Origin of the sequence: Alicycliphilus denitrificans, assembly GCF_044792555.1 — a bacterium.
Lineage (GTDB): Bacteria > Pseudomonadota > Gammaproteobacteria > Burkholderiales > Burkholderiaceae_C > Alicycliphilus > Alicycliphilus denitrificans_A.
Window position 1 is genome coordinate 1,344,795 of the sequence record NZ_CP126238.1, and the last position, 54,599, is coordinate 1,399,393.

A 54,599-nucleotide genomic window follows, 5' to 3' on the forward strand; every position below is an offset into this window, starting at 1 on the left:
CAGTGGGGTTGTCGAAGGTGACCTCGCGGCTCAGGCGCCCAGATTCACTTTGCAATTGGCTCGTGGTCGTTAATGCCTGCTTCATCGCGTCCAAAAATCCACCGTCCTGAACTGTGGGTGCTTTGGACACCAACTTGCCCACCGAAATGACTGGCAGTAGTGCGTCAAGCGGGTTTGTGGTGACGTTCATGGTGTGTCCATTGTCGAACTGACGGAGGTTATGAGGGGCCTTTTTGGCGGGAGAAAGAGACCAGCGATCGATACGAAATAGTAAGTGTCGCCAGCCGATCAAGAAGCCCTGCAACTGGTGCGTCAGCCGTTCAATTGCACAGCTATGGATAACAGAAACGTCATCTTGCCGACATCGCCGTGAGTTGCCGGTACGCGCAGTGGTGTGCACCGCAAAGCATGAAGGTTGGCAGGTGCCACGCCGAAAGGAGCGTGGTCTAGAGTCGCTGCGAAATCTCGATCAACAGTTTGTTGCTGGAGCCAAAGCGGCTCATGGACGCGTGGTTCTGCTCCAGTTGGCTGTCGGGCAGATAACAGATCTCTAGCGCCGACACTCGGGAGCGCAGTGGAAGCGGCCACGGACGCGAGAAGTGCAGATGCGGCGCTACGGGCTTGATGCCCTGCGCGCATGGCGCTTCGGCGTCAACGGGCGCGGCCTCTGGTGGAACCCCGGGGCCAGGCACATGGTCGCCGCACTGCCGCCCAAATACTTTACAGGCGTGGGGCTGGTCTCGTTAGTGACCATCCAGCAACGCCTCCAGCGTTCCACTTGAACCGCCGTATGCGGAGCCGCACGTACAGTGGTGTGAGAGGGGTGAGGGGTAACACCTCACCCCTCCCGATCATGACAAAGATGTAATGAAGCCGTTATGCCTTTGACAGTTATTGGTTTGCACAATGACGTAAGTCAAAAATGCATCACAAATCCATGAACAATCTCTGGCTTTCACGACCTACCTCAAGCCTCTGGCTGGCCGCCGCGCTATTGGTGCCGTCCCTGGCATTCGCACAGATGCCAGAGGGCGAAACCGCGAAGGTGGGCTACCTGCTCTCGTACCGATCAGCCCTCTCGGGTTACGAGGCCTACAAGGAGCAGTCCGTCCAGCCCTGGAAGGCAGCTAACGACAAGGTGGGCGAGATCGGCGGCTGGCGCGCCTATGCGAAGGAAATCAAGTCGGGCGAGCCCGCGTCCGCCCAGGGCGCTGCTCCCGCCAGCGATCCGCATTCTGACCATCATGGGGGAGGCAAGCCATGATGCGTTTGCGTGCCACTCACGCCAAATGGGCCCTGTCTGCACTCGGACTGGCGGTGCTGACCGGCTGTGCCAGCGTCAGCTGGGATCAGAACATCAATCGTGTCAACGACGAAGCGGGCAGCTTCACTGAGGGCAAACTCGCCCTGGCTCGTACCCAGGTGGAGCACGACCAGCGCGCGCAGGCCGCTCAAGCCTTGCTGGCGCAGCCTCTGGGTCAGAAAGAAACCGTTCAGTTGGCCTTGGTGAACAGCCCGTCCCTGCAGGCCCTGCTGGCGCAGGGTTGGGCGGAGTCGGCGGATGCCGCGCAGGTAGGCCGGATTGCCAATCCCATCTTCAGTTTTGAGCGCATGACGGCCGGCACCGAGCTGGACTTAGGGCGTGCGCTCTCCTTTGGCCTGTTGGATCTGCTGACCCTGCCGTCCCGCTACAGTGTCGCCACCCGGAGAATCGAGCAGTCTCAGCTGCGTTTGACCAGCGACGTGGTGGACCAGGTCACGCGCGTGCGCCAGGCCTGGGTGCGCGCAGTGGCGGCGCAGCAATCGCTCAAGTACGCCAAGCAGGTCTATGAAAGTGCAGAGGCCGGAGCCGAACTGGCCAAACGCATGCAGGGCGTGGGCAACTTCAACCGCATCACCCGCGCACGCGAGCAGGCTTTTTATGCCGATGCGGCCACCCGCCTGAGTACGGCCCAGCACCAGGTCACGGCCAGCCGGGAAGAACTGGTACGTTTGCTGGGGCTGGATGAAAGCCAGGCGCAGGCGCTCAAGCTTCCGGAACGTCTACCCGATCTCCCCAAGCAAGCACTGGATCCGCAGGCGGTTGGCTCGCTCGCTACCAAGGCACGCCTGGACATCCGCCTGGCGCAGACCGCGCTGGATGGCGCGGCCAAGGCCCAAGGCCTGAACATGGTGACCAGCTTCACCGATATCGAGCTCACCGGGCGTCGCAACACGACATTTGACAATGCCGAGGGCACCCGCTCCACCGCACGCGGCTGGGAAATCGATGTGCGCCTACCCCTCTTTGACTGGGGCGGAATGCAGCGCGATGCGATGAACGCCCGAACGCTGGCGGCCGCCAACCAGCTTGAAGGCACGGTGCGTTCCGCGGGCTCCAGCCTGCGTGAAAGCTATTCGGCCTATCGGACGGCCTACGACGTGGCGCGGCACTACCGCGACGAAGTGGTTCCGGTGCGCAAGGTGATCGCGGAGGAGAACCAGCTTCGCTACAACGGCATGCTGATCAGCGCCTTCGAACTGCTGGCCGACGCGCGCGACCAGGTCGGTGCCGTCACGGCGGCCCTGGACGCGCAGCAGCAATTCTGGCTGGCCGACGCCGCCCTCCAGGCATCCGTGATCGGACGCCCCACCAACACTACCTTGTCGGTCACCACCAGCGCCCCCAGCGACGCGGGTGCTGGTCACTGATGCAGAGACGATTGCCATGACATCCAGAAGAGATTTTTTCAAGTTCGCCGGTATTGCTGGCGGCGCCGTTGCGGCCGGCGCGGTCAGCCGTGTCGCCATGGCGGCCTTGCCCGAGCCCGTCATTCAGACCAGCCCGAACACCATGGCCCCGCTGATGCCCAATTCGGGACGGCCGTACAACCCAGTGGTGACGCTCAACGGCTGGACCCTGCCGTGGCGCATGAACCAGGGCATCAAGGAGTTCCACCTGGTGGCCGAACCGGTGGTGCGCGAAGTGGCCCCAGGTATGAAGGCCCACCTGTGGGGTTACAACGGACAGAGCCCCGGCCCGACCATCGAGGTCGTCGAGGGCGACCGTGTGCGCATCTTCGTGACCAATAGGCTGCCCGAGCACACCAGTGTTCACTGGCACGGCCAGCGCCTGCCCAACGGCATGGATGGCGTGACCGGTCTGACGCAGCCGGCCATTCCGTCCGGCAAGACCTTTGTCTACGAGTTCGTGGCGCGCCGCCCGGGCACCTTCATGTACCACCCGCACGGCGACGAGATGGTGCAGATGGCCATGGGCATGATGGGCTTCTGGGTCACGCACCCGAAAGCCAGGCACCCGTTGATCGATAAGGTGCAACGGGACTTTTGCTTCCTGCTCAGTGCATATGACATTGAACCAGGCGCCGCAACGCCGAAGGTCGCGGAGATGACGGACTTCAACCTGTGGACATGGAACAGCCGTGTCTTTCCCGGCATCGACTCTCTGAACGTGCGTCTCAACGACAAGGTGCGCATCCGCATGGGCAACCTCACCATGACCAATCACCCGATGCACGTGCATGGCCACGAATTCGTGGTCACGGGCACCGATGGCGGCCCGACGCCCAAAAGCACGCGCTGGCATGAAGTAACCACCGACGTAGCCGTGGGGCAGATGCGCCAGATCGAGTTCGTGGCTGACGAGGAAGGCGACTGGGCCTTCCACTGCCACAAGAGCCACCACACCATGAACGCCATGGGCCACGACGTGCCAACCATGATCGGCGTGGATCACAGCGGCCTTGCCAAGAAAGTCAACAAGCTGATCCCCGACTACATGGTCATGGGCGAGCGCGGCATGGCCGACATGACGGAGATGGAAATGCCGATTCCCGACAACACCATCCCGATGATGACCGGCCAGGGGCCGTTCGGCTCGGTGGAGATGGGCGGCATGTTCAGCGTGCTCAAGGTGCGCCGCGACCAGAAGCCGGGCGACTACAAGGATCCGGGCTGGTACAAGCATCCCGCAGGCACGGTGGCGCATGAGTACACCGGCCCCATGGCTGAGCCCGCGCGCTTCAGCGCCGAGGGCGGCCAGTCCATGCCGCGCGCTCGCAAGCCTGCAACGCCGACCGAAGTCAAGGTGCGCAAGCCCACTTCGCATGGCGAGCATTGAGTTTCCCCTTCAGTTTTCAACGAGAGCCCATCCATGAAATTCACGCGATCCACTATTTCTCAACTCTTCGCTATGGCTGCGCTGGCCACATCGGGGGTAGCCTTCGCCAGCGGCACCCATGCAGGTGGCCACGGTGACGGGGGTGAGACAGCCATTGGCAAACCCGGCGTTGCCGCCAAGGCCGGTCGCATCATCACCATCGAAATGAGCGACAACATGCGTTACACGCCGTCGAACATTCAGGTCAAACAGGGCGAAACCGTGCGCTTCGTTGTCAAGAACGTCGGCCAGGTCAAGCACGAACTCAGCCTAGGCACCGAGAAGGAACTGCTGGAGCACCTGGAGCAGATGAAGAAGTTCCCGGACATGGAGCACGACGAACCCGGCAAGGTCACGCTCGCACCGGGCAAGCAGGGTGAAATCGTCTGGCAGTTCACCAAGGCGGGAGCCGTGAACTTTGCCTGCCTGATGCCTGGCCACTATGAGGCCGGCATGAAGGGCGCCATCAAGGTGGGCCGCAAGTGATGGCCTGAAGCGCCCACCACAGCCGGCCCAGCCATGGCAGGGCCAGCCCATAGATCCATCCATTTACCCAGAGGTCACCATGAACACCATCCAACGTCTGCTCACCATCTCCGCCCTCGCCATGGGCGCCGCCCTGCCGCTGGCGGGCCATGCACAGGTCAGTCCCAATTCAGGCCAGACTTCGGCTCCCGCACCCGCATCCATGACCGATGGCGAGGTCAAGAAGGTCGATCTGGACAACGGCAAGATCACCCTCAAGCACGGGGACATCAAGAACCTGGACATGCCCGGAATGACCATGGTCTTTACCGTCCGCGACAAGGGCCAACTCACCAACCTCAAGCCCGGCGACAAGGTGCAATTCATGGTCGTCCAGGAAGGCGGGAAGATGATCATCACGGACATCCAGCCCGTGCGCTGAGCAAATTCACAACCGCGCCATCTCGTCGGACGCGGCAGCCCTAGCCAACCCCTGCACCGCAAGGAGGATGCATCATGGTTCACATTCGCCATACCCTGATCGGCCTCTGTGTCGCCGCCGCCTCCGTGGGCGTGCTGGCGCAAGGCTCCGACGAGCACAAGGACCACCAACGATGCAATTCACGCCGGTGATGGTCAACAGCCTTCTGAGTTGCTCGTTCTGGACCACGGATTCGCACAACAGCCGATCGATCGCCGCAAGGTCCTCGCCGCCGAGCCGATCGATTTCGCGCAGGCGCTGCTCCACCGCAAGACGCTCATCCATTGGAAGCGGCTGTTGATTCAGCCAGACGCGCCCTTTGCGCCCGAACAGATCGCTTGCCGGACATGACGGGATCAAGGGCGCCGCAAGGACTGCATGGATCTCGTTGTTCAAGCGTGTGCGGTGACGATCAATCTGTGAACGGCGTGCCACCTGGCGGCGCAGCGCGAGGGTCTGCTTGTCGGGCATCCAGACCTGCGGCAGAAAGCCACTGGCGTACAGTTGTGCAGGGCGTGTCCGAATTTCTGTGTGTGAGGCTCATTGAACCTTCACCGATATCGTGAAGCTAGTTGAATATCTTACGTGCTCGATTTCGTGAACCGGTCTTCGTAGAGGATCGCGAATTGGTTCATCGCTGATTTCCAGTTGTTGGCCGCCCGTCCCCAGTCCTCGGTGATGTTGCGCAGTGCCAGCCAGATCAGCTTGGTGGCCGCGTCGTCGCTGGGGAAGTGTCTGCGCGTCTTGAGATCAAAGCGCAGCCTCGCATTCACGCTCTCAATCGCGTTGGTGTGTAAATCACCCTGCGCACCTCGGGCGGGAAGGCGAAGAACGGGATGACCTTGTCCCGGGCCCTGCGCCAGGCGCCAACGACGGTCGGGAATTTCTGGCCCCATGGCCCCTGGGCAAACGCATCCAGTTCGGCCTCGGCCGCCTCTGCGCTCACGGCCGTGTAGATCGGCTTAATGGCTGCGGCCAGCAGCTTACGATCCTTCCCGCTGGCGAAGTCCAAGCTGTTGCGTATCAGATGCACGATGCAGGTCTGCAGCGTCGTGGCCGGGAACACCGCTTGCAGCGCCTCGGGCATGCCCTTGAGGCCATCGGTCACGGAGATCAGGATGTCATGGACTCCGCGCGTCTTCAGATTGTTGAACACGCAACATCGCAGAACTTGGCGCCCTCGGTGTTCTCGATCCAGATCCCCAGGATGTCACGGCTGCCGTCGGGCAGCACGGCCAGCGCCAGATACACGGCCTTGGAGCGCACCACAGCGTCTTCACGTATCTTGACCCGCAGCGCGTCGAAGAACACGACGGGGTACATGGGCTCGAGCTGGCGCGTCTGCCAGGCCGAGACCTCGCTCATCACCGCGTCGGTGACGCTGCTGATGAGATCGGGCGAGACATCGACCGAGTACATCTCGGCCAGGAAGCCCTGGATCTCGCGCACCGTCATGCCGCGTGCGTACATGGCGGAGATCCAAGTCGTTAAAGCCGGTGAAGCGGCGCTCATGCTTGCCAATGAGCTGGGGCTCGAACGTGCCCTCGCGGTCGCGGGGAACGTCGATGCGCAAGGCGCCGACGTTGGTCAGCACGGTCTTGGCGCTCTTGCCGTTGCGGTGATTGACGGCAGCCCCTTCTGGCTTGGCCTGGCCGGGCGCGTAGCCCAGGTGATGGCTCATCTCGGCGCCCAGCGCTCGTTCAAGAACCGACTTCTTGAACTGCTGGAAGATGCCTTCGAGTTCGGCCGGCGTTACCGGCCCGGGAATGAGTTGCTCCAGCAGCTCGGCTGAGAATTGCGGCTGCGCCGCCTTGTCCGCTGCTGCAGTCGTCTTCGTCTTGCGTGGCATTCATGCTCCTTGTTGACATGCTATGCCTCACACACAAAATTTCTGACAGGCTTTCTGACAGGCTCGCTCGCGCCGATCCACTGGCGACTTCTGTCTACCCGTGTGGTAGATCCTCCGTCCTCCGCGTTTGTCCCCCGCACAGGTCCACCAACTTGCGCTCCAGCTCGCGCCGCTCCCTGATAAAAATGTCATCGGGCTGTCTAGATTCTGTTGGGGTGCGCTCCCTACGATGAACACATCTCCTCAACGCCCAAGCAAGGCATGAGAGATGCAAGTTTTATTCACCATCGCTAGGAGCTTCAACCATGATCCAACAACGCCTCTCCCTTTCTTCCATGATTGCCGCGGCGGCCGCAGTGGTTACCCTGGGCCTTCCAGGGATGGCTTCGGCCGCATACGAACATCCTGCCAACAATGAAAAGGGCGTAATCGTTCACCCGGAACACTTCAAGAGCGAGAAAACCCGTGCCCAAGTCAAAGCAGAAGCCGAGGCTGCCATGCGGCAAGGCCTCCTTTCTTACGGCGAAAGCAACTACCCTATCCGCACACCTGATGCAGCAGGTCCAGGCAAGACGCGTGAGCAAGTAATCAACGAATTGCGGAGCGAGTCCCCTGAAGAACGCGACGCGCGTCTGCGTCTCTATTCCCCCGGTTGATTGTCCTCGGTGGGGCTGCAGAAAATTCCTTGGAATCCATTCTGTGGGATTGTTGGCGTCGGCCTGACTAACCTCGGGCCAGCCCAGGCCGCCGTCCAATTTCCCATGACACCCCACCGCCGCGAACCGTCCCGACGAGTCGCTGACCCAGCCGCGGCTCGATCACCGACTTACACGGAACGAGCGAGAATCCCATGCCGTCATCCTGCATCTAGCAGCGTGCACTCGCCAGCATCACGGAACGCCGGTAGATGTCCGCAGCGCGCTGCGCGTCGGCCACGGGTCGATGTTTCTGGCCGGTTTCGGATCCGATCCTGAGGTTTCCCCTCAAACTTCAAGCGCGGCATTGGGATTGCTCCAGCGGCTAATGATCTGCAACAGTGGCTCGGTGGGCGGATCAAGGACAGTAACGATTAACCAGCCCAGTTGATGCACCGACAGCTGTGGGCGGCTGCGGCGGTTGGTCAGTTGCCAATGGCGTTGTTGCTGACCGTCGTAGGCCCATTGCCCGACCAGATACAGCACCCACTGCGCCAGCGTGGCGATCAGCACCAGCACGGCCAGGCGCTCGGGCGTGCGCGTACCGCTGCGCTCCAGGCCCAGACCCCAACGCGCATTCTTGGTGTCGCGAAACGATGGCTCGATTTGCATGCGCTGCGCGTACCGCGCCGCAATCGCTGCAGCGCTGAGCTGGCGCAGCGAGCATGAGGCGGCCAGCAGCCACGGCTCGGTTTGCGAGCGGGCATTCTTGCGTGAGTGTTTGCTGCGCGCGCGGGTGCCGCGCACCGTGAACCGCCCCGGCTTTCGAGGAGGCCGATTGGTTTAAGTTGACACTTCTGTCGAGGTGTCGCTGGCGGCGAGTTGCCTCCAGTAGTTTGCCTCAGCTTCTGCCGGAGGGATGCCCCCAATCGGCGTGAGCAGTCGGACGTGGTTGAACCAGTGCACCCATTGCAGGGTGGCCAGTTCCACGGATTCCCTGGTCTTCCAAGGTCCCCGGCGGTGAATCAACTCGGCCTTGTACAGACCGTTGATGGTCTCGGCCAGCGCGTTGTCATAGCTGTCTCCCCTGCTGCCCACCGAAGGTTGTATGCCCGCCTGGTCCAAGCGTTCGGTGTAGCGGATGCTGACGTACTGACTGCCCCTGTCGGAATGGTGCGTCAAGACATGGGCCGCTGGCTGGCGTTCGTACAGAGCCTGCTCCAGGGCATCGAGCACGAAGTCCGTCTGCATGCTGCGACTGACGCGCCAGCCCACGATGCGCCGAGCGTACACATCCACCACAAAGGCCACATACAACCAGCCTTGCCAGGTGGAGACATAGGTGAAGTCCGACACCCATAGCTCGTTGGGACGGCTGGCATGGAAGTGCCGGTTGACGTGGTCCAGCGGGCACGGGGTCGAGGTATCCGGCGTGGTGGTGCGCACCGCCCTGCCACGGCGTGCCCCTTGCAAGCCCATGGCACGCATCAGACGCTCGACCGTGCAGCGCGCCACCACGATGCCCTCGCGGTTCATCTGCAGCCAGACCTTGTCGGCTCCGTAGACCTGCCAGTTGGCGTGCCACACGCGCTGAATGTCGGCCTTCAAACCCTCGTCACGCTGGGCGCGTGCACTGCGCAGTTGCGCGTTGCGTTGCCGGGCTGCGTGGCGCCAGTAACACGACGGGGCCATCTGCAGCGCCCGGCAGATGGGCTCGACCCCGTAGTCATCACGGTGGCGGTCGATGTAGGCCTTCACGACTTGAGTCGGCGGTCGAGCTCCGCCTGCGCGAAAAACGCGCTGGCCGTCTTCAGGATGTCGTTGGCCCGGCGCAATTCTTTGACCTCACGCTCCAGTTCCTTGATGCGCTGCGCATCCGAGGTGGTGGTGCCGGGGCGCTGGCCGCTGTCGACCTCGGCCTTCTTGACCCAGTCGTTCAAGGTCTGTGGCACGCAGCCAATCTTGGGGGCAATCGATTCAATCGCTGCCCACAGCGACGGGTAGTCGGCTCGGTGCTCCTGCACCATGCGCACGGCGCGCTCGCGCACTTCCGGGGAGAACTTCGGTGACTTGTTCATAGCTCCATCTTCTCAAGTGTTGGAGCCTCCTCAAAACCCGGGGCGGTTCACCGTGTGCTTGTGCCGGCCTTTGGGCTCGTGCTTGAGCAGTACCAGCCGGCACACATGGGGGCGCGAGCGCACGCATTCATAAGCGCCCAGGTCGCTCGGCCTGGTGGTGGCTTGCGCCCACACGCTGCGGCAGCTGGCCCAGCGCGCCTGCGGGTGGTCCGCTGGACGCAGCAGATCACGCCCACGGATACGCCCCAGCCAATGCCAGCCGAGTTTTTCCACGGCGGCAAACCAGGGCGCACGAAAGCCTGCATCGGTGACGATGATAGGGCACGCCCGCTCGCCAACGATGGCCTTGAGCTGGCGCAGAAAGCGCGTATGCGTGCGGGGCGTGGCCGCCTGCTTGGCGCCGTACACCTGCTCGAGCAAGCTCAGGCTGCGCCCATGCAAGGCCAAGCTGGCGCGGATCAGCTGCACACTGCGATCGGCCTTGAGATCGCTCCAATCGACCAAGATCACTGGCTGCTTGCAGTCCGCAAGTATTTGCCTGGCCATGCCAGCGTAGATGTCTGCACATTGGCGCTGCAATGCCGCGTTGCCCAGCAGGCGATCCATGCATTAGACGCGCTGGCGCACGCTGGTGCGCCCGTTCAAGGCGCGGGCCAGGTTCGATAGGGTATGGCTGCGCGCATGCAACGCCGCCTCGACGGCCCCCATCAGAGTCTGCAGCCTGCGCTTGAGTAGGCCCGGGCAACTGCGGGCCAGCGTATCGCGCAAAATCTCTATGGCATGCATGGCGGTGTCTCCTCGTGGCTTGTGTGGAAACACCAGTGGGGACTCAACTAACCATGCATGCACTCAGGCGCTGTTTTGGACAGCCAATCTAGCCCCCATGCTATTGATTTGCAAGCGAAATTTGAGGGGAAACCTCAGGATCTGATCAGCTTATGAGGCCGAAAGCCTTTGCTGTGTTGGATGTCTCCGGTAATTCCGCCTGATCAACGAACGATTGATAGGCTGGTCAATTTCACCGGCGGCAACATAAGAGGGATAAGGTACTGTAGTGCCGATGGGAGCCCTGTTGGCGTTGGTTATTTCTATCACAGCAACCTGCTCGGAAATTCCAGACTGAACTTTGTTCTCCCCGCACCGGATTCAACCGTCACACGTCCCCCGTGAGCTTGTGCGATGGCCCGGGTAATTGATAGTCCTAGGCCAGCACCATCGGATTGTGGGTGCAATCGAGACGGGTCGGCACGGTAGAAGCGGTCAAACAGGCGAGGAATGATTTGAGGATCAATGTCCTCCCCTGTGTTCTCGACCGTCACGATAACGGCTTGCGCTGTATCGCTGATGTCAATCGTTACATCGCTATGGTTTTTGGAATGGCGCAATGCGTTCGATAGCAAATTGCTCAACGCTCTTCGAAACATCAGTCGGTCACCCAAGACGTCTCCGTCACCGAACAGGCGTAGTGTGACGCTCTTTTCTTCCGCGACGGCTTCGTAAAACTCCAGTAACGCCTGGGCTTCCTTCGCGGCGGAAAACCGCTCCTTGTTCGGCAAGTCAACCCCACGATCCGTCTTGGCCAGGAACAACATATCCGACACCATGCGCGCCAAGCGTTCGAACTCCTCCGCGTTCGACGCCAGTATGTCTCGATATGTGTCAGCGTCTCGCCTGGTGGAGAGTGCGACCTGGGTTTGCGTCAGCAGGTTGCTGATGGGCGTGCGAAGTTCATGCGCCAAGTCCGAGGAGAAATCGGAGAGTCGCTGAAAGTCATTTTGCAGTCTGTCCAGCATCTTGTTGAGTTCCTGCGCCAAGTCAGCCATTTCCACAGGAACTGCTTCGACGGGCATTCGCTTATCGAGACGATGGGAGCTGACCGTTGTGGCTCGGGTCTTCATGGCGCGCAACGGTGCCATGCCTTTGTAGGCTGCGAACCACCCCAGCATCCCGCTGACGAAGATGGCACCAATGGCGTAAAGCGCCAGCGTGCGCCGCAACTGCGCCATGAATTGCATGTGATCTTCCATGTCAATAGCGATCAGGAAATCCAGCGGTGGCGCCGCACTGTGGGCAGGGTTGACGCGCAAGTTCAACGCACGAAATTCACGGCCTTGGTTTTTCCAACTCTGAATCTCGGAAATCCGATGCTCTGGTGTTGGCGCATCTAAAGTGGCTGGAGGTTGAAACCCTTCAGTCTTGAAAAGAACATCCCCTTTAGCGTTTTTGACAATGACAGACAAGCCGTGGTGATTGTTCAATGACTCGCGTAAGCGCGATGGGATGTCATCGATGGAGTTGGTATTGACTACTATGTTCTCGATCAGGTGCTGTTTGTCTTGCAGCGTGATTCGATCCAGTTCCAGGAAGTGGCGTTCGGTCGCAACCAGGAACAACATTCCAAGCCCCAGCACCATGGCTGCAGCCACCATCGTGAAAAAGATGGCCAAACGATGGGTAAGCGAAAAGAACCGGAACATTTAAACGCTCTCCGGCGCTTCCAGCACATAGCCCATGCCTCGCACGGTCTGGATCAACTTGACGTCCTGGCCTTCGTCGATCTTCAGACGCAAGCGGCGCATCGCCACTTCGATCACGTTGGTGTCGCTGTCGAAGTTCATGTCCCACACCTGGGAGGCAATCAGCGAGCGAGGCAACACTTCTCCATGCCTGCGCATCAGCAACTCTAGCAAACCAAATTCCTTGGCTGTCAGGTCAATGCGGCGGCCACCCCGCGAGACCCGTCGGCGCAGCAGATCAAGCTCCAGGTCAGCCACGCGCAGTGTGTTGGTTTCGGTGCCTCCTCGGCCCCGGCGCAGAATTGTGCGTACACGGGCCAGCAACTCGGCGAATGAAAAGGGCTTGACCAGATAGTCGTCAGCGCCCAGTTCCAACCCTTTGACCCGATCTTCCACCTGATCCCGGGCCGTCAGGAACAGCACGGGCATCTGCAAGCCGCGATTGCGCAGGGACTGCAGCACCTGCCAGCCATCCAGTCCGGGCAGCATGACATCCAGGATCACGAGGTCGTACTCACCTTGGAGTGCCAGGTGCAGCCCATCGCTACCGTTGTGAGCCAGGTCGGCCACAAATCCGGCCTCGCTCAATCCCTGGCGAAGGTATTCACCGGTTTTAGGCTCATCTTCGACGATCAATATCTTCATGGTCACTCTCCGCTATCTGGCGTAGACGTGAGTTTGACGAGTTTCTGCGTTCCCGACATGCAGATAACAAATATGTAATCTGGCGCACAGCTTTCTGACAGGGTCGCTCTTCAGAATCTCTTCCATGAGATCGGTCATTCGTCGTGATGTGCCCAGCAAGGTCACGCTGGTCCCTGGCAAGCAAGGTGAGATCGTCTGGCAATTCGCCAAGGCGGGCACTGTCAACTTCGCGTGCCTGATGCTTGGTCATTACGAGGCCGGCATGAAGTGGGCCGTCAAAATGGCCAAGAAGTAATCCACTTTTTTACTCTCATTCCTGAGGAAATCATGAACACCATCAAAAACATTCTTGCTATCTCCGCGCTTGCCATGGGCACATTAACGCCCATGGGCAGCTTCGCCCAGACCATGATGGATCACGGCAAGATGGATATGTCCCAAGCATCGGCATCCATGACCGACGGCGAAATCAAGAAGGTCGATCAGTCCACTGGCAAGGTCACCATCAAGCACGGAGAAATCAAGCACATGGACATGCCCGGCATGACCATGGTGTTCACCGCAAAAGACAAGAGTCTGCTGGGCAAAGTGAAGCCCGGCGACAAGGTCAAGTTCATGGTCGTCAACGAGGGCGGGAAGATGGTTGTCACTGACATTCATCCCGCTCAGTAAGAACGCGCTGCTTGGGCGTGCTGTGTCGTCGCGGACGTCTGGGTTGAATGCTGAATGCGACGGTTTTTCACCGCAAGAAGGAGAACACTATGTCAAAAATTCGCCATACCCTGGTTGGTATCTGTATCGCTTCGGCCTCGCTGAGCTTGATGGCGCAAACCGCCGATGAGCACAAGGCCCATCACCCTGCAGGAAGCACATTGCCTGCGTCTACCCAAATGAAGGCGGCCGCGAAGCCAACGGGTGCGGGGCAGATGGCTGGAATGGCCAAGATGGACGAGCACATGAAAGCCATGCAAGCGATGCACGAAAAGATGATGGCGGCCAAAACGCCGGAAGAGCGGCAGGCGCTCATGGACGAGCACATGAAGCTGATGCAGGACGGTATGGGAATGATGCAGCAGATGGGCGCAGGCATGCAGGGCATGGGTGGCATGCAAGGTGGCAAGGGCATGCCCACCAACATGGCCGAGCGCCATCAGATGATGGAAAAGCGCATGCAAATGATGGAGTCCATGATGCAGATGATGCTGGACCGCCTGCCTGCCACGCCGACCAAGTAACGCACCCACCTGATTGCGAGTCACCATGAGCCATCAACACGACGGACACGAGTCGCCCCCCAGTTTCTGGAGTTCTCGATACGCCATCGGCTACGTGGCGATTGGTGCCGTGGCGGCGTATTTTTTGTTGACAGAACACCTCGCGCATGTCGTCGGGGCGCTACCTTTTCTCCTGCTCCTCGCCTGCCCGCTGATGCATGTTTTCATGCACGGCAGCCACGGTGGGCATGGTCACCATGGCCAGAGCAAGCCTGATGTGTCGAAGACTGCCGAATCGCGCAAAGAAGGAGATCCCCAGTGAACCACACCGAATCTGCTTATGGCCTGTGGTCGTTGGTCATCATCAATTCAGCGATCTTCATCATGTTTGCGTTCAGCTTTTTCAAGCCTGCAACGGCCCGTGACTGGAGGACGTTTGGCGCATTCGCAGCCTTCATAGTTGCCTTGTTCGTAGAGATGTATGGCTTCCCGCTGACGATTTATCTGATGTCGGGTTGGCTGCAAACCAAGTTCCCAAATTTGGATCTGCTATCACACACCTCGGGTCACTTGTGGTCTACCCTCTTGGGCGAAAAGGGCGACCCGCATTTCGGCGTACTGCACATCGCCAGCTACGTTTTTCTGGGCTTTGGTTTCTACCTGTTGTCCACAGCGTGGAATGTGCTGTACCACGCTCAGCGTCGCCAGTCGCTCGCCACAGCAGGCCCCTACGAGCGCATTCGACATCCGCAGTACGTGGCTTTCGTATTGATCTTGCTGGGTTTCCTGCTGCAATGGCCCACGTTGCTGACCTTGGTCATGTTCCCTGTCTTGCTCCTGATGTACGGGCGTCTCGCCATCACCGAAGAGAACGAAATGCGCAAACAGTTCGGTGCTGAGTACGACAGCTACGCACAGCGAACACCCCGGTTTATTCCTCGCATTGGCAAAGCCCAGTCGACCACTGACTCGGTATCAAAAAGATGATCTGGATTTCTTCCCGGCGGTACACGTTTCATTTTTTAGGAGTTTGAAATATGAGCACGATTGATCTGCAAGTCGAGGGTATGAGCTGTGGCTCTTGTGTGAATCACGTCACGCAGGCATTGCAGCCGCTGCCGGGGGTCCGCGGGGTGGAGGTCGATCTCCCGTCTGGCCGCGTCCGGGTGAGCGGGGAACTGGCGCAGGGCAGCGCTCCTTTGTTGATGGCCTTGACGGATGCGGGCTACCCCGCGAAGCTGGCCGCAGACGCGTCCATTCCCGCTGCGACTTCGCAGACTAAAGCTTCGGGCTGCCACGGCGGCGGCACGGGCGGCTGCGGCTGCCGCTAAGGGGCACGGCATTTGATTCCGGATTGACCGGCCGGGTGACTCCGCGTCCCGTACTTTTTTGGCAACTCTGAAGGAGCAACGCCATGGATCAGCCTGACAACGACTCCCATGCGCCATCGTTCTGGCGCCGCCCAGCCGGCATGGCGCTGGCAACGGCTGCCGTGATCGCTGGTTTTTATCTGCTGCGAGAGCACTGGGGCCATGTTCTGGGTTATTGGCCCTACCTGCTGCTCCTCGCCTGTCCGCTAATGCACCTGATGCACGGCCACGGCGGCCATGGTGGGCACGGCAACCATGCGCAGCCGCAACGGCGCACCAACAACAACAAGGAATAAGCAATGGACATGCATGCACACCACCATCACGGCAGTCACCCCCCTGCCGAGCCAGCCTCGCCAAAGGATCTAAAGGATCCGGTGTGCGGCATGACCGTTACGGAGCAGTCTGAACACAAATTGACGCACGAAGGGCGGCCCTACTATTTCTGTAGCGCCAAGTGCCAAGGCAAGTTCGCAGCGAACCCACTGCAATACCTTGTATCTACTGCACCCGAGGACACCGCGCCAGAGCCGGCCGGCACCATCTACACCTGCCCTATGCACCCCGAGGTGCGGCAGGATCATCCTGGAATCTGTCCCAAGTGCGGCATGACATTGGAGCCAATCATTCCTCTGGACGAGGAAGACAACCATGAGTTAAAGGATTTTCAGCATCGCTTCTGGTGGACACTGCCATTCACAGTCATCGTTACTGTTCTTGCAATGTTCGGCCATCGTCTCGGGTGGTTTGACATGAACGTTCAAACCTGGGTCGAACTGGCGCTGTCCTTACCCGTCGTGTTGTGGACGGGTTGGCCCTTCTTCGTACGCGGTTGGCAGTCTCTTGTCCATCGCAGCCCCAACATGTGGACATTGATTGGCCTGGGTACTGGCGCGGCCTTTCTCTACAGCCTCGTGGCTACCGTGGCGCCGGGCGTGTTCCCAGATTCATTCATTTCCATGGGTCGCGTGGCTGTTTACTATGAGGCGGCAGTGGTCATCATCTCGCTGACCATGCTGGGCCAGATCATCGAGTTGAAGGCCCGTTCGCAAACTTCTGCGGCGATCAAGGCGCTGCTCGGTTTGGCACCCAAGACCGCTCGCCGCATCAATGCGGATGGCAGCGAAGAGGACGTGCCGCTGAACCATGTTCACGTCGGGGATCTGCTGCGCATTCGTCCCGGCGAGAAAGTGCCGGTCGACGGCGTTGTGACCGAAGGCAGCAGTGCGGTCGATGAATCCATGCTTACTGGCGAGCCTGTGCCGGTGACCAAACGGCTTGGTGACAATGTGATTGGCGCCACGATGAACACCAGTGGCGCCTTGGTGATGCGCTCCGAAAAAGTCGGTGCGGCCACCATGCTGTCGCAGATTGTTCAGATGGTGGCCAATGCCCAGCGCTCGAAGGCGCCCATGCAGCGCATGGCGGATGTGGTGGCAGGCAAATTTGTGGTCGTGGTGGTGCTCATCGCCATTGCCACCTTCTTTGTCTGGGGTTGGTTCGGTCCGGAACCTAGCTGGGTGTTTGGCTTGATCAACGCAGTGGCCGTGCTGATCATCGCTTGCCCCTGTGCGCTGGGGCTGGCCACGCCGATGTCGGTGATGGTGGCCACAGGGCGTGCCGCGACACAGGGGGTGCTGTTCCGCGATGCTGGCGCCATCGAGAAAATGCGCGAGGTGGACACGCTGATAGTGGACAAGACAGGAACTTTGACCGAAGGTAAGCCCGCTTTCGACACCGCAGTTGCCGCACCCGGCTATACAGCGGACGAAGTACTGCGCCTTGCGGCCAGTTTGGACCAAGGCAGCGAGCATCCTTTGGCAGAGGCCATCGTCAGCGCAGCACGCGCCAAGGGCCTGGAACTGATCAAGCCGCTAGATTTCGAATCCGGCAGCGGCATTGGCGTGCGCGGCATCGTCGATGGGAAGCATCTGGTGCTGGGCAACACCGCATTGATGCAGCAGGAGGGCGTGGCCACTGATGCGCTCAAGGTAGATGGCGAGCGTCTGCGCAGTGAAGGCGCCAGCGTGATGCATCTGGCCGTGGACAGACAACTGGCTGGCATCCTGGCCGTGACCGATCCCATCAAGGCCACCACCTTGGAAGCCATTAAGACTTTGCACGCCAGCGGTTTGCGCATCGTGATGGCAACTGGCGATGGTCTGACCACCGCCAAGGCCGTGAGTGCAAAACTGGGCATCGACGAGGTGCATGGCGAAGTCAAGCCCGCAGACAAGCTGGCGCTCGTGGAACGGCTCCAGAAAGAGGGCCACATTGTCGCCATGGCCGGCGATGGCATCAACGATGCGCCTGCGTTGGCAAAGGCCGATGTCGGCGTGGCCATGGGCACGGGGACCGATGTGGCCATGAACAGCGGCCAGATCACGCTGGTCAAAGGCGATTTGCGCGGCATCACCGCCGCACGCGACATCTCTATCGACACCGTCCGAAACATGCGCCAGAACCTCCTGTTCGCATTCGTTTACAACGGCATTGGGGTGCCGATTGCGGCAGGCGTGCTGTACCCATTCACTGGGTGGTTGTTGTCCCCGCTGATCGCGGCGCTGGCCATGAGTCTGAGCTCGGCCTCGGTGATTTTCAATGCTCTGCGTTTACGGCGCGGAAAAAAATGACCCCGTAGTTCGGAGGAATGATGAAAATCCCCACGTCACCACAAAAGCCTCGGACCTCTCAACGCACCACGGCGGTGGGTAAGGAAGCAGCGGTGCAATGGACGCACCGCCACGCAAAGGATCTACCACCGACCGTCTTGGATCATTCCGAGGAGTTGTTGAAGCCTGCGCCACAGGATGCGTCTAGTGGCATGAAAAGAGCAGCTGAAGCACCTTCGGCGCAGGACTATTTCGATTACCAGCGCGACTTCTTCGAACGCACCGTTCTGTTCTGGGACACGCTTCGCCAGCGCGCGAACAACATGCTGGAGCACGAGCGAGCCGGATTGCCGCCGCTTCTGGACTTCAAGTATGAAACGCTGTTGGACGCGCGCAGCTTCGAACGGTCCGTCAACTATGCACTGCTGCGCATCACGGAAATCGACGGGCATTGCTGGGACGACTGCGTCGACTCTGACAAACCGCCAGTCATCATCGTCGATCCACGCGCTGGCCATGGCCCCGGCATTGGCGGCTTCAAGCGCGACTCCGAAGTCGGGATGGCCATGCGCGAAGGCCATCCGGTTTATTTCGTGATTTTCTTTCCAGAGCCGGCTCTGGGGCAGACCCTGGCAGACGTGTTGCATGTGCTGCGGCGTTTCGCCGAAGAGGTCGCACTACGCCATCCTGGCAATCCTCCTGTGCTCTATGGCAACTGCCAGGCCGGGTGGGCGTTGACGTTGCTGTCCGCAGACTGCGCCGGTCTGGTCGGACCGGTGGTGCTCAATGGCTCGCCTTTGTCTTATTGGGCTGGCGAGTCCGGTGTTAATCCGATGCGTCTTTCCGGAGGGCTCCTTGGCGGCAGCTGGTTGGCGCATCTGACGGCCGACCTGGGCAATGGCCGCTTCGACGGGGCCTGGCTAGCGCAGAATTTCGAGAACCTCAAGCCCGAAAAGGCCGTTTGGGAGAAGTATGCCCAACTCTTCACCAACGTTGACAGTGAGCAGGCGCGCTTTCTGGAGTTCGAACGCTGGTGGAACGGTTTTTATTTCCTGAGCCGAGAAGAGATCCTCGCGATCGTTGAAAACCTGTTCATCGGCAACCAGCTTGAACAGGGCCTTTTCCAGATTTGCCAGGGTTGCACTGCTGACCTGAGGCGGATCAGGAATCCAATCGTCATCTTTGCATCCTACGGCGACAACATCGCGCCACCGCATCAGGCGCTTGGATGGATCCCCGCTGTCTATAGCGACACCGAGGATCTCAAGCGGGCAGGGCAGCGGATCGTCTACCTCACCAACCCGCATGTGGGCCATCTCGGCATTTTTGTCTCCGCAGGAGTGGCACGTCTGGAGCACCGGGCCATCCTGGAGAGCCTGGCTGACATTGAAGCGCTGGCCCCGGGTCTTTATGAAATGAAAATAGACAACCCGTCGGGTGACCCGGACTGCCATAAGCCTTCCTTCAGCATCCGCTACGAACCCCGTGAGGTGGAAGACCTGAAAACGGATTACCCGCAGGAAGCTTTTGAGCGGGTGAAACAGGTCTCGACATTCAACGAGGCGCTTTACCGGGCATTCGTCAGTCCCTGGGCGCAAGCGCTGTCCACGCCGGGGACAGCCGAAGTGCTCAAGTGGCTCCATCCAATGCGCAGCAGCAGGTATTTGTTTTCAGAAGCATTTAATCCGTGGATGAAATGGGTCAGTATGATGGCCGACCCCCTCGCCAGGAGCCGACAACCGCTTGCGCAGCATCACCCATTGATTGAGCGTGAGCGTGAAGCTGCGGGACAAGTTACTCATGCATTGGGACGACTTCGCGAAGGCCGCGACGCTGCGATCGAGCAAGCGTTTCGTTTGATGTTTCAACACCCTGGCTAGTTTTTATTAGGAACAGGAAAACCCCCGGCTCTGCCGGGGAGGCAGTAGAAGTTTGACTTTTCAGGGGTTGCCCATCGCAGAGACTTCCAAACGTGAGCCGCCAAGCACACGAAAGGAAGAATCAGGATGGACAAGTATGAGAGTTTGAATCACACGGCATGGGACTGTAAATATCACGTGGTCTTCATACCGAAATGTCGAAGAGGGGCGCTGTACTACCAACTACGCCAGCACCTTGGAGAGGTGTTTCGCAAGCTGGCATCGCAGAAGGAGAGTAGGGTAGAGGAAGGACACTTGATGCCCGACCATGTGCACATGATGCTGTCGATACCGCCGAAATACGCGGTATCGCAGGTGGTGGGGTTCATCAAAGGCAAGAGTGCGATCCACCTTGCAAGGGTCTACGGGGAGCGTAAGCGCAACTTTGTAGGTCAGCATTTCTGGGCGAGGGGCTACTTCGTATCGACGGTAGGGCGAGACGAAGCGGTCATACGGCAATATATCCGTAACCAGGAGAAGGAAGACGAACGCCTGGATCAACTGGGCCTGTGGAGATGAACGGCCGCCAGTAGGCGGCACCAACCCGAGGGGCCGCGTTAGCGACCCCGTTCAGCCGCTTTGAGCTGCTCACATAACGAAAGCCCCCGGCTTTGCCGGGGGATGGTTACTCGTCCTGGACATGATGGAAAAAACGGTGACGGTAATACCGGACGTTCAAAGCGGACATAGCCCTGTTCTAGGGGCCATTTCTCAACAAGGATTGATCATGATGATTGGAAGATGCAACTGGCTTTCGGCAGCGGTCCAGATCGGCCTGCTGGCTTGGTCTGGAACCACTTTGGCCGCCGACCAGGTATATGTGGCCAATGAAGGCGCTGACACGGTCAGCGTCCTCGATGCGGTATCGTTGAAAACGCTGACGAACGTGCGCGTCGGCAAGATGCCTCACAACGTGCAAGTGTCGCCCGACGGCAAGCTCGCATGGTTGACCAATAACGGCGAGCCTGACCAGGCAGCCGACGCTTCTGCGCACAAGGGCATGGCCCAAGGCGACCACGATGCGATGGGAAAACCGGGCGCGATCTGGGCCATCGACACCGCGACCAACACGGTCGTCGCCAAGGTGCCGGTGGGTTTGCACCCGGCCCATGTGGTGGTTTCACCAGACGGTCGCCTGGCCTATGTCACCAATGGGGGTGACAACACGGTCACTGTGATCGACACAGCAGCGCGGAGCCACGTGGCGACGATTCCGGTTGGTCAGTTTCCCCATGGTCTTCGGTTCAGCCCGGATGGCAAGGAGGTCTACGTCGCCAATCTCAAGGGTGGCACGGTATCGGTCATCGACACCGCCAGCCAGAAGGAGGTTGCGCAGGTGCCGACCGGCAAAGGTCCGGCCCAGACTGGCTTCACGCTGGACGGCCGCTTGGCCTTTGCCTCGTTGTCCGGCGAAAACGCCATTGCCGTGATCGACCCAGCAACGCGCAAGGTGATTCGCAAGGTTGCGGTAGGAACGGTGCCGATCCAGTTGTACGCCACACCTGACTCGCGCACGCTCCTGGTGGCCAACCAGGGTACGCGCAAGATGCCGGGCAAGACCGTCAGCATGATTGACCTGGAGACTTTCAAGGTCGTCAAGACAGTCGTAACTGGCGCTGGTGCTCATGGCGTGGTCGTTGATCGTGAAGGGCGGTACGCCTATGTGACGAACATCTACGCCAATTCGGTTTCCGTGCTTGACGTGAAAGATCGCAAGGTAACGAAGACCGTTCCTGTCGGTAAGGCACCCAACGGCATCAGCGTAACGCCTTGAGTGGGGCCCGTCGCCTACACCCGTCCGGTACGGTACCGTACACAAAAATGTAGAACAAGCCAGCGCCAGCCTTGCCGTATGTCCAAATGACGCGCACGCGCCCGACGCACACCATCAGCACAAGCACTGACAGCCTCGGGCAAGAACCTCTTCCCGCGTGGCGTGTTAACGCTAAGCCGCCATGTCTGGAGGCCAGTCGTGCGTTTCCGGCTGGCATGACTTGCACCACGCATAGAGCGCGTCGTACATCACCATGCCATGGCCAATATGCAAGGCCCCATGAATCGCCTGACAGAAATGTAATTTTTGAAACATCTTCCCGTTAGCCTTGAGCTCGCAAAATGCATGACGTGCATTCACACAAGATAGGCGGATGCGAATGCGAAGTACAACAACCTGAATTTTAGTGGCCGAGGGTGCGATGCTGCGTGAGGAACTAATGCTGAACGTGGATTGGACCGAAGCGGTGGTGCTGTTCAATGTCGACTCGCGTTATACCTGTGGTGCGGTCGTGATTCCTGGCATGCGCAAGATCGTTCATCCGGCTAAGCAGGCCATCAACACAGAGCACCGATGAACGGCTACGAACTACCACCGGGCGCCGCGGGCTTGGTTGCCGCGCTTGCTGTCGGTCTGGTGATTGGCTTGGAACGCGGCTGGCGCGACCGCGAATTGCCGGAGGGTGGGCGTGTTGCGGGCCTGCGCACCTTTGCGCTGACCGGACTGCTCGGCGGTGTGCTTGGACATCTGGAGCCAGATTTCGGTCCCTGGCCTTTACTGGGTGCGCTGCTTGGACTCGCCCTGCTGCTGACGGTGTCCTACGCCCGTAATTCCAAACTGTCAGGCAACCTGAGCGCCACTACCCCGGTGGCGATGCTACTTACTTTGGTCCTGGGTGCTTTTGCGGCACACGGCAACATCACCTTGGCGTTGTCGGCAGCGGTGATTGGGGCCGTGCTGCTGGACCTCAAGCCGACCTTGCACGGTTGGCTGCGCTTGATTGATCACCGCGAGTTGACGGCATCGCTGCAACTGCTGGTGTTGTCCATGGTCATCCTGCCCTACCTGCCCAATACGGGCCTCGGGCCCTATGCCGCGCTCAATCCGTACCAGCTGTGGTGGGCAGTCATCCTGATTGCGGGCCTGTCGCTAACGGGCCACTTTGCCATGCGCATCACCGGCGCGCAAAGGGGTGTGCTGTGGACTGGGATTCTGGGTGGGCTGGCTTCTTCCACGGCCACCACGTTGGCTTTGGCTCGTTACGCACGCGCGCAGCCTTCGCTGGCCGGCGCGGCGGCAGCTGGCACGTTGGCCTCCTGTGGTGTCATGTTTTTTCGCATGGTCGTTCTGCTGGGCGTCATCCAGCCGACGTTGTTGCCCACCTTCGGCAGCGCCCTAGTGGTCACTGGCGTGGTGCTGCTGTGTATGGCGCTATGGGGGTGGCGCAAGTTGAACCGCACTGCAGTGGGAGAGGGCGCTGTCGGCGCGATGGCGCCATTCGACCTTGGCACCGCGCTCGGTTTTGGTGTGCTGCTCGCTGTCATGAGCGTCCTGGTGCCAGCGGCAAAGCAATGGCTGGACACCAGCGGCCTCTATGTGCTGTCGGCGGTTTCTGGCCTTGCGGACGTGGACGCGATCTTGATCTCGCTCGCTCGGCTGCATGGTGCCGGTGGATTGTCCACGGGCGCCACCGTCACGGCGCTCGGTCTCGCGACGTTGGCAAACATGGTGGCTAAGGTCGGCATCGCCTGGACGACAGGTGGTGCGCAGGTCGGTAAATCGGTTGTTTTTGGCTACCTCGGCGCGATGGCGTCCGGAGCTGCCGTATTGGCGCTGAGCGTGACGCTTTCGTGAGCGTCCACCGGCCACGTCTTCAGAATTTTGTGTTTAAACAATAGGGATCACCGCTATGGAAAAGTCATTTCATCGCTTCTCTGAACTGTTTGCCCAGCTCGGCTTGCGCATGGACGCGGCAGGCATTGGGGAGTTCTTGGAGGTCCACGCTCCACTGCCGGCCGATGTGCTGCTGGCCGATGCGCCATTCTGGACACCATCTCAGGCGACTCTGTTGCGCGAAGAACTTCTGGAAGACGCGGACTGGGCCGAAGTAATTGACCGGTTGAATGCCGCCTTGCGTGCGCCAAGGGGGAGGTCATGATGGCTATTAGGAATCGCCTGTCGTTGGGGGTGGTAATGGTGTCTCTCGCGCTGAGCTCGATGGTTCACGCGCAGGAGGTCAAGCTGGGGTCGAGTGTTGAAGGGCTGTTGCAGACAGCGAGGGAAAACAGTCCCGAATTCGCAAGCATGCAGTTCGAAGCCGATGCAGCTGCCGAGCGTGTCGTACCCGCGGGGGCCTTGCCGGATCCAAAGTTCAGCATGGAACTTCGTGACATTACCCGGATGGGCGAGCGCAACCCGACGCTGCTGCCCGGGCGTGTGGGCAGCACGCGATACCTGCTCACACAGGAATTGCCGTGGTTTGGGAAACGGGGCCTCAAGCGTGAATCGGCCCAATTGCAGGCCGAAGCGGCCCGAGGGCGAGTGGCTGGCACCTGGAGTGAACTAGCGACCAAGATCAAGACGACATACGCCCAACTCTACTATCTGGACCAGAACGAGCGGCTGACCAGGGAGATCCTGGACCTGATGACTCGCCTGGAAAAAGTCGCTCAAGTGCGTTACGCCAGTGGCCTGGCAGCGCAGCAGGATGTAATTCGTGCGCAGCTAGAGCAGACCGCCATGCGCAGCGAGTTGATTGGCCTCGAAGCAGAGCGCCGACAATTGCAGGGCAAGTTGAACGCGCTCGTAGGGAGGCCTTCGGTTGAGATGCTGGCCACGCCGGAACGAATTCGTACGATCCCGGCGCCCGAGAGCATGCGCTTTGATGTGCTGGAGCAGCGCGCGCGGGCCAGCAACCCGCTGCTGAGAACCGAGGAGTCACAGATCCGGGCGGCAGAAAAAAGCCGCGAACTCGCCCACAAGAACCGCTATCCGGACTTCTCAGTGGGGGTGTCACCCATTCAGTACGGGAAATCGATTCGCGAATGGGAATTGATGGTCGAGGTCACCATTCCCTTGCAGCAGGACACCCGGCGCGCACAGGAGCAGGAAGCACAGGCCATGCTGGATGCCGCCCGCTCGCGCCGCGAAGCGGCCACCAACCAGGTACTGGCGGATCTGTATGAAAACTTGGCGGGCCTGGATGCGGCTCGCCGTACGCTGGCGTTGACCACGGACAGCCTGCTACCCCAGTCGGAGCTGACGTTCCGGTCGGCTTTGGCAGGCTACGAATCGGGCAAGGTGGATTTCGCCACCCTGCTGGATGCACAGAGACAGATACGACAAGCCAAACTCAATCAAGTCAAAGCAGGAGTTGCAGCCCAGATGCGTCTGGCGGACATCGAGCGCATCGTGGGAGAAGATCTATGACAACAACTATCAAGGTGGGCGCGCTCGTGCTGGCCGCCACGGCACTGGCTGCGGGAGGCGGCTATTGGTACGGGCAACGCCAGTCCGCTGCACATGGATCAGTGCAGGCGACATCGACTGTTGCTTCGGCAAACGATAAGAAGGAGCGCAAGGTTCTCTATTACCGCAATCCGATGGGCTTGCCCGATACGTCCCCCACGCCCAAGAAGGACCCGATGGGGATGGATTACATCCCCGTCTACGAGGGCGATCAGGAACCGGAAGCCGGAAGCGCCAACCAGATCAAGATCAGCACCGACAAGGTTCAGAAGCTCGGGGTGCGCGTTGAGGCTGTCAGCCTGCGCAACCTGGACAAGATGGTGCGCGCGGCAGGCCGCATCGAACCCGACGAGCGCCTGACCTACGCCATCACCCCCAAGTTCGAGGGCTACGTCGAACGCTTGCATGTCAACGCCACCGGCCAGGCCGTGGGCAAGGGCCAGCCGTTGTTCGAGGTCTACAGCCCGGAGCTGGTGTCGGCGCAACGCGAGTACGCGATTGCCGCGCAAGGTGTGGATGCCTTGAAGGGCGCCAGCGAGGAAACGCAAAAGAGCATGCGCGAACTCGCCGAATCGAGCCTTTCTCGCCTGCGCAACTGGGACATTTCGGACGAGCAGGTCAAGGCATTGACCCCATCGGGAGCGGCACGCCGTACGCTGACATTTCGTTCGCCGGTGGCGGGCGTCGTGACCGAAAAGAAGGCGCTGCAAGGCATGCGCTTCATGCCGGGTGAAACGCTCTACCAGGTCACCAATTTGTCATCGGTGTGGGTGATTGCCGATGTGTTCGAGCAGGACATCGCCCTGGTCAAGCCGGGTGCCATGGCCACGGTGCGCATCAACGCCTACCCCGACAAGGTGTTCACCGGCCCGGTCACCTACGTCTATCCGACCCTCACGGCCGAAACACGCACCGTGCCCGTGCGCGTCGAACTCACCAATACAGGCGGTCTGCTCAAGCCGGGCATGTTCACCCAGGTGGAGCTGTCTGCGGCACCCAAGGGCGCCGTGCTGACGGTGCCGACGTCGGCGGTTATCGACAGCGGAAGGCGCCAGATCGTTCTGGTACAGGTCAAGGAGGGTCGTTTTGAGCCGCGTGAGGTCAAGGTCGGCGCCCGCAGCGAGGATCGCATCCAGATTCTGGAGGGGGTGCAGGACGGTGAGCTGGTGGTGGTGGCGGCCAACTTCCTGATCGACGCGGAAAGCAATCTCAAGGCGGCCATCGGAGGGTTCGCGTCGGCAGAACAAGGCAAAGGGGCCACCCAGGATAGTTCCGCCAAGCCGCAGGGCGCTGGGGGGGGCGGCCACCAGGCCGAAGGCACGGTGGAAGACGTCGATACGAAATCCAGCATGGTGACGCTGGCGCATGGCCCGGTGCCCAGCCTCAAATGGCCGGCCATGTCGATGGAGTTCAAGGTTGCGAACAGCGATTTGCTCAAGCAGCTCAAGCCTGGCGCAGCGGTGGCGTTCGAGTTCGTCGAGCGCGGGCAAGGCGAATGGGTAATCACCGCCGCCCGGCCCCAGGGCAAAGCCCCGGCCAATCCCCACGCCGGTCACAACTGATTTTCGGGAAACAATATGCTTGCGAAGATCATCGACTGGTCCGGGAGAAACCGTTTCCTGGTACTGCTGGCGACCCTGTTTGTTATTGTTGGCGGTATCTATGCTGTGCTCAAAACACCGCTGGATGCGTTGCCGGACCTGTCGGACGTTCAGGTCATCGTCTACACCGAGTATCCGGGCCAGGCCCCGCAGGTGGTCGAGGATCAGGTCACGTATCCGTTGACCACCTCCATGCTGTCGGTTCCCAAGTCCAAGGTGGTGCGGGGCTTCTCCTTCTTTGGCGCCTCGTTCGTCTACATCATCTTCGAGGATGGCACTGACATCTACTGGGCACGCTCACGCGTGCTCGAATACCTCAACTTCGCAGCGGGGCGCATGCCCAAGGGTGTGACACCGCAGATCGGCCCGGATGCGACTGGTGTGGGCTGGGTGTACCAATATGCGCTCTTGGCCAAAGATATGACCCTGGCCGAATTGCGTAGCTTGCAGGACTGGTACCTGCGCTACCAGTTGACCAAGGCCCATGGCGTGGCCGAAGTGGCGTCGATGGGCGGGTTTGTGCAGACCTACCAGATCACCGTCGATCCGGTGAAACTGCGGGCTTACGGCATTCCCTTGGCCAAGGTCTCCCAGGTGGTGCGCGACTCGAACCGCGACGTCGGCGGGCGCGTGGTGGAGATGGCCGAAACCGAGTACATGGTGCGTGGCAAGGGCTATCTGCGCGGGGTGGCCGACATCGAGAGCCTGGTCGTCAAGGCGGAAAAAGGCACACCGGTGCTGATCCGTGACATTGCCCGTGTTGAACTGGTACCGGACGAGCGCCGTGGCGTGACCGAGCTCAATGGCGAGGGCGAGGTGGTCTCCGGCATCGCGGTGGCCCGCTACGGCCAGAACGCGCTGGAGGTGATTCACAACCTCAAGGAAAAGATCGCCGAGGTCTCGGCGGGCCTCCCGCCGGGCGTCAGCATCGAGGCGGTGTACGACCGATCCGACCTGATTCACCGGGCCATCGATACGCTCAAGCGTACCTTGCTGGAAGAGAGCCTGATCGTTGCCCTGGTCTGCATGGTCTTTTTGATGCACGTTCGCTCGGCCCTCGTGGCTATCTTGATGTTGCCCGTGGGTGTGCTGATCTCGTTCATCGCCATGCGCCTGCTGGGCATGAATTCCAACCTGATGAGCCTTGGCGGCATCGCCATCGCCATTGGGGCGATGGTGGATGCGGCCATCGTCATGATCGAGAACGCGCACAAGCACTTGGAACGTCTCCCGCCCGAGCACAGCAAGACCGATCGCGTGGAGGCGATGATCGCCGCCTGCAAGGAGGTGGGGCCTGCGCTGTTTTTCTCGCTGCTCATCATTACCGTGTCCTTTCTGCCGGTATTCACACTGGAATCACAGGAAGGGCGCATGTTCTCGCCGCTGGCCTATACCAAGACCTTTGCGATGGCCGGGGCCGCGCTGCTGTCCGTGACGCTGGTGCCCGTGCTGATGATGCTGTTCATCCGGGGAAAAATCATGCCCGAATCCAGGAACCCGGTGAACCGGTTCCTGATCTGGGTCTACCGCCCCATCATCGCCACCGTGATGCGCTGGAAGAAGCTGACCGTCGCTGCTGCGCTCCTGGTGCTGGGCATTTCGTTCTATCCCGCCAGCCAGCTCGGCTCTGAATTCATGCCTACGCTCAACGAAGGCTCGTTGCTGTATATGCCCGCCTCGCTGCCAGGCATGTCGATTACGAAGGCGGCCGAGCTGATGCAGACGCAGAACAAAATCATCAAGAGCTTCCCGGAGGTGGTATCGGTCTATGGCAAGGCTGGGCGCGCCAACACCGCCACCGACCCGGCGCCGACCGAGATGTTCGAGACCGTCATCAACCTCAAGCCCGAGTCCGAATGGCGCCCCGGCATGACGACCGACAAGCTCATCGCGGAACTGGACAAGGCATTGCAATTCCCCGGCGTGTCCAACGCCTGGACCATGCCCATCAAGGCGCGCATCGACATGCTGTCCACCGGCATTCGCACGCCCATTGGCATCAAGGTCTACGGCAATGACCTGACCGAAATGGAACGCCTGGCGCGCGAGATTGAAACAGTGGTCAAGCAGGTGCCGGGAACGACCTCGGCTTTCGCTGAGCGCCTCACGGGGGGCTCTTACCTCAACATCGAGCCCGACCGAGTGCAACTTGCGCGCTACGGGCTGGCGGTCGGAGACTTGCTGGAAGTCATTGGTACTGCACTGGGCGGAGAAATGGTGACCACGACGGTCGAAGGCCGCGAGCGCTTTGGCGTCACGGTGCGCTACCCGCGCGAGCTGCGCACCGACCCGCAGCAGATCGCCCGCGAAGTGCTCGTGCCCACCATGGACGGCGCGATGGTGCCGCTGGGGCAGGTGGCCCGGGTCGAAGTGGCAAAGGGTGCGCCGGGCATCCGCACTGAAAATGCGCTTCTGTCTGCTTACATCTTCGTGGACATCCGTGAGCGTGACATCGGCAGCTATGTGGCAGACGCGCGCAAAGCCGTGAACGAACAGGTAAAGTTTCCGCCGGGCTACTACGCGACCTGGAGTGGCCAGTTTGAGTCGATGGAACGTGCGGTGCAAAAGATGAAGGTGGTCATTCCCGTCACCTTGCTCATCATCTTTCTGCTGCTGTACCTGAACTTCAAGCGCCTGACGGAAACCCTGATCGTCATGCTGTCGGTGCCGTTTGCCTTGGTCGGAGGGGTCTGGCTCATGTGGTTGATGGGCTACAACATGTCTGTGGCCGTCGCGGTGGGCTTCATCGCCTTGGCGGGGGTGGCCGCTGAGACCGGGGTGATCATGTTGATCTATTTAGACCATGCCTGGGAGGAAATTCAGGCAAAACGCCGCGCTGAAAACAAAGAGCCTGGCGTTGCGGATCTTTATGAAGCCATCATGGAGGGTGCGGTTGAGCGGGTGCGTCCCAAGATGATGACGGTGGTCGCCATCATGGCTGGCTTGCTTCCCATCCTGTGGGGAACTGGCACAGGCTCGGAAGTCATGAGTCGTATCGCTGCACCGATGGTTGGAGGGATGATTTCCTCGACCGTGCTGACGCTGGCAGTAATTCCCGCTATTTATGGCTTGGTCAAGCAGTTTGAACTTCGAAGACAGCGCGCTTCGGGAGTGGATTCGCAATCCATCCGACCCACTCTGGTGCCATGATGCATGAACGATGGTCGCTTCCTTGATGTGCATCACCGCCTTGTCTCCGTGCTGCCCATGCCAACCTTCTTCTATGGCATGAAACCGGGCGACGAGGTGGCGCTGGAGATCGAGGCGGGCAAGACCTTGCTGGTGAGCCTGCAGACCGTCCATGTGGACGAGTGTGTGGCAAAGGTGTAGTTCGAGATGAACGGCCAGTCGCGTATGACCAGCGTGGCCAAGGCCGGCGCGGCCACGGCGGCACAGCGCGAAACTGCGGAACCCGGCAACCCGCTGCATGTAGGTGCACCTATGCCCGGGGCCATCGTGACCGGGGCGGTGACTGCAGGTCAGCAGGTGAAGGCGGGAGCCACGCTGTTGTCGCTGGAGGCCATGAGGATGAAGACCTGAACGGATTGCACTTATCGAAACCGGTTTGGTGTTCAAGCTACCGGGACCACCTCTTGCGAAAGGTTGGAGGAGAACGCTGTCGATTCAACGATAGGGACGCTGCTCTAAGTTACTTGACTCGGAGAGAAATCTTGATAGGGTTTTACCAAGTAGGGCCGTATGCGAAAAACCATCTTCCTCTTCTTCCTGCTGCTGGGCATCGGTCTTGGCTACCTGCCCGCGCGCCATGACGACTGGGGCCTGAAGATCGTCATGATGGCCGTGGGCGCGCTGTTCGGCGGCGCGATCGGGGGCGGCCTGTCGCAGATTGGAAAGCCGCGAGCACAAGACAAGGTTCGCCACTGGCGGACTGAGGAAGAGATCGAGCCGATTCCAGGTGGAGGAGGTTCGGGCCGTGATCTAGCTGTGAACTTCTGGCGTGATGAAGGGTATCAGCCATTCACGAAGCCGCCTCGTCCGGAGCATGGAACCCGTATGTTCGACGCGGACAAGAACATCTGACGGGGCTATTTCTTCAAGGCATCCCTGACCGCTTGCTTCGCGTCGTCGATGAACGGCGCTGCATCCTCCTTCACCTGCTTGCCCGATTGCAGCAGCAAGGAGCGTTCGGATGCCAATGTGCCATCGGGGGTTTTCGTGATTTGCGCCTTGCGATCGAACGCCCCCTGATCGGCGGATGTGGTCGCACGGATGCGCTCGCCTTCCTCGCGGATCGCGCTGCGCATGGGCGACGGCGCTCCAGCCGATGGAGCGGAAGTTGAGGTACCACCGAATCGACGTACCTCACCCTGATTTGAGTGGTGACGCTCCGTGAGGTCAGGTCTCAATGCGGGATCCCCGGAGTTCCGCAGATGCTGGGCCTGAAGTTCGCCGAACGCCGTGGGCACAGCGGCCCCATCCGAGAACACCTGTTGAGGCCGCAGGGATTGCCTCGCCAACTCCGCTTCCATCAACACGCGAGCGGAAGCGCTGCTGCCACCATACTGTTCCGCGTAGCGGGTGAACATGGCGAGGTTGTGGGGATCCTGGGCAATGTCGATCGAGATGGTCTCGCCGCGCTCATAGGCCGTTGAGACACGTTCCGCGAAGGCGCTTCTTTCCGAGAGGCTGGCGTCAGCGCGTTCGGTGCGGGAAGTCGTCGACGCCAACCGCGATGTAAGGTCCTGTGCTTCGCGTGCGTCGCTGGCGATCACGCTCATGAAGCTCTTGTCTCTGGATGCTCGGTCTCCGAACTGTTTGAAATCAGTGATCTGTTCACTTGACATCGAGGCGAGCGCCTTTTGTTCGGCTGCGGTGAGGTTCGAGCTGTAGTTCTTTTCGGCGATGGCATTGCCGCCGAGCCCGGCGATGGGAGTGCTGAGGCCCAGATGCCCGGAAGCTCCTATGGCAATGCGTGCTACCTGTGCCTGCGTAAGTCCTGTCGAGTCCGCCACGCTCTTGCTGATCTGATCCAGCCGGTTGAGCGTCTCGCCGAACTGCTCGAAGCTGCTCGACGTGGAGCCGGTGCTGCTGCGCGACGAGCGCAGCTTGGCGACGCCCTTGGTAAAGGCCTCCGCCAGCACGGACGACCGTTCGCTGCTGGCCGCGACCGCCTCGCTGCGCGCGGCATCCACTTGCCGGCTCGCATCCTGCACGTCCTGCTCGGACACGCGCATCGACACGACGCGCGAGGCGTAGCCCTGGTTGCGCAGCAGGCTCACCGCCGTCCTGCCTGTGAGTGCGTTGGATGAGAAGGTGTTGCCGCTCAGATCATGCTGCCAACTGCCCATGAAGGCCGAGGTGCGGTTTGGCGCGAGCTGCATCTGATCCATGGAGACATTGCCCAGCGACGTGTTCCCCACGGTGGATGCCGAGGTTGTGCCCGACAGCATGGCCTGCAGTCCCGACAGCCCACCCACCAGTGCCGTGCCAAAGTTCTCCATGCGCTTGAGCGCGGCCCAGGCGATGAACGGAATGCTGATGGCCAGATAGCCCACGATGGCCTCGCCCGACAGCGCTCGGGAGTAGATGACCGAGGCCGTCTGCAGGGCCAGGGCCTTTGCGCCAGTTCCGAGATCGGCAGCAGCCGCCAGGTCGTACGCCGCATAGATCGAGGCCATGTAGTTCAGGATCGCGTAGAGCGGCGGCCACAGCTGGATCCAGATCAGGATGGCCGCATAGCCCTTGAAGGCCAGCATGGTCTCGCGGCCGCTGGTCAGCAAGAGCAGGAGTACGAACAACGGGAAGAGGGCGTAGGTCACCGCTTCGATCACATTGCGGAACACCGGCAGCGCCTGCTCGGCGACCTTGCCGTAGTTGAGCCACGAGGCGTTCATTTGGGCCACGGCCTGGGCCCTCCCCACCGCCAGCACCATGGCAGCTGGATCGTTGACCTTCTGCCCCACGATCTTGCCCGTGTCCTCGAGGGCGTTGAGCATGGCGTTCTGGCGGATGATGTCCGCGGCGGTGGCCGAGGCATTGGCGATGCCGTTCTTCAGGTAGGCCTGCTGGATCTGGCCCGCGATGGCAGCGGCGGCCGCCGTGCCTGGCAACGTCGGGTTGAGCTGGAAGGAGAGCCGTCCCTGGATGCGCTGCAGCTGTGCCGGCAGCCGGCCGTTCAGGCTCAGGTACACATTGGGGCAGGTGTCCACGCCCACGGCGCCGCCCGCGCCCGTCAATGTGCTGAAACGCGCCGGATTCGGCGAGGCCATCAACGGCCAGACGTCATCGGAGGCGGAGAAGGTCGCCGGATCGAGCGTGCCGTCGACCAGGTCGTAGGTCGTGCAGTTGTGGATGAAGTTCACCAGGTCCGTGCGGAAGGCCGGATCCTGGAACACCACAGTGCCGGTCTCGCGCACGAGCCGGTTGCCGAACATCAGCCCGTTCTGCTGATAGGACAGCTCGGCCGGCATGGCTCCAGCGCCCGGGATCACCTGGAAGGCCGTTTCGAACATCCCCGTGAGTGTGTGCCCGATGGTGCTGGTCAAGCTACCCAGCAGCGCCACGCCGAACGGCACATTGTCCACGACCTTGACCGCGGAGCCGCCGGTCTTGTCGACCACGCCCACCGTCACCTTGGGCACGATCAGGATGCCGAAGACGAGCACCACCGAGGCCAGCCACTTCCAGCCCTGGAGTTTCTCTGGCGCAAAGGCATAGGCGATCAGCGCCGCCACAAAGCCGCAGAATGCCACTGCCGCGACGGCCGAGGCATAGTCATTGGAGGCATGGATGGCCGCGGCCGCGTTGAACACGCCGAACAGGCTGTCGGCGTTCTGGTAAGCGTAGATCTCCCACATGGCTGTGCCGCTTCATCGGTGTCAGCGCGACAGGTAGGCCGCCTGCTGGCCCAGCATGTCCATGACGTGCTGAGGCATGCTGGAGCGCAACTGCCGCTCCAACTGCTCGAGGTGGCTGGCCACGGCCCTGTACGAGCCGACCTTCTGGTATAGCAGGTTCTTCTCCTGCGAGATCTGCAGCAGCATGGCCTGCGCGCGCTGCCGCACCTGGTTGGCCTGGTCGCGCTGGGTCTGCTGCAGCGTGTAGTCCTTGGCGAGGGCCGCCATGCCCAGGCGCAGGTTACGCTCCAGGAACACGTAGGCGTAGTCCGCCGCGATCACGTCGCGGTACTGGCCGATCAGGCTGTCGGCCAGGCCCGAGCCCGGGATGCTGGTGCCGACCGAGAGCATCTTGTAGACGGGCTCGGTGGTCTGATTCACGAAACCGACCTCGGCCGAATTATTGGGAATCGGCGTGCGCGTGGCGATCTTTTCCGCGATCGAACGCATCATCGTCTCCACCTTCGCCGTGAAGGGGACGTGGCTGTAGTTGGTATTGAGCGAGACCACGTCGCAGTTCGTGTAGTCGTTGCAGCGCAGCAGGTGCTGGACGACATTGGTGCCGGAGCCGGCGGCCTGACCGTAGAGCAACTGGCTGATGGAGGTGAGCGTCGGGGCGATGGGCTCCGGATCGCGCTTCGACTCCTCGGGGTAGTAGATGATGGTGCCGACCATGCTCATGATCAGCTCGCGTTCGGCATCGTCCAGGTAGGCGCCGGTGTACTGCAGCGCTCTCCAGGTCAGGTTGCCGACGAAGGGGGCCTTGTTGCGCACATTGGCATCTCCCGACGAGCGCGCCGACGACAGGATGCTGGGCCGGTCGGTGCCGCAGCGCTTGCGCGCCGAGTCCCGGTCGCTCTCCAGCCCCATGTCGATCGCGAGATCGGCGCAGGTCTCCTGCGAGCTGTAGCCCACGGCCTCCGCCGCCGTACTGACGATGGCTTTCGCGGTTTCGCAGGAGTTGATGCGGGCGTTGTTGATCCAGGTCTCCAGGCCCTTGGCCCACTTGGTCAGTCCGCCGAGCAGCGGCGAGACGGCATCCAATGCCAACTGGAAAGCGATGCCGGGCAGCGCCGCCGTGATGTTGCGTAGCATGTTCTTGAACTCCTGCGCGGAGATGTGCGAGAAGCTGCCCCCGAACACGTCGATCCCGCCGCAGCCTGCTTTCGCGCTCGGGAACTGGATGGCCGCGAGCTGGTAGACCTTGTTTGGCGAGCGCATCATCAGACTGCCGCCGGTGTAGGTGTTGTAGGTCTGGCCGCGGAACGCGCCGGGTGCGGTGTAGTTCCCGATGGCCCCCAGGTTGTTGAACATGTCATTGACCTCGCTGTTGAGATCGGCGCGGCTGGGCATCGCAGCGCACAGCAGCGACAGGGCGACTGCTGTGGCGACCGCCTTGCGCGCAGGAAGAGTGCGGGAGCGGATGGACATGGAAACTTCCTATGGAAGCGCCAGGCGCCGGGCAGCGCCGGGCAGCATGGCTTCGCCCGCGGGTGAAGCCACCGTGGCAATGCGCTCCAGCAGTTGCGACTCGGACAGCACACCAAAGCCGATCGGGGTGATCTTTCCGGTGAAGGGCTGGGCCAGGAACACGGCTGGTACCTGGGTCACCTTCAGCGCGGTGGCGATGCCGTTGTCGGGGCGCGCCTTGGGGAAGCCCGGCATCGGGCCTCCGTCCACGCTCACGGCCACCACCTGGATACCGTGGCGTGCCTCGAAAGCCTGCAGGGTCGGCGCGAAGGCGTGGCAATACGGACAGTCCGAACGGTAGAAGAAGAACAGCACATGGTCGCGGCCCAGCGATTCAACGGAGGTGGAGCGGCCTGCGCGCTGCTGCTGGTCGAAGACCTCCAGGGCTTGCGCATTGACCGGGCGGCCCTGCAGCGTTGGATCGAGCTCCGGCGTGGCCCAGGCCACACGCTGCGCCACGTCGGCGAAGTAGGAGGCGCGGTTCACCACCTGCATCTCCAGCTCCATGTAGCGCCGCACGTTGCGCTCGGTCGGCCGCATGATCGCGATGTTGCGCAGGTCTTCCAGGGTCTTCTGCAGGCGCTCGAACTCCACCAGCGCGGGTGGCCGCGACGGCGCGGTGGGCAGGGGCGGGATGGCCGGCGCGGGCCGGGCGGTGGGTGCGGGCTCCTCCGAGGGTGGATCCTCGTAGAAGTGCCAACCGCGCCAGCCGTCGTACCAGTAGGGGCGCTGGGAGTCACCCAAGGGCGCGGGCGGAACAACGCCCTGGGCGGAGGCCATGCCAATCACCATGGCGGTCACGGAGACCGCCGCGGCTGCCAGAAGCGAAGGGCGACGCGCGCGCATGGTCATCCCCTCAGAGCAGCGACTTGGGCGGCAGGCCCGTGGCGCAGTAGTTGATGCCGAACTCGATCGTCTGCTTGCGCGGCGCCTTGGCATCCGGGAGGCGGACACCCTCCTGCCAGAAGAGCACCTTCAGCCGGCTGCAGCCCGGCGCGCGGTAGCGCTGCTCGGTGGTGACGTCGATGTAGATCGGCGACGTGGCCTCGAAGCGCTTCGTGATGGCATCCGCGCTGTCACCTGTCAAAACGCCATGAGCCGTACCGTCCGCGGATCGCAGCGCAGCCAGCATGACGGGCCGCGCGCCGGGCACCGGGGTGCGGGACGGCTCGGCCTGAATCGGAGACCAGGGGCCGAAAAGCACCGTTCCGGCCAGGCAGACGGCGGTGGAGCGCGCAAAAGCGGCTATTCCAGTCATTGGCACCTTCCTTCCCCAAAGTAACAGTTGCTGGCCCGATTGGCGGCGCCGCCCTGGATGGCAGCGGCGTCAGGCAGCTTTGGAACGATCGAGGCATAGAACTCGGTGAGGTCCATGCGTGCGAAATCCAGCGCCTGGAGCTGGGCTATGCTGAAACCCGAGCAGTCTGGGGAGCGCGCCGAGCCCCAGCCCTTGACGACCTGCAGGCGGCCTTGTTCGTTGATGATCCGGGCCAGCACCGAGTTGAAGCAGCACTTGCCTGTCGTGTACTCGATGCAGGCCACGCACTTGCCCAGCACCCGGATGCAGGAGGAGCAGTAGGTGCCGACCGTGCGGCACAGCTTGGCGCCTTCCTTCAGGGCGAGCTTTCCTTCCTCTTCATTGCAAGACGTCAGCGACATCGCCACATAGAAGACCGCCAAGATCGCAAGGCTCCAGGGATCGAAGGCGATCACCACGCTCTCACCGGAATAGAGGACGGCGGAGCCGGCAGGCAGGGCGGTGCCGTTGATCGCGACGGTAACGCCATAGCTTGTGAAACTCCCGCTGAAGCCGCCTGCCATGAGCATGGCCTGCAGGCCCTGGTACAGGAACTGGCGGTTGCCGGCGTTCATCAGCACGTCGTAGACCAGCCGCGTGCCAACACCGAACATGCTCTGGTTGGTCATGCCGCGGCCTGCGGCGTCGGACATGCAGCAGTTCTTGAGCAGGCGGTCGCGGCAGCTGTTGACCTCGCCCTTGAACACCTGCAGGGTGTCTGTGTCGAGGTAGACGCCGGCCTCGCGCCCGGCTTCGAGGAAGGACATGGCGCGAGCGAAGTCGGCGTCGTTCGTGTACGCGGTGCTGAAGCAGTTGCCGGCGAGACAGAATACGTTGGCCGGGCAGTTGCCGTTGTCCTGGCATCCGCTGTAGTAGCTGGCGAGGTTCTCCAGCATGGTGGCGGGATTGTTCGCGACGTATCGTGCTCCTTGTACTGTCGGGTTGTCGGGCGAGACAAGCTCCCGCGGGGTGTTGGCCGAGGCCCGAGCACCCAGCAGCGCCTGGCACACAGGGTCGTTGGGCGTGAGCGCGCAGGTGGTGAATTGCGCGCTGGTCTGGCCCGAGAGATTGGGCCGGCCGTAGTAGAGGCGCTCGGGCGGTGCCGTGGTGTAGCCCGGCACCACGGACGAAGCGCTGGGCGCCGTGATTGTTCCCCGGATCACCGGGTTGGCCGAGTGCCCTGCGGCTGTGCCTTCCTCATGCGGACCGGCCACGGCCGCCGTTTGCGTGGCGAGGAAGCTGACCAGCGCGAAGCCGATGACGATCCGGCGCAGCAGCAGGGCAAGAGCGGTAGGCATGCCGTTTTCCTAGTTCCGCAGCCGGGCAAGGAATGGGGCGGCGTCGGCGCGGAACGCCGGGGCGGCGCGCTGCATGTGCTCGAGCGCGTAGTCCAGGCTCACGTCCCCTGCCGTGCGCAGGAAGGCCTCCGGCGGCGCGCAACTGCCCGCGGCGCAGGACTCGGGCCGCGTGCCGTCGCGCACCAGCACGAAACTGGGCACGCGCGCGATCGCAAAGCGGTCGAAGGCCTGCGGATCGATCTGCACCGCGACCTGGCGCTGGCCGATCAGCGGCTGCACCTGGGCCACGGTCTGGCGCAGCGAGCCGTTGGCCAGGCCCCGCAGGATGACCGAGGCCCGGGCGCGCGCCGCCTGGTCGATCAGGCGTTGCAGCGTGGGTCGGGGTATCGCCAGGCTGACGAAGACGAACAGGCCGGGGCCCTTGGCCAGACTCTGGGCCGCTTCCATCGCGTCGGCCTGCAAGGCATAGCCGCGCGCCAGCGCTTCCAGATCCATCGGTGTGCGTGCCACGGGCTGCGGCAGGGCGTCGACGGAGGGGGCAGTAGTCGCGGGGGCATTCGCCGGGAGGTCGATCGGCGGCATGCCGTGCTTGCGGCGCGCCTGCTCGATGTCCTGCTCGGTGACCGTGGGCTGTGCGCGGCGCGCACGCTCGATGTCGGCCTCTGTGATGGTCGGGCCGGCGGCCCAGGTTATAGGCATGGCGGCTGTTGTCGCCAGCAGGGAGAGCGCGCGCCGCAGGAGGGTGGGGAGGTCAGTAGCCGACACAGCAGTTCCTTTTCCTGAACAACATGAAGGCGAAGTCCTCGCCGCGCACTGGGTACTCCTTCCCGGCGCCCCAGGTCACAGTCGTGCGGCCGAAGGGCTGGCAGCACTTGCCGGCTTCCTTGGTGGTGTTGGGGATGGGGTGGGTGAGCTGGGTCTTGTAGGCGGTCTTGTTCATCACGGGCTCGAAGTACGGCCCGCACAGTCCCGCCTGGCCATGCCAGCCCCAGGCGATCAACTCGCGGTGCATCTTGGCCGTCAGGCGCTGGGCCATCAGGGCCGCGGTGCGCACACCGCCCATGTGGTACGGGACATGGCCATTCATTGGATAAAGGCCGCCCTGGCAGCCCGCGCACCAGAACATCTCCCGGATCCCGAAGCCCACCGAGGCGGCCACGCAGTCTGCAGCGCAGGCGGCGACCGCCACCGGGTTGGCGAACAGCGCCGCGTCCGGATTGATGATCAGGGTGAGCTCGTCGTCGGCCCACAGCGGATCGACCTCGGTGAGATAGGCCAAGTCGAACGAGCCTTTCTCCAGGCACGGGAAATCGGTCACCACCTCCAGGTAGTAGAGGACCGGGTTCACGTAGAAGTGGGCCTGGTAGAAGCTGCCGCCGTCGCCATCGCCCTCGGGGCGCGTGAAGCGGGCCGCCTCGGGCGCCGGAATACCGGGGTCGAGGTCGATGCCGCCCAGGGATGTCAGGCAGAAGGGCTTGCGCACGGCCTCGACGTGGCGCGCGGGCTCCCAGAAACCGATCGACAGGCCGATGATGGGATTCACGCCGCAGGTGCACAGCGGGCTGCTCGGGTTGTCGATGTCCTCCTGGTCGCCGAAGTTGCCGATTCGCGCGCCGCCGATGCTCAGCGGCAGGATGCAGCTCCAGCAGATATCGGTGATCGGGTTCGGAAATTTGCCGGTGCAGGTGGCTACCCCGGCGGCCGAGACCGAGGTGGTCAGCGTCAGGAGCAGCGCGGCGAGCAGGCTGGTAGTCAGAGAATGGAGCAAGCGGATCATCGCGGCACCTCCATCTCGTCGATGCGCAGCCGCTTGTCCTCCTGCGAGACCAGGGCCGGCACCTGGGCGATACCGAGCCGGCGGGTCAGCAGTCCCTGTTGGTCGTAATAGACGGGGATGCGCCAGGACTTCATCAGGTCCAGGTAGGAGCCACCCGTCAGGATGGGCTTGACCTTGCCCTGGTACCGCCCCAGCAGCTCGCGCGCCTGGCGGACCTGGCGGCCGTCGCGGGCGTCGAAGAACAGCAGGTGCCGCGACAGCGAAACCACGTCCAAGGGATTGGCCTTGGTGCCGGCGGCGAACAGCAGCTCGCCATGCGCGCCGAGGATGTTGCGGTCCAGCGTGTAGCTCGGGTCGTAGTAGAAGCTGCGCGGCTTGGCCGTGGTCTGCACACCGGCGACGGGGGGCGGGCTGCGCACCGCCTCCGTGCCGCGCGCGCGCGCATCCTGCTCGATCCTGGCCAACTCGCCCGAGCGCTCCTTCTCGCGCAGGCGCTGCTCGATCATCCGCAGCAGATGGGGCTCGGTGATCTCGTAGGTGGGGCCGAGGGTGCCGAGGTCGGTGGCGTGCGTGGAGGCGTTGGTGCCGGCCAGCACGGCGAACGCGAGGGCGAGGGCGAGGCGGGCTTTCATCGTGTGCCTCCGCGCAGGCAGGGGAGTTGCGCGACCAGCCGGTCGCGCGCTGCGCTGTCCTTCTGGTGGGCGGCGCGGATCAGGCCCATCAGGGCGGGATTGCCTTCGCCCTCGGACACGGCCTGTCGCAGCTCGGCCGTGGTCAACGCACGGCCGCAGCGCAACCGCAGGGCGGCGAGGTAGGTGCGTGCACCGCTCTCCGCCGCTGGCGCGATCTGCTTGAGCAGGCCCAGGTAGTCCGCGAGGGGTATGTCGCCTGAGGCCTCCTGGCTGGGCACCGCAGACAGCGGGCCGAACGCTGGGCTGGTCTGGGCCAGCGCGGTGCCTGCGGCCAGCGCGTGGCCCAGCAGGAGCGCGGTGAGGATGGAGACGCTGCGCATGTTCCGGCCTCTCAGAAGATCGGCACCACGATGCCCACCACCTGCTCGGCGCGCACCAGGCCGCTTTCGGCGTAGCGCGAATCGAAGCTGTGGGGGCCGATACCCTGCACGTAGAAATGCCCGGGTGGAATCACCACGGGCGCGATGGGCGCCAGTGGGTGACCGTCGAAGGCATGGGTCTTGGCCAGGCCCACGGCCTCGCCGTTGACGAAGACCGCGCGGTCCAGGACCGTGACCACGTCGCCGGGCACGCCGCGCACCTGCTTGAAGAAGGGCTGGCCACGCAGGCCAGGGTAGTGCGCCTGGGCCTCGCCCGCGAACGCGAAGACGATCAGGTCGCCGCGGCGCACGGGCTGCTGCTGGAACTGCATCAGCGCCACGTGGTAGGGCAGGCTCGACGTCCAGTTGACCAGGACCGGCATGTGCGGCGTCGGGTCGATGAAGAGCCGCACGTAGGCGAAGCTCCAGATCGCGAAGACCGGCAGGTACAGGTACCAGCGCCGCCGCATGTGGTGCAGGAAATCGCCAAAGGCCTGGGCGTGCCGGTGCCACCAGCCTGGGGCCGGTAGCTGTGTCGGTGCCATGGCTTCGGTCGAGGTGGATTGCGTGGTCATGGCTGGTCCACCTTTCTGCGCAGCAGCGGCGTCAGATCCCGGCTGTTCGGTGCGCCGGCGATCGCGCTCTTGACCATCACCAGGCAGCCGCATTCGCGCGGCAGTTCGTCCAGCGCCGCGGGCAGGCGCTGAGAGAAGCTGCGCGCCAGCGCGAGCGCGCGTTCGCGCTCGGACTCGCTGCCGGTCTGGGTCAGCAACTGCGTGAACTCGGCCTCCTTGGCGCGGTAGACCTCGGACAGGTCCACCACGCCCACGACCAGGGCGGGCCGCAGCACCCAGCGGTCATAGGCGGCGATTCCGAGGGCAACCAGCAGCGCCGCAACCACGGCGTGGAGCAGCAGGGGCCGGGTCATAACGCATGCCCCCGCTGCCGCAGCAGTTCGGCAATCGCCTCGTCAATCGACAGCCCTTGTGCCCGTAACGCGTCGATGGGTGCGTTGTCCTCCAGCTTGTTCGAGAACAGCAGGTGCGTCGCGGGATCCAGGATGTTGCGCGCCACGCCTTCGCCCACGGGCGAGGAGATATACAGCTCCGAGAACGCGCCGGCTTCCGTGCGCAGCGAGTTCAGCAGCCGTTTCTTGGGCTCGTCCATCGCAAGCCGCCCCTTGCGGTCCAGCATCTCGATGGATTCGGGCTTTTGCCGCAGCAGGAACACCCAGTCCGAGCAATTGAATGCCGCCTCCATCTGCGCTGAGCCGTAGTAATCGTCCGCGCTCTGCGTGGCCGTACCCAGCGCGCCACCGTACTTGCGGGCACGCCGCGCGGCTTCCTCCACCACAGCGGCCTTCACCGGATCATCGGCGCCGATGTCGCCAAGCTGCTGCTTGAGCTCGTCGATGAACAGCACCTTGCGCCGGTTGCGCGTCAGGTACATCTCGCCGGTGATCTGGTGCAGCAGCAGGATGTTGACGACGGCGTGCAGGTCGGGCCGGCGCTTGAGTTCCTCGTTCTCGATGACAATGAAGTCGTTCGAGAAATCGACGTTGGCCCGCCCCTCGAAGAAGCGCTCGTACTGCCCGCCCCTGGCATAGGGGTTGAGCATGATGGCCAGATCCTTGATGCGCTGATCGCCCGCGACGCCCAGCTCCTCGATAGTTCCGGTCTTGAAGGCATCGCGCAGGCCGGTGATCGTGAGGTCGTTGCCGTGCTCGCGCCAGAGCTTGAGCACCATCGCCGAGATCGCCTTGTACTGGACCTCGTCCAGCGCGTGCTGCATCGAGCACATCTTGCTGATGCCCGGCACCAGCATGTCGATGTCCTCGTTGATGTCGTGCACGATCGTGAACGGGTTCAGGCAGATGTCCACGTCGGGCCGGAACTCGATGTAGGTGCCCTGGGCCTTGCGGCACAGCTTCTCGAAACTGCGGCCCAGATCCAGCATCCACACCTTGGCGCCGATCGCGCGGTACGACCAGGCCAACTCGTTCATCAGAACGGACTTGCCCGAGCCGGGTGCGCCGATGATCGCGAAGTTGTAGTTGCCCAGGTCGTTGTCGAACAGGTCCAGCGTCATGACCTGGCCGCGCCGCCCGCCGAACACCAGCGCCGGCGTGCGCGTGCCGCGCCATTCGGCGATCAGTGGCGCCATGTGGATGGCGTTGGCCATGGTCTTGCGCGTGACGCGGCGCATCTTGCCCAGATCCTTGTGGAATCGGGGTGTCAGCGTCATCGGCAGGCTGGCCAGCAGCGCCTGGCGGTGCATGTAGGCGTCGGCATTGAGCTGGAAACCTCGGGCGCGCCAGATGGCGTTCGCGGCCTCGTGCGCCGAGGCCGCCTTGTCCGGGGGCGTGAAGATCGCGAGCTGGTGGTACAGGCTCACCAGGCTGCCGCCGGTGTCGATCGCATTGGCCGCGGCCGACCAGTCGTCGAGCTTTTTGCGCACGTCCGGCATCACGTCGGCCATCTTGGACTTGGCGTTCTGTGTGGCGCGCACGTGATTCGCCGTGATGATGGACTTGGTGGCGTTGGGATCCAGCACGTGTACGCCCAGCGTGATCAGGAAGGGCGCGTTGTACTGCAACGCCGGCTGCATCAGGTCGCCGATCAGCGAGCCCATCTGCCACAGGGCAAAGCGCTCCGGGAACGACTTGATCGAATAGAAGCGCGCCTCCAGCACCTCGGCGCTGGTTTCCTTCCAGAGCGTGATCCCCGAGGGGTGCGGATCCTGGATGGTGTCGAAGTCCACGATCTGGTCGCGGATCTCCCGACCGTCGTCGTAGCGCAGCCTGCGGTCATCGTCGTAGTTCAGGTCCTCGGCATCCGAATGCGCGATGCGGTCGGGGTTGGTGAACAGCGCACACCAGTTGATGAGGTCGACCGCGTCGCAGACCCGGTTGGGCAGCATGGCCGAGCGCAGCGTGGCCGCCATCGAGTCGCGCAGCGCCAGCAGCGCTTCGCGCCGGTTCAGGTCGGCCGCGCTGCCCGGAAACGCCACGCTCAGCATCAGCCGGAAGTCGCGCAAGGTGTAGTGGAAGCCCGCCGTCAGCGAGGCCTGGGTGCCGCGCAGCAGGTGCTGCACCCGCTGGTGCGCCAGCTTGCGGAATAGGTTCTCGTTGGGCACGGGCCGCCCGAACGGGCGGGCCTTCTCGGCCTGGTCCTCGTCCTCAACCCGCAGGTTGGTGTACTGGCGCAGCTGGTGGCGCACGTGCGGCGAGGCGAACAGGTGGAACTGCAGGCCGGTGTCCGGCGGGCAGTTGGCATAGAGCGAGACCAGCACCTCGGCCATGCGCTCATCGGCGCCCGACTGCGGCATCACCTCGAGCATGAAGCCCATGCCGTCACGGTTCACGAAGATTTTCTCGTTGGCCAGGTAGGCGGAGTAGGGCAGCCAGCCGGCGAACTGCTCGGCGGGCGTGTCCGCGGCCATGCCGAACGGAAACAGTGGCGCGGCGCGGGTGCCGCCAGATTGAGCGTCGGTGGAGGAAAACAGCATGGCGGCCTCACTGCGGACGAGGGCCCAGGCCCGCCGGTGGCTGGGCGAGCGAGGGGAAGGCGTGGAAGGGGGCGGGGCGCTGCACCGCACCGCCGGTCGGGCCTGCGGCTTCGGGTTCGGCCGGGGGCGGTGTGCCTGCGGGGAGCGCTGTCGGTGCAGGCGCCGGAGGCGGGCGCAGCGGGGCGTACTGGTCGCGGATGCGCTGGCGCACATGGTCGATCTGCCAGCGTCCGGCATCGACCTGCACATAGACATAGCCCTGGTCCCAGAGATCGCCGTCAGCGTCTTCCCAGGGCTTGGTCCACAGGCGCAGCACCCGAGCCTGGGAACGCAGTGCCAGGGCAGGGGCGCCTTCCGCGCCGCCATCGGCAATGCTGCGCGGCGCGCCGGCAATCGGCTGGCGCGCTGGCGGCGATGAGCCGGGCTCCGGCGCAACTTCCCGAGACTCGCCGCGGGCAGCCGATGCCTGCTGGCTGGGCAGGTTGTGGTGCAGCGCGTTGGTGTAGGTGCCGGACACCGAGTCGCAGGCCACGCCCTCGGGCGCGGCGCAGGCGTATTTGGAGTTGCCGGAGAGCCCCGACATGTTCATGCAGCCGGCCAGCGGCAGCAGCAGGGCAGCGGCGGCCGCGCGTGCAGTGTAGGCAGTGTAGGCAGTGTGCGCGCTCATGGCCGCTTCTCCGTCTTGACCGGCTGGGCCGCTGCGACCTTGGCGACCTCTGCAAATCGGGCCTCGAGCACCGAGCGCCCGACATAGCCGTCGGTGCGGCTGCCGTCCGCCCAGATCATGGTCGGCGTTCCCTGCACGCGGAGCCGGCGCGCCAGCTCGAGGTTGCGCGCTATCGGGTGCTCGCACTGTGCGCCTGGCTGCATCAGGCTGGGATCCGCCTGCAGCATCCATTGGCGCCAGGCGCGCTCACGGTCGGCGGCGCACCAGATGGCGACCGGCCGGGCCTCGCCTTGGAACGGCACCAGGAAGGTGTAGATCGTGACGTTGTCCAGGCCGGCGAGCTCGGGTTCGAGCTGCTTGCAGTAGACGCAGTTCGGGTCGCTGAACACGGCGAGCTTGCGCTGGCCGTTGCCGCGCACCGTCTTGATCGCATCGGCCAGCGGCAGCTGGTCGAGCGGCACGGGTGCCGCGGACACGGATTCCGTCTGTGCCCGCCCATCCTGGCCGGTACGCTGCGCGATTTTTGGGCCCGTGATGTCGCGCATGGCCTGGGTGTCGAACAGCCGCCCGAAGATGAAGTAGCGCGGATTCGTCGAAGCGACATAGGCCACGTTGCCGTTCATCCAGACCTCGTACAGGCCCGAGACCTCGGTGCGGGACACCTCGGTGAACTCGGTGCCCGGATGGGCCTTGCGCAGCGCGGTCAGGAGTCGGGTCTCGTCGGGAGACGCGGCCTGGGCTGTGGCCGCCGCAGCCGCCAGCACTGCGCATAGCGCCGCCGAAGCGACGCGACGCCGCCGACGCGCTGATTCAGTAATTGCCATCATCGGTGGCCTCCAGGTAGCGGGTTTCGGGGGAAGCGGTGCGGCGCTGGCCGCGCTCGATAGGGGAGTGAGAGGAGGCGGTCATCGGCACGTCGATGCGTACGCCCTTGGTGATCACGACGTCGATCTGGCGGCCGGCGTCCACCTCGATGACGGGGAAGGTGTTCTCGGCCAGCTTGATGTAGTACTGGGCGAGCCGGTCCAGCGCCTTGCCGACGCCATGGCCCAGGCCTGCCCGGTAGGCGTCGGCATTGCTGTCGGCGCTGGCGATGGTTCCGAGGGCCGAGGTGCTGTAGGTGGTGTTGGCCGTGGACAGGCCCTGGCCGATGCCGCTGACCACGCCGGCCAGCAGCGCGTTGGCGAGCATCTGGCCCTGCTTGGTGACGAGCCGCCCGCGCATGCCCACCTTGCCGTCCTCGCCGTAGACCGAACCCTGAATGCGCACCTCCAGCGTGTCGCCGTCGGAGCGCACGCACGACAGGTTCTCGGTGCGCAGGTAGGCGCGCTCGGAGCTGATGTCGCCATAGCCGGCCGCGATCACGAAGCACTCGCGGTACTCGCCGCGGAACTGGTTGGGCAGCACGCTGTTGTCCGAGAGGCGGATCAGCACCGGGTGCGGATTGGCCTGGGACTGCCCGCCCGTGGGGGCATCGAGGCCGCCGAGCAGGATGCCGCGCGTGAAACTCACCGGCAGGAAGGTGGACACCGTCTTGGGGGCAGTCGATGTCTGGCTGGCTCCCTCGGCCCGGTGGGCGCCGTCGCCGCCGGCCGTGGCGGACGGGCGGGCGCGCTCGGCCAGCGTCACGCGGGAGATTACGGGCGTCGGTGGCGCGGCCGCGGCCATGCCCTGGAACGTGGGCATGCCGGAGGGCATGGCGCCTGTGCCCGGGGGCGACGCAGGCGGCAGGCCGGCCGCGGGCGGCATGGCGGTGGGGGCTGCCGGTGCGGGCGCCGGTGGCGGCGGCGTGGGCGCGGGAGGTGGCGATGCCGTGGCCTGCTGGGTGCTGGTCAGCCGCTTCTCCAGCTCCGCGAACCGCTGCAGGGTCTTGTTCTCGAAGGCCTCGCGGTCCTTGTTGACCCGGCTCTGCGCCTCGCGTTCGGTCTCGTACTGGGCCAGCTTGCGGCCTGCCGTACCGACCCACTGGTCCACTGGGTTGACCTGGCCGCCTGGCGGCATCACGCCGATGTTGGTGACGTCGCCGGGCTGGGTCTGGGCCGCGCGGCCGCTGTGCGGCTTGGCATCGCTGCCCGCGAAGCTGAAGATCATCCACAGCAGGCCGATGCCGCCGCCCAGGATGGCGGCCAGCAGCGCGTACTGGCGCTGGCGCGGCGACAGGCGCTCCAGCCAGCCGCGCACGGCATGGCCGGGTGGGCGCCCGGATCCGGACGACCCCGAGGGCATGGAGGGGGTGCTCATCGCGTGCCTCCCCGCCGGATCACATAGACGCTGGTGGTCTCGCCCGGCCGCAGGTTGTGGTGTTCGATCGCGATGCCGCTGATCTCCCCGCCGGCGCGGCTGTCCGGCCGGTCGAACTCCTGCTCGGCCAGCACCATGGGGGCCAGGCTCACGTTCTGCAGCGCGTACTTCTCGCCCACGTAGCCGCGGCCATCGTAGCGCCGCAGCAGTGTGAAGCGCGCCTCAGCCCAGATCTGGATGGGCTTGGAGGCCTCCTCCACGCGCACGTCGGCGGGCACGCGGTCCGAGGACATGGCCACCAGCAGGCCCTTCATGGCCCGGACATGGCTGGGCGCCGGGCCGGAGGGTGCGGCCTCGGGGATGCCCGGGCGTAGCGCCTGGGGTGTCTTGTCCCGGATCACGATGGTGTCGGCCGGGGTGTCCGCGCGGCGCAGCAGCAGCGTGTAGGTGGCCGTGGCCGACGACACGAACAGGTTGATGGGCCGCATCGCGTTGCCGACGGGCCGGATGTAGACCTCGCCCTTGTCGCGGTCGCATTCGACGATGACGTCGCCGGCCGGGTTGGTTGGGGATGAGGTGAGCGATGCCGGACTGGCGAGTCCGGGTGTGCCAGAGGGTGTGGTGGGGGCCGACGGGATGGCCGGCGCGCTACCGCCGCAATGGCTGGAATGGATGTTGCCGAAAACGTCGGTGATCGCCGCCCCCTCGATGCGGATGCGCGTGGGTTCCTTGAGGGAGACGATGGCTTCGACTGCCACGCCGTCGCTGGCCTCGACTACCTGCAGGGCGTGCGCCTGCAGACCCAGGGACAGGGCGGTGACGGCGAGCACCTTGCGCGCCGTGGGTGGCAGTCGGCCCCAGCGCTGGTGCGACTGGCTGTCACGGGATGCTGGCGGCAGCGTGGCCGCGAGGCTCCCGGCCGGCTGCCGCAGGGGCGCGCGCCGCGGGAAATACGCAGGCCAGGGCCGTGTGAGCGTGCTGTCACTTGACCGCATAGGGCACCTCCTTGAATCCAATGACATGCATGCGAGCGCCGGCAAAGCCGAACTCGATGCGGTAGGCCTTGAGGTCGTTGGCCGTCTCGTAGCCGTTGACCAGGGTGCGTAGCCTGCCGCGCACGACGAGCGACTGGGTGTCCTCGCTGGCGACGAGCTGCTGGGGCGCGAAGGCGGTGGCCGCGTTGATGCGCTTGAGTCGCTCGGCCTCGACCTCCTGGCGCGTCTTGAGCGGGCCGTACTGGGCGGGGTCGACGTAGCCCAGCAGGATGTCCTTCTTCCAGTCGATGGTGGAAGGCGTCACGTCCAGGATCAGCCAGGCGACGAAGCTGCCCATCTGCTCGAGGTACTCGCTGGAGGCGCGGTCGCTGGTGACCCAGAAGCTCTTGCTGAGCGAGGGCGGCACGACGACGGTGCGCACCGTGCCCAGCAGGTTGATGATGATGGCGAGCGCGAGCAGCAGGCCGGCGGCCAGGGCGCCGACGGCCAGCCCCAGGCCCCGGTTGCGCCGGCGCATGTCCTTGAGGTCGCCGCTGAGCCGGTCGAAGTCCATGGCGGTGCTCCGGTTCAGCCGACCATGCGGCGGATGTGCGAGGGCGGCGTGACGCGCATGGCCGTGGCGGGGTTCACCGGTAGGTGCCAGTAGAGCCAGTGCAGTGCGAAAGAGGGATGCTTGTCCGCCTTCAGCCGCGAGATCCAGCGCGAGACGGCGATGCCGGCGGCCATGCAGACCGCGAACGCGGCCTTGCTCGCCGACAGATAGCCGATGAAGAAGGCGAGAACGATGGGCGCGGCAACGTCGACGTCCCAGAAGCCGATCTTCCACTGGTCGTCCAGGCGCCGCGGGATATAGGTGTCCGCTTGCATGTGGGCCTCCGGGAGGGCGATGCGCGGGGGCTCAGACGACCGCGCCCATGATCGCGCCTGCGATCACGAGGCCCACGGCGGCGAAGATGGCCAGGCCCACGTAGAACAGCACGGGCCCGAAATTGCGCAGCGCGGACAGCGAGATCAACGCCACGACGAAGCCGACGAAGCCCACGAGTGCCTTGATGCCCGGACCGAGGTCGGCGATCTGCGTCAGCGCCGAGGTGAGCGGGCCGGTGATGCCCGTGAAGGCCACGAGGTCCAGCGCATGGCTCGGGAATGCCAGCGCCAGGCCGGCCAGGGCGAGGGCGACCAGGCAGAGAAAGCCGAGGATCCTGCGCGCGGGGGCGCGCCGCGAGGCTGTAGTGGGAGTGGGCAGGATGGCAGTGCTCATGACGAATCTCCGGAAAATGAAAGGAGCGGGTGTCGGTCGGGTGGGGCGGTTTGGTCTGCACAGTGGCGGGGTGGGGCCAAGGCCCGGACAGGTGGGTGTTCTCGTCCTAGGTCGCGGATAGAACTGGCGCGCTATGGCGGTGCCGATTGCGGTTGTGCGCCTGGCGGTTCCTCTGCAGAGGGGGCGGCCGGATCGGTCTGCACCCCCACCTGTTCGCCGGGTCCGATCGAATCAAGAAGCGGTATCGGAGCAGCGACGGCGGGATCGGGTATCGCCGGAGCGATGGCCCTTGGCGCCGTGTTCAAGGTTTTGGGTGTGGGCCGGGGGCAGGCATCGCCACGGCACAGTGCGAACACGGATTCGGCGCCATGCCCGCGCTGCGCCAGGCGTGCCCAGGCCTTGGCGGCCACCGGCGCGGGCGGCTCGATGGCGGCGGGCGGCGCAGTGGTGCAGGCCGAGATGGCCAGGCATGCCCCCAGCGCGCACCGGCGGCACCGTGCCTCGGGCGTCGCGCGCTTCATGGCGTGACTCTCACGTGCAAGCCCTGGCTTCGCGCCGCAACGACGAAGGCCTTCTGCCGGGGACCCGCATCCGCTGTGCGCACCGACGGCAGATGCCGGTACACCTTCCATGCATAGGTGGCTCTCGCCTGCGTGCAGGCATCCCCCTTGAGCTGGGTGCAGGCGGCGTTGTAGGCGCCTATGGCGTTCCAACTGACGCCATGGCGTGCGAAGCTGTCGGCCATCAGCCATGCCCCCACCTGCAGATTCACGCAGGGGTCGTACAGATCGGACTCTCGTATGCCGAATCCGGCCAGCCGGGGCAGGTGCCGGCTGTTGATCTGCATGAGGCCGATGTCGTAGCTACCCGTGCGCTTCTCATGCGCGCGGTTCACTGCACGCGGGTTCAGACTCGACTCGGTGCGTGCGACGGCGTAGAGCAGCTCCGGCGCAATGCCATAGCGCTGCGCTGCCGTATCCCAGCACATGGCCAGGGCCGATGTGGCCGGCAACATCGCCACCATGAAAACGACAACCCAGCGCATCGAACACCCCCCAGTGGTTCGGGACAAGCCCGCTGCGGCGCGGGCACGGGGTGGGGACCGGCGTGCCGGTCAGGGTCTTGGCGGGTGAGCCGGGCGGGAGCCCGGAAGGTCAATGCGGGTGAGCGGCGCCATGCTGCAAGGTCAGCGCCGGTGTCGCGGCGCGAGTTGGGTCAGGTGGCGCTCCACCATGTTGCGGCGTGCCTGGACGAGCACGGCCGCGCCCGAAGCATCCTCCTGCTGGCACAGCGCCACGCAGGCCGTGGTGAGCTGGTCGAGCTGGAACTTGGGGTTGGGATGCCGATTGGCGGGCGAGCACTGTAGGTCGTGCAGCAGCTCGAACTGGGGGCGCCACAGCGACTCGCGTCGGCGCGGTGTGGTCGGCGAGCGCATGACCAGCGCGGTTCCGAGGAAGCCGAAGATGCGTTCCGCGGCATCGTCCCTGCTGAAGACGAGGGTCACGCAGGCGCTGAGCAGATCCGGGATGCGAAACGTGGGGGCGACATTGCTCTCGCTGCGCAGCAGGGCATAGAGCCAGTTGTGCTCCTCCAGCCAGAGCCGCGTCTCGACCACGTCGCTGGAGTCGGCGGCGCCCTCGGAGGCATGCCCTGCGGGGCTGGAGTTCGGCATGGCAATCAGCATGGCATGGGTCCTCGTGTCCTGGAGTTCAATGAACACGCGCATCGGCGCATGGACAGAGAATAGGAGCGGGCTGCATACATGTCGCCCGGGAATGAAGCTCAACTCAGGGGTGTTTCGCAACCAGCGCTGATACCCGCCTTCATGGAGAACGGGGGCAGGACCGCTTTGGACTGTGGCGATATCCCGTTCCCATTGGCATTGGCGAAGTTGCTCTCGACTTTCGGAGTTTCTATGCATTCCGGTTTTGAGGGGCGACCATCACTGATGGATTCTGATAGAGGGCGCCACAGGTTGGTTTCACCAGTTTAATTGCTTTCAGTGTCTGCTGAAAATATCATTTTCAGTGAAATTCCCTTGACTTTTTCAGCAAAACAGGTAATTTCAACAAATGATGAAACAGGCAATTTTAGTGAAAATAGAGCAGCAAGCCGCCGATGCGCTCCGCCGCATCCTGGAGGAGGTTCCGGCTGTCGAGCACCTGGAGGTCAGGAACGTTGGACAAGAGGGCGACCGCGCCGTCGACCTGATCGCGCATGTCGATTTCTTCGGCCGCCGTCATACCCTGGTCGCCGAGGTCAAATCCAGCGGCCAGCCCCGGCATGTGCGTGCGGCGCTGCTGCAACTCAAGGAATATGCCCAGCGCCAGCCCGAGCCGGTCACCCCTGTGTTCATCGCGCCCTATCTGTCGGCCGAGGCCCAGGCCTTGTGCCGAGAGTACGACGTTGCCTTCATCGACCTGGAAGGCAATGCACGCCTGGCATTCAGCACCTTTTTCGTATCACGCCAGGTAGCGAGCAAGCCTGTCCCGGAGCGGCGCGAGCTGCGTTCGCTGTTCAAGCCAAAATCCGCCCGGGTGCTGCGCCGAATGCTGCGCGAGCCCGGCCGCGCCTGGCGGGTCGCTGAACTGGCCGAAGCCGCTGCCGTCAGCCTGGGCCACGTGAGCAACGTGCGTACCAGCCTGCTGGATCGGGAATGGGCCCAGTTGTCGGGCGACGGAGTTTTCCTGTCGGATCCCGATGCGCTACTGGATACCTGGCGCGACGCCTACGAGCCGCCGATCGGCAAGCGCCTGGGCTTCTATACGACCTTGCACGGAGCTTCGTTCGAGGTCGCCATGCGCAAACTACCGGCCCCGACGGGGAACGGGCATACTGCACTGGCCTCATTCTCTGCAGCGCAATGGCTCGCCCCCTATGGCCGTACCGGCACCCATTACTTCTATGCCGACGAGGCGGGCCTGGAACACTTGCGCTCCACCTTGGGCCTCTCACCCGCCAGCAAGGGCGAGAACGTGGTGGTGACCGTGCTCGAAGAGCCGGGTCTGTTCCTCGATACCGTGGAGCCGGCGCCGGGTGTGGCCTGCACCAGCCCTGTTCAAACCTACCTGGACCTCTCCAAGGCGGGTGAGCGCGGACGGGAGGCCGCCGACCATCTTCGGCAAGAAAGACTGCAATGGCCAACATGACCCCGGGCGAACCCCAGTACGCCAGCGACTACGACGACCGCACCACGGCGGCCGTCAAGGCCGTCCTCGTCGAGATCGGGCAGATTCTCGGCAGCTTCAAAGGCAAGTTCGCCGTGGTGGGCGGCGCCGTGCCCTGGCTGCTGCTGGGTGATAACGAAGACATGCCCCACGTGGGGACGCTGGACCTGGATCTGGGCCTGGATGCGGCCGCGCTGGGAGACGGCGAGTACGCCAATCTGGTGGAAGCCCTGCTGGGACATGGCTACGCGCAGCGCAAGGAACTCCGGCGATTCCAACTGGTACGCCAGATCGCGACGGCGGACGGGGGCACCCCGATCGACGTGATCATCGACTTCCTGATGCCCAAGGATGCGGAAATCGTCAAGAACGTGCCTCCGCTGATCAGCGAGTTCGCCGTGCAGCGCGCGGATGGCGCCGACCTGGCTGTGCGCTTCTACCAGATGGTGGCGATCGCCGGGGCCATGCCCAATGGCGGAACGAACCGCGTGGAAGTCGCGGTCTGCTCGATTCCGGCGTTGCTGGCCATGAAGGGGCATGCGATTGCGGGGCGCTACAAGCAAAAGGACGCCTACGACATCTACTACTGCATCCGCAACTATCCGGGTGGGCCGCAAGCGCTGGCCGAGGCCTGCCGGCCTTTGCTGGAGATCGCCAGCGGGGCCGCAGGCTACGAATACATCGCTGACAAATTCGATACACCGGAGGGCTTTGGCCCTACCTGCGTGCGCCACTTTGTGGCGGACACACAGGTGCTGGGGGAGCGCACGCCGGATCAGTGGCAGATGGATGCCTTCGGACAGGTGGATGCGTGGCTGCGGGCCCTGGGACTCAGGGCCTGACCCAACGCAAACGAACCATGCGAGAGAGTGTTGAACGACCTTCTGCAGTTCAAGGATGGACGCAGTCGTTCCAGCAGACAAGCCATGTCCAAGTTGGCGCGACAGGCTCAAGAACTGGGCATGGGCCACGAAAACACAGCACCACCCCAAGGGCCCAGTCACGCGCGCCTGTGGAAATGCGTGATGGCGCGGCCAAGCAGCACCGTCATTGCGATGGGCGACCCGGCCAGCATGGCGGGATGCAACTGGACGGGCAGCACGAAAGCGACAACCGTTGCGCAGCCGGTGATGATCAGCAGGGAGCACCACACGGCGAACATCTCCGGGTCGTGCAGTAGGAACTCCTTGGACCGAACCACGCGTAGCAGGAGGCCGTCGATGCCTGCGGCCAGCGCCAGAGGCATCAGCCAGGGCAGCCATTTCAGCAGGCTGGACAGGCGGTAGCTTGCGAGCATCAGCAGCGCATCGACCGAGCGAAAGTAGGCGTTGTTGAACAGGCGCTGGCTGACCGAGCCCATCTCGGTGGCGACCGCGCGGTTGATGCCCTGCGTCTTGGGCATGTCCCTCAGCGTTGGGAGAGGACTGGCTTCGGCGGCATTGGACTGCATGCGCACGGCGCGATCCAGCATCCGATAGGCTGGCTCCACGCCCCAGAAGTCGACAGCCACCAGGTGCTCGCTGCGCATTTGATCCATGAAGCGCTCGGGCGGATGCACGGCAGGCACGTACAGCACCAGTATGAGCAGCAGCACGAGGGAGATGACTGCGACGGCCCGGATCATGCCGTGGCTCCACGGGGCTGCGCGTCCGCATCCGGATGGATGATCGGGAACCGGCCCTTGATGATGCGGCCGCCCGATACCGATGCGAAATACTGCAGGTTCGGCAACTTGCCCAGGATGTCGGCGGGCACCACCTCCTCGAAGCTTTCGGTGAGCTGGGTCGAATAGCTCGACGAGAAATCCCCGATGTGGGTGTCTGCGCCGTGGCTGAGGCCGACGCGTACCGTGTGGATCGCGGTCTTGCCGAAGGTCTCGACCACGAAGTCCTGCGTGGGCCGGTCCTTGGTGCGCAGCGCGATCAGGTTGTTCAGGTTGCCCAGCGCCATGCGGGCGGCGTCCTCGCTGCCCAGGCGCCGCGCCAGGTCGGCCAGCGTCTGCATGGCGCAGGTGGCGAAGATTCCGCCCTCGGCTCCCTTGTTCAGGATCTCGATCAAGGGTTGGTTGATGACGTTGCTGACCTCGTCCACGAACAGCGAGATGCGCCGGTAGGTGCCGAGGTTGTAGCGCATGCCGGCCCGGGCGGCCTGGTCGGCCAGGGCCAGGGCGCCGATGGCCGACGCGACCGACGGGTCGGGTAACGAGTCCAGGCACATGTAGAGCA

At 63.3% G+C, this 54,599-nt stretch carries 60 protein-coding genes, 3 pseudogenes and 1 other annotated feature (2 of these 64 cut by a window edge); of the genes and pseudogenes, 30 read left to right on the forward strand and 33 right to left on the reverse strand.

The window, feature by feature from the left end; all coding sequences use genetic code 11:
* Window positions 1-190, reverse strand: the 5' portion of a protein-coding gene (gene fliE / locus P7644_RS06375) for a flagellar hook-basal body complex protein FliE (RefSeq protein ID WP_404302309.1). Its footprint begins 119 nt before the window's first position; only the first 190 of its 309 coding nucleotides appear in the window; the start codon lies at window positions 188-190; the stop codon falls past the left edge of the window.
* A 747-nt stretch (window positions 191-937) separates the two neighbouring features.
* Here fliE and P7644_RS06380 point away from each other — a divergent pair.
* The 6 genes from P7644_RS06380 to P7644_RS06405 all read left to right on the forward strand — a co-directional run bounded on the left by P7644_RS06380 (window position 938) and on the right by P7644_RS06405 (window position 5,456).
* Window positions 938-1,264, forward strand: a complete 327-nt coding sequence (locus P7644_RS06380) for a hypothetical protein (protein WP_404302311.1) — start codon at window positions 938-940, stop codon at window positions 1,262-1,264.
* Complete coding sequence (locus tag P7644_RS06385; RefSeq protein WP_404302312.1) at window positions 1,261-2,691, forward strand: TolC family protein; 1,431 nt, start codon at window positions 1,261-1,263, stop codon at window positions 2,689-2,691. Before P7644_RS06380 ends, P7644_RS06385 begins: the two co-directional genes overlap by 4 nt.
* A 16-nt stretch (window positions 2,692-2,707) precedes the next feature.
* Window positions 2,708-4,120, forward strand: coding sequence for a multicopper oxidase family protein (locus P7644_RS06390; RefSeq protein WP_404302313.1), 1,413 nt, complete (start codon window positions 2,708-2,710; stop codon window positions 4,118-4,120).
* Between the two features lie 33 nt (window positions 4,121-4,153).
* Window positions 4,154-4,645, forward strand: a complete 492-nt coding sequence (locus tag P7644_RS06395; RefSeq protein ID WP_207375578.1) for a plastocyanin/azurin family copper-binding protein — start codon at window positions 4,154-4,156, stop codon at window positions 4,643-4,645.
* A gap of 79 nt (window positions 4,646-4,724) precedes the next feature.
* Window positions 4,725-5,066: a copper-binding protein gene (locus tag P7644_RS06400; RefSeq protein ID WP_207375577.1), complete on the forward strand. Its 342-nt coding sequence runs from the start codon at window positions 4,725-4,727 to the stop codon at window positions 5,064-5,066.
* Between the two features lie 210 nt (window positions 5,067-5,276).
* Entirely contained in the window at window positions 5,277-5,456 is a 180-nt protein-coding gene (locus P7644_RS06405) for a hypothetical protein (RefSeq protein WP_207375576.1), read from the forward strand.
* Between the two features lie 230 nt (window positions 5,457-5,686).
* On the opposite strand, the pseudogene P7644_RS06410 reads toward P7644_RS06405, so the two are convergent.
* Window positions 5,687-6,954, reverse strand: a pseudogene (locus tag P7644_RS06410) (IS256 family transposase).
* Between the two features lie 305 nt (window positions 6,955-7,259).
* Between P7644_RS06410 and P7644_RS06415 the strand changes: the two are divergent.
* Complete coding sequence (locus P7644_RS06415; RefSeq protein WP_207375624.1) at window positions 7,260-7,610, forward strand: DUF4148 domain-containing protein; 351 nt, start codon at window positions 7,260-7,262, stop codon at window positions 7,608-7,610.
* 67 nt (window positions 7,611-7,677) lie between these two features.
* Here P7644_RS06415 and P7644_RS06420 read toward each other — a convergent pair.
* The 7 genes and pseudogenes from P7644_RS06420 to P7644_RS06450 form a co-directional block, all read right to left on the reverse strand.
* Window positions 7,678-7,923 (reverse strand): annotated as a pseudogene (locus P7644_RS06420) (DUF3363 domain-containing protein); the annotation flags it as partial.
* 14 nt (window positions 7,924-7,937) lie between these two features.
* Entirely contained in the window at window positions 7,938-8,396 is a 459-nt protein-coding gene (locus P7644_RS06425; RefSeq protein WP_404302314.1) for a transposase, read from the reverse strand.
* A gap of 36 nt (window positions 8,397-8,432) precedes the next feature.
* Window positions 8,433-9,667 (reverse strand): IS3 family transposase gene (locus tag P7644_RS06430; protein WP_404302316.1). Its coding sequence is split into 2 segments (ribosomal slippage): window positions 8,433-9,379 and window positions 9,379-9,667, totalling 1,236 coding nucleotides; the frame shifts between segments, so codons are not numbered across the junction.
* Window positions 9,273-9,389, reverse strand: a sequence feature (AL1L pseudoknot). Its footprint overlaps the gene before it by 117 nt.
* A gap of 30 nt (window positions 9,668-9,697) precedes the next feature.
* Complete coding sequence (locus tag P7644_RS06435; RefSeq protein ID WP_404302318.1) at window positions 9,698-10,273, reverse strand: IS4 family transposase; 576 nt, start codon at window positions 10,271-10,273, stop codon at window positions 9,698-9,700.
* 3 nt (window positions 10,274-10,276) lie between these two features.
* Window positions 10,277-10,453: a hypothetical protein gene (locus P7644_RS06440; RefSeq protein WP_404302320.1), complete on the reverse strand. Its 177-nt coding sequence runs from the start codon at window positions 10,451-10,453 to the stop codon at window positions 10,277-10,279.
* A 305-nt stretch (window positions 10,454-10,758) separates the two neighbouring features.
* Window positions 10,759-12,144 (reverse strand): heavy metal sensor histidine kinase, encoded by a 1,386-nt coding sequence (locus tag P7644_RS06445; RefSeq protein ID WP_404302321.1) that lies wholly within the window; start codon window positions 12,142-12,144, stop codon window positions 10,759-10,761.
* Window positions 12,145-12,828, reverse strand: coding sequence for a heavy metal response regulator transcription factor (locus P7644_RS06450; RefSeq protein WP_404302323.1), 684 nt, complete (start codon window positions 12,826-12,828; stop codon window positions 12,145-12,147).
* A 124-nt stretch (window positions 12,829-12,952) separates the two neighbouring features.
* Between P7644_RS06450 and P7644_RS06455 the strand changes: the two genes are divergently transcribed.
* From P7644_RS06455 to P7644_RS06505, 11 genes are all read left to right on the forward strand, one after another.
* Entirely contained in the window at window positions 12,953-13,123 is a 171-nt protein-coding gene (locus P7644_RS06455) for a hypothetical protein (protein WP_207576215.1), read from the forward strand.
* Between the two features lie 32 nt (window positions 13,124-13,155).
* On the forward strand, window positions 13,156-13,500 hold the full coding sequence (locus P7644_RS06460) for a copper-binding protein (RefSeq protein WP_404302324.1): 345 nt from the start codon (window positions 13,156-13,158) through the stop codon (window positions 13,498-13,500).
* An 89-nt stretch (window positions 13,501-13,589) separates the two neighbouring features.
* Window positions 13,590-14,063, forward strand: a complete 474-nt coding sequence (locus P7644_RS06465) for a hypothetical protein (protein WP_404302326.1) — start codon at window positions 13,590-13,592, stop codon at window positions 14,061-14,063.
* Window positions 14,064-14,088: 25 nt separating this feature from the next.
* Complete coding sequence (locus tag P7644_RS06470; RefSeq protein ID WP_066691667.1) at window positions 14,089-14,364, forward strand: DUF2933 domain-containing protein; 276 nt, start codon at window positions 14,089-14,091, stop codon at window positions 14,362-14,364.
* Complete coding sequence (locus P7644_RS06475) at window positions 14,361-15,029, forward strand: methyltransferase family protein (RefSeq protein ID WP_404302327.1); 669 nt, start codon at window positions 14,361-14,363, stop codon at window positions 15,027-15,029. The genes P7644_RS06470 and P7644_RS06475 overlap by 4 nt, the downstream gene beginning before the upstream one ends.
* A gap of 50 nt (window positions 15,030-15,079) precedes the next feature.
* Entirely contained in the window at window positions 15,080-15,373 is a 294-nt protein-coding gene (locus P7644_RS06480; RefSeq protein ID WP_404302328.1) for a heavy-metal-associated domain-containing protein, read from the forward strand.
* An 83-nt stretch (window positions 15,374-15,456) separates the two neighbouring features.
* Window positions 15,457-15,708, forward strand: coding sequence for a DUF2933 domain-containing protein (locus P7644_RS06485; RefSeq protein WP_287923412.1), 252 nt, complete (start codon window positions 15,457-15,459; stop codon window positions 15,706-15,708).
* A 3-nt stretch (window positions 15,709-15,711) separates the two neighbouring features.
* Complete coding sequence (locus tag P7644_RS06490; protein WP_305335783.1) at window positions 15,712-18,045, forward strand: heavy metal translocating P-type ATPase; 2,334 nt, start codon at window positions 15,712-15,714, stop codon at window positions 18,043-18,045.
* Between the two features lie 20 nt (window positions 18,046-18,065).
* On the forward strand, window positions 18,066-19,904 hold the full coding sequence (locus P7644_RS06495) for a DUF3141 domain-containing protein (protein WP_404302330.1): 1,839 nt from the start codon (window positions 18,066-18,068) through the stop codon (window positions 19,902-19,904).
* A gap of 126 nt (window positions 19,905-20,030) precedes the next feature.
* A complete protein-coding gene (gene tnpA, locus P7644_RS06500; protein ID WP_404302332.1) occupies window positions 20,031-20,462 on the forward strand; it encodes an IS200/IS605 family transposase in 432 nt (143 codons plus the stop codon).
* A gap of 208 nt (window positions 20,463-20,670) precedes the next feature.
* Entirely contained in the window at window positions 20,671-21,717 is a 1,047-nt protein-coding gene (locus P7644_RS06505) for a cytochrome D1 domain-containing protein (RefSeq protein WP_404302333.1), read from the forward strand.
* A 171-nt stretch (window positions 21,718-21,888) separates the two neighbouring features.
* Here P7644_RS06505 and P7644_RS06510 read toward each other — a convergent pair.
* A pseudogene (locus P7644_RS06510) lies at window positions 21,889-21,978 on the reverse strand (chromate resistance protein); the annotation flags it as partial.
* Window positions 21,979-22,156: 178 nt separating this feature from the next.
* Between P7644_RS06510 and P7644_RS06515 the strand changes: the two are divergent.
* From P7644_RS06515 to P7644_RS06555, 9 genes are all read left to right on the forward strand, one after another.
* Window positions 22,157-22,294 (forward strand): hypothetical protein, encoded by a 138-nt coding sequence (locus tag P7644_RS06515; protein WP_198847142.1) that lies wholly within the window; start codon window positions 22,157-22,159, stop codon window positions 22,292-22,294.
* Entirely contained in the window at window positions 22,291-23,571 is a 1,281-nt protein-coding gene (locus tag P7644_RS06520; protein WP_341238778.1) for a DUF4010 domain-containing protein, read from the forward strand. Before P7644_RS06515 ends, P7644_RS06520 begins: the two co-directional genes overlap by 4 nt.
* 55 nt (window positions 23,572-23,626) lie before the next feature.
* The gene (locus tag P7644_RS06525) at window positions 23,627-23,875 is read left to right on the forward strand and encodes a DUF2789 domain-containing protein (RefSeq protein WP_404302336.1); all 249 of its coding nucleotides are present in this window, start codon (window positions 23,627-23,629) and stop codon (window positions 23,873-23,875) included.
* Between the two features lie 146 nt (window positions 23,876-24,021).
* Window positions 24,022-25,146: a TolC family protein gene (locus P7644_RS06530; protein WP_404302337.1), complete on the forward strand. Its 1,125-nt coding sequence runs from the start codon at window positions 24,022-24,024 to the stop codon at window positions 25,144-25,146.
* A complete protein-coding gene (locus P7644_RS06535) occupies window positions 25,143-26,747 on the forward strand; it encodes an efflux RND transporter periplasmic adaptor subunit (RefSeq protein WP_404302339.1) in 1,605 nt (534 codons plus the stop codon). Before P7644_RS06530 ends, P7644_RS06535 begins: the two co-directional genes overlap by 4 nt.
* 15 nt (window positions 26,748-26,762) lie before the next feature.
* Complete coding sequence (locus P7644_RS06540) at window positions 26,763-29,936, forward strand: efflux RND transporter permease subunit (protein WP_404302340.1); 3,174 nt, start codon at window positions 26,763-26,765, stop codon at window positions 29,934-29,936.
* Between the two features lie 3 nt (window positions 29,937-29,939).
* A complete protein-coding gene (locus tag P7644_RS06545; RefSeq protein ID WP_404302342.1) occupies window positions 29,940-30,116 on the forward strand; it encodes a hypothetical protein in 177 nt (58 codons plus the stop codon).
* Between the two features lie 6 nt (window positions 30,117-30,122).
* On the forward strand, window positions 30,123-30,326 hold the full coding sequence (locus P7644_RS06550) for a biotin/lipoyl-containing protein (protein ID WP_404302344.1): 204 nt from the start codon (window positions 30,123-30,125) through the stop codon (window positions 30,324-30,326).
* Window positions 30,327-30,485: 159 nt separating this feature from the next.
* A complete protein-coding gene (locus P7644_RS06555) occupies window positions 30,486-30,827 on the forward strand; it encodes a hypothetical protein (protein ID WP_404302346.1) in 342 nt (113 codons plus the stop codon).
* 5 nt (window positions 30,828-30,832) lie between these two features.
* Here the strand turns inward: P7644_RS06555 and P7644_RS06560 are convergent, their stop codons facing one another.
* The 19 genes from P7644_RS06560 to P7644_RS06650 are packed head-to-tail and all read right to left on the reverse strand — an operon-like array spanning window position 30,833 to window position 49,207.
* Complete coding sequence (locus tag P7644_RS06560) at window positions 30,833-33,604, reverse strand: conjugal transfer protein TraG N-terminal domain-containing protein (RefSeq protein WP_404302348.1); 2,772 nt, start codon at window positions 33,602-33,604, stop codon at window positions 30,833-30,835.
* A gap of 21 nt (window positions 33,605-33,625) precedes the next feature.
* Window positions 33,626-35,074 (reverse strand): conjugal transfer protein TraH, encoded by a 1,449-nt coding sequence (locus P7644_RS06565; RefSeq protein ID WP_404302350.1) that lies wholly within the window; start codon window positions 35,072-35,074, stop codon window positions 33,626-33,628.
* A 9-nt stretch (window positions 35,075-35,083) separates the two neighbouring features.
* Window positions 35,084-35,959 (reverse strand): conjugal transfer protein TraF, encoded by an 876-nt coding sequence (gene traF, locus P7644_RS06570; RefSeq protein WP_404302352.1) that lies wholly within the window; start codon window positions 35,957-35,959, stop codon window positions 35,084-35,086.
* A 10-nt stretch (window positions 35,960-35,969) separates the two neighbouring features.
* Window positions 35,970-36,371: a hypothetical protein gene (locus tag P7644_RS06575; protein WP_404302353.1), complete on the reverse strand. Its 402-nt coding sequence runs from the start codon at window positions 36,369-36,371 to the stop codon at window positions 35,970-35,972.
* Window positions 36,368-37,708 carry a conjugal transfer protein TraN gene (traN, locus tag P7644_RS06580; protein WP_404302355.1) on the reverse strand — a complete coding sequence of 447 codons (1,341 nt, stop codon included), beginning with the start codon at window positions 37,706-37,708 and terminating at the stop codon, window positions 36,368-36,370. Before traN ends, P7644_RS06575 begins: the two co-directional genes overlap by 4 nt.
* 9 nt (window positions 37,709-37,717) lie before the next feature.
* Window positions 37,718-38,407 carry a type-F conjugative transfer system pilin assembly protein TrbC gene (trbC, locus tag P7644_RS06585; RefSeq protein WP_404302356.1) on the reverse strand — a complete coding sequence of 230 codons (690 nt, stop codon included), beginning with the start codon at window positions 38,405-38,407 and terminating at the stop codon, window positions 37,718-37,720.
* A gap of 52 nt (window positions 38,408-38,459) precedes the next feature.
* Window positions 38,460-39,485: a TraU family protein gene (locus tag P7644_RS06590; protein ID WP_404302358.1), complete on the reverse strand. Its 1,026-nt coding sequence runs from the start codon at window positions 39,483-39,485 to the stop codon at window positions 38,460-38,462.
* Window positions 39,482-40,117: a type-F conjugative transfer system protein TraW gene (traW, locus tag P7644_RS06595; RefSeq protein WP_404302359.1), complete on the reverse strand. Its 636-nt coding sequence runs from the start codon at window positions 40,115-40,117 to the stop codon at window positions 39,482-39,484. Before traW ends, P7644_RS06590 begins: the two co-directional genes overlap by 4 nt.
* Window positions 40,114-40,497, reverse strand: a complete 384-nt coding sequence (locus P7644_RS06600) for a hypothetical protein (RefSeq protein ID WP_404302360.1) — start codon at window positions 40,495-40,497, stop codon at window positions 40,114-40,116. The genes traW and P7644_RS06600 overlap by 4 nt, the downstream gene beginning before the upstream one ends.
* Window positions 40,498-40,508: 11 nt before the next feature.
* Window positions 40,509-41,111: a conjugative transfer signal peptidase TraF gene (traF, locus tag P7644_RS06605; protein WP_404302361.1), complete on the reverse strand. Its 603-nt coding sequence runs from the start codon at window positions 41,109-41,111 to the stop codon at window positions 40,509-40,511.
* A complete protein-coding gene (locus P7644_RS06610) occupies window positions 41,108-41,464 on the reverse strand; it encodes a hypothetical protein (RefSeq protein ID WP_404302362.1) in 357 nt (118 codons plus the stop codon). Before P7644_RS06610 ends, traF (P7644_RS06605) begins: the two co-directional genes overlap by 4 nt.
* Window positions 41,461-44,043: a type IV secretion system protein TraC gene (gene traC / locus P7644_RS06615; RefSeq protein WP_404302363.1), complete on the reverse strand. Its 2,583-nt coding sequence runs from the start codon at window positions 44,041-44,043 to the stop codon at window positions 41,461-41,463. The genes P7644_RS06610 and traC overlap by 4 nt, the downstream gene beginning before the upstream one ends.
* 7 nt (window positions 44,044-44,050) lie before the next feature.
* Window positions 44,051-44,710, reverse strand: a complete 660-nt coding sequence (locus tag P7644_RS06620; RefSeq protein WP_404302364.1) for a TraV family lipoprotein — start codon at window positions 44,708-44,710, stop codon at window positions 44,051-44,053.
* The gene (locus tag P7644_RS06625) at window positions 44,707-45,537 is read right to left on the reverse strand and encodes a DsbC family protein (RefSeq protein ID WP_404302365.1); all 831 of its coding nucleotides are present in this window, start codon (window positions 45,535-45,537) and stop codon (window positions 44,707-44,709) included. Before P7644_RS06625 ends, P7644_RS06620 begins: the two co-directional genes overlap by 4 nt.
* The gene (locus P7644_RS06630; RefSeq protein WP_404302366.1) at window positions 45,521-46,951 is read right to left on the reverse strand and encodes a TrbI/VirB10 family protein; all 1,431 of its coding nucleotides are present in this window, start codon (window positions 46,949-46,951) and stop codon (window positions 45,521-45,523) included. The genes P7644_RS06625 and P7644_RS06630 overlap by 17 nt, the downstream gene beginning before the upstream one ends.
* A complete protein-coding gene (locus tag P7644_RS06635; protein WP_404302367.1) occupies window positions 46,948-47,946 on the reverse strand; it encodes a type-F conjugative transfer system secretin TraK in 999 nt (332 codons plus the stop codon). The genes P7644_RS06630 and P7644_RS06635 overlap by 4 nt, the downstream gene beginning before the upstream one ends.
* A complete protein-coding gene (gene traE, locus P7644_RS06640; protein WP_133156803.1) occupies window positions 47,933-48,499 on the reverse strand; it encodes a type IV conjugative transfer system protein TraE in 567 nt (188 codons plus the stop codon). The genes P7644_RS06635 and traE overlap by 14 nt, the downstream gene beginning before the upstream one ends.
* A 14-nt stretch (window positions 48,500-48,513) precedes the next feature.
* Window positions 48,514-48,813 carry a type IV conjugative transfer system protein TraL gene (gene traL, locus P7644_RS06645; RefSeq protein ID WP_133156802.1) on the reverse strand — a complete coding sequence of 100 codons (300 nt, stop codon included), beginning with the start codon at window positions 48,811-48,813 and terminating at the stop codon, window positions 48,514-48,516.
* Window positions 48,814-48,844: 31 nt separating this feature from the next.
* Window positions 48,845-49,207: a hypothetical protein gene (locus P7644_RS06650; protein WP_404302368.1), complete on the reverse strand. Its 363-nt coding sequence runs from the start codon at window positions 49,205-49,207 to the stop codon at window positions 48,845-48,847.
* 282 nt (window positions 49,208-49,489) lie between these two features.
* Between P7644_RS06650 and P7644_RS06655 the strand changes: the two genes are divergently transcribed.
* On the forward strand, window positions 49,490-49,735 hold the full coding sequence (locus P7644_RS06655) for a hypothetical protein (protein WP_404302369.1): 246 nt from the start codon (window positions 49,490-49,492) through the stop codon (window positions 49,733-49,735).
* Here the strand turns inward: P7644_RS06655 and P7644_RS06660 are convergent.
* Entirely contained in the window at window positions 49,725-50,252 is a 528-nt protein-coding gene (locus P7644_RS06660; RefSeq protein ID WP_404302370.1) for a lytic transglycosylase domain-containing protein, read from the reverse strand. The two genes, P7644_RS06655 and P7644_RS06660, sit on opposite strands and share 11 nt — an antisense overlap.
* 141 nt (window positions 50,253-50,393) lie before the next feature.
* Entirely contained in the window at window positions 50,394-50,891 is a 498-nt protein-coding gene (locus tag P7644_RS06665) for a hypothetical protein (protein WP_404302371.1), read from the reverse strand.
* Window positions 50,892-51,279: 388 nt separating this feature from the next.
* Here P7644_RS06665 and P7644_RS06670 point away from each other — a divergent pair, with 388 nt between their 5' ends.
* The gene (locus P7644_RS06670) at window positions 51,280-52,356 is read left to right on the forward strand and encodes a type IV toxin-antitoxin system AbiEi family antitoxin (protein ID WP_404302372.1); all 1,077 of its coding nucleotides are present in this window, start codon (window positions 51,280-51,282) and stop codon (window positions 52,354-52,356) included.
* Window positions 52,344-53,216 carry a nucleotidyl transferase AbiEii/AbiGii toxin family protein gene (locus P7644_RS06675; protein ID WP_404302373.1) on the forward strand — a complete coding sequence of 291 codons (873 nt, stop codon included), beginning with the start codon at window positions 52,344-52,346 and terminating at the stop codon, window positions 53,214-53,216. Before P7644_RS06670 ends, P7644_RS06675 begins: the two co-directional genes overlap by 13 nt.
* A 158-nt stretch (window positions 53,217-53,374) precedes the next feature.
* On the opposite strand, the gene P7644_RS06680 is transcribed toward P7644_RS06675, so the two are convergent.
* Both P7644_RS06680 and traD read right to left on the reverse strand, forming a co-directional pair.
* On the reverse strand, window positions 53,375-53,998 hold the full coding sequence (locus tag P7644_RS06680; protein WP_404302374.1) for a DUF4400 domain-containing protein: 624 nt from the start codon (window positions 53,996-53,998) through the stop codon (window positions 53,375-53,377).
* Window positions 53,995-54,599 carry the 3' end of a conjugative transfer system coupling protein TraD gene (traD, locus tag P7644_RS06685; RefSeq protein WP_404302375.1) on the reverse strand. The gene runs 1,297 nt beyond the window's last position, so only the last 605 of its 1,902 coding nucleotides appear in the window; its start codon lies off the right edge, out of view — the gene reads right to left on this strand; the stop codon is at window positions 53,995-53,997. The genes P7644_RS06680 and traD overlap by 4 nt, the downstream gene beginning before the upstream one ends.

Excerpts from the sequence above, each read along its gene's own strand:
- P7644_RS06565 (WP_404302350.1), bottom strand. The coding sequence starts at position 35,074 with ATGTCCATCCGCTCCCGCACTCTTCCTGCGCGCAAGGCGGTCGCCACA.
- P7644_RS06395 (WP_207375578.1), top strand. The coding sequence starts at position 4,154 with ATGAAATTCACGCGATCCACTATTTCTCAACTCTTCGCTATGGCTGCG.
- P7644_RS06650 (WP_404302368.1), bottom strand. The coding sequence starts at position 49,207 with ATGAGCACTGCCATCCTGCCCACTCCCACTACAGCCTCGCGGCGCGCC.
- P7644_RS06630 (WP_404302366.1), bottom strand. The coding sequence starts at position 46,951 with ATGAGCACCCCCTCCATGCCCTCGGGGTCGTCCGGATCCGGGCGCCCA.
- P7644_RS06535 (WP_404302339.1), top strand. The coding sequence starts at position 25,143 with ATGACAACAACTATCAAGGTGGGCGCGCTCGTGCTGGCCGCCACGGCA.
- P7644_RS06485 (WP_287923412.1), top strand. The coding sequence starts at position 15,457 with ATGGATCAGCCTGACAACGACTCCCATGCGCCATCGTTCTGGCGCCGC.
- P7644_RS06465 (WP_404302326.1), top strand. The coding sequence starts at position 13,590 with ATGTCAAAAATTCGCCATACCCTGGTTGGTATCTGTATCGCTTCGGCC.
- traW (WP_404302359.1), bottom strand. The coding sequence starts at position 40,117 with ATGAAAGCCCGCCTCGCCCTCGCCCTCGCGTTCGCCGTGCTGGCCGGC.
- P7644_RS06385 (WP_404302312.1), top strand. The coding sequence starts at position 1,261 with ATGATGCGTTTGCGTGCCACTCACGCCAAATGGGCCCTGTCTGCACTC.
- P7644_RS06380 (WP_404302311.1), top strand. The coding sequence starts at position 938 with ATGAACAATCTCTGGCTTTCACGACCTACCTCAAGCCTCTGGCTGGCC.
- P7644_RS06415 (WP_207375624.1), top strand. The coding sequence starts at position 7,260 with ATGATCCAACAACGCCTCTCCCTTTCTTCCATGATTGCCGCGGCGGCC.
- P7644_RS06555 (WP_404302346.1), top strand. The coding sequence starts at position 30,486 with ATGCGAAAAACCATCTTCCTCTTCTTCCTGCTGCTGGGCATCGGTCTT.
- traE (WP_133156803.1), bottom strand. The coding sequence starts at position 48,499 with ATGGACTTCGACCGGCTCAGCGGCGACCTCAAGGACATGCGCCGGCGC.
- P7644_RS06620 (WP_404302364.1), bottom strand. The coding sequence starts at position 44,710 with ATGAGCGCGCACACTGCCTACACTGCCTACACTGCACGCGCGGCCGCC.
- traN (WP_404302355.1), bottom strand. The coding sequence starts at position 37,708 with ATGCCTACCGCTCTTGCCCTGCTGCTGCGCCGGATCGTCATCGGCTTC.
- P7644_RS06675 (WP_404302373.1), top strand. The coding sequence starts at position 52,344 with ATGGCCAACATGACCCCGGGCGAACCCCAGTACGCCAGCGACTACGAC.
- P7644_RS06600 (WP_404302360.1), bottom strand. The coding sequence starts at position 40,497 with ATGCGCAGCGTCTCCATCCTCACCGCGCTCCTGCTGGGCCACGCGCTG.
- P7644_RS06575 (WP_404302353.1), bottom strand. The coding sequence starts at position 36,371 with ATGACTGGAATAGCCGCTTTTGCGCGCTCCACCGCCGTCTGCCTGGCC.
- P7644_RS06665 (WP_404302371.1), bottom strand. The coding sequence starts at position 50,891 with ATGCTGATTGCCATGCCGAACTCCAGCCCCGCAGGGCATGCCTCCGAG.
- traF (WP_404302361.1), bottom strand. The coding sequence starts at position 41,111 with ATGACCACGCAATCCACCTCGACCGAAGCCATGGCACCGACACAGCTA.
- P7644_RS06540 (WP_404302340.1), top strand. The coding sequence starts at position 26,763 with ATGCTTGCGAAGATCATCGACTGGTCCGGGAGAAACCGTTTCCTGGTA.
- P7644_RS06680 (WP_404302374.1), bottom strand. The coding sequence starts at position 53,998 with ATGATCCGGGCCGTCGCAGTCATCTCCCTCGTGCTGCTGCTCATACTG.
- P7644_RS06610 (WP_404302362.1), bottom strand. The coding sequence starts at position 41,464 with ATGACCCGGCCCCTGCTGCTCCACGCCGTGGTTGCGGCGCTGCTGGTT.
- P7644_RS06495 (WP_404302330.1), top strand. The coding sequence starts at position 18,066 with ATGAAAATCCCCACGTCACCACAAAAGCCTCGGACCTCTCAACGCACC.
- P7644_RS06470 (WP_066691667.1), top strand. The coding sequence starts at position 14,089 with ATGAGCCATCAACACGACGGACACGAGTCGCCCCCCAGTTTCTGGAGT.
- P7644_RS06545 (WP_404302342.1), top strand. The coding sequence starts at position 29,940 with ATGAACGATGGTCGCTTCCTTGATGTGCATCACCGCCTTGTCTCCGTG.
- P7644_RS06635 (WP_404302367.1), bottom strand. The coding sequence starts at position 47,946 with ATGCGGTCAAGTGACAGCACGCTCACACGGCCCTGGCCTGCGTATTTC.
- tnpA (WP_404302332.1), top strand. The coding sequence starts at position 20,031 with ATGGACAAGTATGAGAGTTTGAATCACACGGCATGGGACTGTAAATAT.
- P7644_RS06435 (WP_404302318.1), bottom strand. The coding sequence starts at position 10,273 with ATGGATCGCCTGCTGGGCAACGCGGCATTGCAGCGCCAATGTGCAGAC.
- P7644_RS06455 (WP_207576215.1), top strand. The coding sequence starts at position 12,953 with ATGAGATCGGTCATTCGTCGTGATGTGCCCAGCAAGGTCACGCTGGTC.
- P7644_RS06525 (WP_404302336.1), top strand. The coding sequence starts at position 23,627 with ATGGAAAAGTCATTTCATCGCTTCTCTGAACTGTTTGCCCAGCTCGGC.
- P7644_RS06440 (WP_404302320.1), bottom strand. The coding sequence starts at position 10,453 with ATGCATGCCATAGAGATTTTGCGCGATACGCTGGCCCGCAGTTGCCCG.
- P7644_RS06390 (WP_404302313.1), top strand. The coding sequence starts at position 2,708 with ATGACATCCAGAAGAGATTTTTTCAAGTTCGCCGGTATTGCTGGCGGC.
- P7644_RS06490 (WP_305335783.1), top strand. The coding sequence starts at position 15,712 with ATGGACATGCATGCACACCACCATCACGGCAGTCACCCCCCTGCCGAG.
- traC (WP_404302363.1), bottom strand. The coding sequence starts at position 44,043 with ATGCTGTTTTCCTCCACCGACGCTCAATCTGGCGGCACCCGCGCCGCG.
- trbC (WP_404302356.1), bottom strand. The coding sequence starts at position 38,407 with ATGCCTATAACCTGGGCCGCCGGCCCGACCATCACAGAGGCCGACATC.
- P7644_RS06460 (WP_404302324.1), top strand. The coding sequence starts at position 13,156 with ATGAACACCATCAAAAACATTCTTGCTATCTCCGCGCTTGCCATGGGC.
- P7644_RS06550 (WP_404302344.1), top strand. The coding sequence starts at position 30,123 with ATGAACGGCCAGTCGCGTATGACCAGCGTGGCCAAGGCCGGCGCGGCC.
- P7644_RS06670 (WP_404302372.1), top strand. The coding sequence starts at position 51,280 with ATGATGAAACAGGCAATTTTAGTGAAAATAGAGCAGCAAGCCGCCGAT.
- P7644_RS06515 (WP_198847142.1), top strand. The coding sequence starts at position 22,157 with ATGCTGAACGTGGATTGGACCGAAGCGGTGGTGCTGTTCAATGTCGAC.
- P7644_RS06530 (WP_404302337.1), top strand. The coding sequence starts at position 24,022 with ATGCAGTTCGAAGCCGATGCAGCTGCCGAGCGTGTCGTACCCGCGGGG.
- P7644_RS06505 (WP_404302333.1), top strand. The coding sequence starts at position 20,671 with ATGATGATTGGAAGATGCAACTGGCTTTCGGCAGCGGTCCAGATCGGC.
- P7644_RS06590 (WP_404302358.1), bottom strand. The coding sequence starts at position 39,485 with ATGATCCGCTTGCTCCATTCTCTGACTACCAGCCTGCTCGCCGCGCTG.
- P7644_RS06660 (WP_404302370.1), bottom strand. The coding sequence starts at position 50,252 with ATGCGCTGGGTTGTCGTTTTCATGGTGGCGATGTTGCCGGCCACATCG.
- traF (WP_404302352.1), bottom strand. The coding sequence starts at position 35,959 with ATGCGCGCGCGTCGCCCTTCGCTTCTGGCAGCCGCGGCGGTCTCCGTG.
- P7644_RS06625 (WP_404302365.1), bottom strand. The coding sequence starts at position 45,537 with ATGATGGCAATTACTGAATCAGCGCGTCGGCGGCGTCGCGTCGCTTCG.
- P7644_RS06520 (WP_341238778.1), top strand. The coding sequence starts at position 22,291 with ATGAACGGCTACGAACTACCACCGGGCGCCGCGGGCTTGGTTGCCGCG.
- P7644_RS06450 (WP_404302323.1), bottom strand. The coding sequence starts at position 12,828 with ATGAAGATATTGATCGTCGAAGATGAGCCTAAAACCGGTGAATACCTT.
- P7644_RS06445 (WP_404302321.1), bottom strand. The coding sequence starts at position 12,144 with ATGTTCCGGTTCTTTTCGCTTACCCATCGTTTGGCCATCTTTTTCACG.
- P7644_RS06480 (WP_404302328.1), top strand. The coding sequence starts at position 15,080 with ATGAGCACGATTGATCTGCAAGTCGAGGGTATGAGCTGTGGCTCTTGT.
- P7644_RS06560 (WP_404302348.1), bottom strand. The coding sequence starts at position 33,604 with ATGTGGGAGATCTACGCTTACCAGAACGCCGACAGCCTGTTCGGCGTG.
- P7644_RS06400 (WP_207375577.1), top strand. The coding sequence starts at position 4,725 with ATGAACACCATCCAACGTCTGCTCACCATCTCCGCCCTCGCCATGGGC.
- P7644_RS06655 (WP_404302369.1), top strand. The coding sequence starts at position 49,490 with ATGGCCCTTGGCGCCGTGTTCAAGGTTTTGGGTGTGGGCCGGGGGCAG.
- traL (WP_133156802.1), bottom strand. The coding sequence starts at position 48,813 with ATGCAAGCGGACACCTATATCCCGCGGCGCCTGGACGACCAGTGGAAG.